A 56,078-nucleotide genomic window follows, 5' to 3' on the forward strand; every position below is an offset into this window, starting at 1 on the left:
AGGATTGCTCTTTAGTGAGAGGGAATGGTATGTAATAGAAAGTGATATGAAGGATGTGATTTAGAGTGGAATTATATTCTTTGCTTCAATCATTTGTAAATTACGCTAATGGTCAATATCATTTAGAGCCGCTTTTAAGACAAGGAGAAAAAACTGTTAATTTCCGCTTTGGAGATGAAAGTTGTTCGTTACAAATTTCAAGAGATTATATAGAACTGTTGAAAGAAGAAAGAGGAACGGAGCAAATCGTTTGTGTAGATGAAGAAGATGTAAAACAATTGGTGAATGGCAATGTACGATTGCAAACGTTAATGAACGATGGACGTATACAATATTCGGGAACGTATCGAACGATGTTATTAATTGAATCGATGTTTCATATATGTAAACCGATGTCAGTGGGCGCTTAAAATTCTGAAGTTTCGTTTTTTACAAAAATTTCTGTTGACATGGTGTGTGGATATTGATACAATTCAATTCATAAAATATAGACAATTTCATAAATTACAAATCAGACGAAAATGTAATCTGATTTCTCTTATCAAGAGAGGTGGAGGGACTGTGCCCTGTGAAGCCCGGCAACCGTCAACTTATGTTGAAATGGTGCCAATTCCTGCAAAGCAAATGCTTTGAGAGATGAGAGAGAGGGATAATGTTGTTATATACGCATATAAACCTTTCTGCTTCTCTAAAGCGGAAAGGTTTTTTTGTTGTTTGAATGTGGAGGACATTCAAATAATAAAAGTAATGATAACGGTGGGCTATACGCATCAAAAATAAAAAATTGCGGAGTCGACCTAAACAAAAAAGGGGTGATACACCATGATTCTATTAGAGAATGTAAAGAAAATATATAAAGCAAAAAGCGGTGATGTCACTGCTGTAGATAATGCCAATTTAAAAATAGAGAAAGGTGAAATATTTGGTATTATCGGATATAGTGGCGCTGGAAAAAGTTCTTTAATTCGATTATTCAATCAGTTGGAGAAACCAACTTCAGGTCAAATTACAATTGCGAATCGCGTCATTTCAGCGATTACAGGAAGCGAACTTCGTAAGGCAAGACAAGAGATCGGAATGATTTTTCAACACTTCAACTTACTTTGGTCACGAACTGTACGTGAAAATATTGAGTTCCCACTTGAAATTGCAGGTGTTGATAAGGCGAAGAGAAGAAAACGCGTTGATGAGCTAATTCATCTTGTTGGATTAGAAGGAAGAGGAGACGCGTACCCATCTCAGCTGAGCGGAGGACAAAAGCAACGCGTTGGGATTGCAAGAGCGTTAGCTAACAATCCGCAAGTACTTTTATGTGATGAAGCAACGTCAGCTCTTGATCCAGAAACGACAGATCAAATTTTAGATCTATTATTAGATATTAATAAACGTCTCGGTTTAACGATTGTACTCATTACACACGAGATGCACGTAATTCGAAAGATTTGTAATCGCGTTGCGGTAATGGAGAAAGGAAAGATTGTAGAAACAGGTCCAGTACTTGATGTGTTCCGTAATCCGCAGCAAGACATTACGAAACGATTTGTACAGCAGTTAACGGATTCTGAAGATACAAATGAAACGATTGAAAGTTTAATTGAGAAATATCCAGATGGTAAAGTAGTTCGTTTGCAGTTTATCGGTGAAGCGGTAGAAAGACCAGTGCTTCAAAGATTGATGCAACGCAGTGATATAGAAGTTAGCATTTTGCAAGGAAATATTGCACAAACGAATAACGGCTCTTACGGTAGTTTAGTTGTTCATTTAAATGGTGAGGAAACAGCGATTCAGCAAGCAATAGAGGGAATACATCAAGATCAAGTAGAGCTGGAGGTGATTGCACATGGATAAATTACTCACAAATGTTGATTGGAATCAAATGTTAGAAGCAACGGGTGAAACGTTATATATGACGGCAATCGCAGCTCTTGCCACATTTGTTTTAGGACTCATTTTAGGATTGTTACTCTTTATGACAGCGAAAGATAATTTATGGGAAAACAAAGCGGTTAACACGGCGATTGGAGCGTTCGTAAACATTTTCCGCTCGATACCGTTCATTATTTTAATCATTTTATTAATCCCATTCACAAAGATTCTGCTTGGAACAATTCTTGGAGCGAGTGCAGCACTTCCAGCTTTAATTATTGGAGCGGCACCGTTTTACGCGAGAATGGTTGAAATCGCCCTTCGTGAAATTGATAAAGGTGTAATTGAAGCTTCAAAAGCGATGGGAGCAAAAACAAGCACAATTATTTTGAAGGTGTTAATTCCAGAATCGTTACCAGCATTAGTATCTGGTATTACGGTTACGACAATTGCTTTAGTAGGCTATACAGCAATGGCGGGAGTTGTTGGTGCTGGTGGCCTTGGAACACTTGCTTATTTAGAAGGATTCCAACGAGGAAATAACGACGTAACAATCGTTGCGACAATTTGTGTATTACTAGTTGTATTTTTCATTCAATGGATTGGTGATCGTGTAACGACTCGAATAGATAAACGATAATAAAAAACGGGAGGATGTTTCAAATGAAAAAATTATTACTGACAGCACTGATTTCAACTTCAATTTTTGGGTTAGCTGCTTGTGGCGGGAAAGATAACGATGAAAAGAAACTAGTTGTTGGTGCTTCTAACGTACCGCACGCTGAAATTTTAGAAAAGGCAAAACCGTTACTTGAGAAAAAAGGAATTGAGTTAGAAGTGAAAAAATTCCAAGACTACGTATTACCAAATAAATCGTTAGCGGATAAGGATTTAGATGCAAACTACTTCCAGCACATTCCGTATTTAGAAAAAGAAATGAAAGATAAAAAATATGATTTTGAAGTAGCAGGAAAAATTCATTTAGAACCGATTGGTGTATATTCTCAAAAATATAAGAGCTTAAAAGAACTTCCAGACGGAGCGACAATTATTATGAGTAATTCAGTTGCTGATCATGGACGTGGTTTAGCAATTTTACAAAAAGAAGGCATTTTAAAAATTAAAGATGGGGTGGATCCAGTTAAAGCAACTCCAAAAGATATTGCGGATAACCCGAAAAACTTGAAATTCAAAACAGATATTGAGCCTGGTTTATTACCACAGGTGTATAACAATAAAGAAGGCGACGCGGTTTTAATTAACTCGAACTATGCAATTGATGCGAAGTTAAACCCAGAAAAAGATGCAATTGCAATTGAAAGTAATGATTCACCATACGCAAACGTAGTAGCTGTTCGTAAAGGCGATAAAGATAAGAAAGAGATTAAAGCTCTTGTAGAAGTATTACATTCTAAAGAAATCGAAGACTTCATTAATAAAGAATATAAAGGGGCAGTTGTTCCTGTAAAAGAATAATTGCTGTAAAAGGGCTGGTGTATGCCAGCCTTTTTTATAACTACATAATTATACGGGAGAAGGGGACATCATATGAAAAAGATTCTATTGTCAGTTGTTACAGCGTTGTCTGTATTTACATTAGCTGCTTGCGGAGGGAAAGAGGAGAATAAGCTTGTTGTGGGAGCTTCTAACGTACCGCACGCTGTTATTTTAGAAAAGGCACAGCCGATATTAGAGAAAAAGGGAATTAAATTAGAAATTAAAAAATTCCAAGATTATGTGTTGCCAAATAAAGCGTTAGCGGATAAGGAAATTGATGCGAACTACTTCCAACACATTCCTTATTTAGATAAAGAAATCCAAGAAAAAGGATATAAAATTGTAAACGCGGGAAAAATTCATTTAGAGCCAATGGGTATTTATTCGAAGAAGTATAAAAGCTTAAAAGACTTACCAGATGGTGGGACAGTGATTATGAGTAATAACGTAGCGGAGCGTGGCCGTATGCTAGCATTGTTACAAAAAGGCGGCGTTATTAAACTCAAAGACGGAGTAGATGTTGTGAAAGTAACAGTAAAAGATGTTGTAGAAAATCCGAAAAACTTAAAGTTTAAAACAGATGTAGAGCCTGGTCTTTCACCGAAGTTATATGAAAATAATGAAGGTGATGCATTATTTATTAATTCAAACTATGCAATTGACGCAAAATTAAATCCAACAAAGGATGCGATTGCGATTGAAGGATCAGACTCTCCGTATGCAAATATTATTGCAGTTCGTAAAGGTGACGAGAAGAAAAAAGAAATTAAGGAGTTAGTAGAAGTACTGCATTCAAAAGAAATTCAAGATTTTATTAATAAAGAATATAAGGGTGCTGTACTTCCGGTAAGTGAATAAATATAAGGAAAGGGCTGGGAATTTACCAGTCCTTTTTTCTTTATATAAATAAGAAGAAAGGTGTATCATATAAGGATGCAAGTGAAATACTTATATACATTTGTGAAAAAATTGTTACTTTTTTTCATCGTTTGCGATATCATTTTATTTGATATAAAATTAGAATGAGAATAAAATGAGAATATGAACGTTTTAGGAATTTTTAAAATGTATATATAGGATTAATGGAGGTATTGAGATGGCTGGTTCTACATTAACGGTTAAAGACTTACACGTATCAATTGATGGCAAAGAAATTTTAAAAGGTGTAAACCTTGAAGTAAAAGGTGGAGAAATCCACGCAATTATGGGACCTAACGGAACAGGTAAATCAACTTTATCTTCTGCAATTATGGGTCACCCAAAATATGAAGTAACAGAAGGTAGCATCATCATCGACGGTGAAGATGTATTAGAAATGGAAGTAGATGAGCGCGCACAAGCAGGTCTATTCCTAGCAATGCAATATCCAAGTGAAATTAGCGGAGTAACAAACGCTGACTTCTTACGTTCTGCAATTAACGCACGTCGTGAAGAAGGCGATGAAATTTCTCTTATGAAATTTATCCGTAAATTAGATAAAAATATGGAATTCCTAGAAATGGATCCAGAAATGGCACAACGTTACTTAAACGAAGGTTTCTCTGGCGGTGAGAAAAAACGTAACGAAATTCTTCAATTAATGATGATTGAGCCAAAAATCGCAATCTTAGACGAAATTGACTCAGGTCTTGATATCGATGCATTAAAAGTTGTATCTAAAGGTATTAACGAAATGCGCGGCGAAGACTTCGGTTGCCTAATGATTACGCATTACCAACGTTTATTAAACTACATCACTCCAGACTTCGTTCACGTTATGATGAACGGTCGTATCGTTAAATCTGGTGGACCTGAGCTTGCACAACGTCTAGAAGCTGAAGGTTACGACTGGATTAAAAAAGAATTAGGTATTGAAGACGAAACAACAGAGCAAGAAGCGTAAGAGAGGAGCATAAACATGACAATCGGTACATTACCTTTCGATCAAGAAACAATCCGTCAACGCGCAAGCGAAGTAAACGAAGCAGCTTGGTTGACTGAGTTCCGCTTACAAGCTCTTGCACAAGCAACTGAACTTCCAATGCCAACTCCTGATAAAACGAAAATTGACAAATGGGACTTTATCGGAAAAGGCGACGCTGCTAAGCAAGAGCCTGTAAGTTCTTTAACAGAGCTTCCAGAAGCAGTGAAAAACTTAATCGATGAAAATAACAGTGTATTAGTGCAACGTACTGGTACAACTGCATTCGTTTCTTTAGCAGACGAAGCAAAAGAAAAAGGTGTTATTTTCACAGACATCGTAACAGCTGCAACTGAGCATGCTGAACTAGTACAAAAGTACTTAATGAAAGACGGCGTGAAGGTAGACGAGCATCGTCTAACTGCACTTCATGCTGCATTAATCAACGGTGGTGCATTCGTATATGTTCCGAAAAACGTTGTTCTTGAAACTCCACTTCAAGCTGTATTCTTAGTAGACGGCGAAGAAGCTAACGTATATAACCATGTATTATTCGTAGCTGATGCGAACAGTACTGCAACTTATGTAGAAAACTACGTTGCAAATGAAAATGCTAAAGGTATTGCAAATATCGTAGCAGAAGTAATCGTGGAACAAGGCGCACAAGTAAAATTCGGTGCGGTTGATCTATTAGCAAAAGACGTAACAACTTACGTTAACCGCCGCGGTATTGTTGGACGCGACGGCCGCGTTGATTGGGCTCTAGGCCTTATGAATGACGGAAACACAATTTCAGAGAACGTTACAAACTTAATGGGCGACGGTTCATATGCTGATACGAAAACAGTAACAATTGGCCGTGGTAACCAAACACAAAACTTTACAACTAAAGTTGTTCACTTCGGTAAACACTCTGAAGGTTGGATTTTAAAACACGGTGTACAAAAAGATAGTGCAACATCTATCTTTAACGGAATTGGTAAGATTGAACACGGTGCATCTAAGTCAAATGCACAACAATCTTCTCGCGTTCTTATGTTAGATGAGAAAGCACGCGGTGATGCAAACCCAATTCTTTTAATTGACGAAGATGATGTTATGGCAGGTCACGCAGCTTCAGTAGGTCGCGTAGATCCAACTCAACTATACTACTTAATGAGCCGTGGTATTCCAAAACGCGAAGCAGAACGTTTAGTCATCCATGGATTCTTAGCACCTGTAGTTAATGAGCTTCCAATTGAAGGAGTAAAGGCACAGCTTGTTGAGGTAATTGAAAGGAAAGTTCGCTAATGAATATTCATGAAATACGCAAACAGTTTCCAATTCTTGATCAAAAAGTGAACGGCAAACAACTTGTTTATTTCGATAGTGCAGCAACTTCTCAAAAACCAATTCAAGTCATTGAAACGTTAGAACGTTACTATAAAGAATATAACTCTAACGTGCATCGCGGTGTTCATACGCTCGGTACGAAAGCTACCGACGCGTATGAAGGTGCACGCGAGAAAGTTCGCAAGTTTATTAATGCGAAATCCATGGAAGAGATTATTTTCACGCGCGGAACGACAACTGCATTAAATACAGTAGCGGCTAGCTATGGTCTTGAAAATGTAAAAGAAGGCGATGAAATCGTTATTTCTTACATGGAGCACCATAGTAACATCATTCCGTGGCAGCAAGTTGCGAAGAAAACTGGTGCAACTTTAAAATATCTTCCGCTTCAACCAGATGGGACAATTTCAATAGAAGATGCTCGTCAAACAATTACACCGAATACCAAAATCGTTTCTATCATGTATGTTTCTAACGTACTTGGAACGATTAACCCTGTAAAAGAAATCGGAGCAATCGCGCACGAAAATGGCGCAATTATGGTCGTTGACGGTGCACAAAGTACACCTCATATGAAAGTGGATGTACAAGATTTAAACTGTGATTTCTACGCATTATCTGCTCATAAGATGTGCGGCCCTACAGGTATCGGCGTATTATATGGTAAGAAAGAATTGCTAAACAATATGGAGCCAATTGAATTTGGCGGTGAAATGATTGATTTCGTAGATTTACAAGAATCTACTTGGAAAGAGCTTCCGTGGAAGTTCGAAGCAGGTACGCCGATTATCGGTAATGCAATCGGACTTGGTGCGGCAATTGATTTCCTAGAAGAAATCGGTCTTGATAATATTGAAAAGCATGAGCATGAATTAGCGCAATACGCTTTAGAAAGACTATCAGAAGTAGATGGCGTTACAATTTATGGTCCAAAGCATCGCGCTGGTCTTGTTACATTTAATATTGAAGACGTACATCCTCATGATGTAGCGACAGTATTAGATGTAGAAGGTATTGCGGTTCGCGCAGGACATCACTGTGCACAACCGCTTATGAAGTGGCTGAAAGCTTCTTCAACAGCACGTGCAAGCTTCTATTTATATAATACAAAAGAAGAAATTGATACATTTGTTGAATCGCTAATCAAGACAAAGGAGTATTTCACAAATGTCATTTAATAATTTAGATACGTTATATCGTCAAGTTATTATGGATCATTATAAGAATCCTCGTAACCATGGCGTGTTAGAAGATAGTGTTACAGTTAACTTGAACAATCCAACTTGCGGCGATCGTATTCAACTTACGATGAAAGTAGAAGAAGGTATTGTGCAAGAAGCGAAGTTTGAAGGAGAAGGATGTTCTATCTCAATGTCTTCAGCTTCAATGATGACACAAGCAGTAAAAGGTAAGAAAATTGAAGAGGCACTTCAGCTTTCTAAAATTTTCTCTGACATGATGCTAGGAAAAGAGTACGATGACAGCATCGATTTAGGAGATATTGAAGCATTACAAGGCGTATGCAAGTTCCCTGCACGTATTAAATGTGCAACATTAGCGTGGAAAGCGTTAGAAAAGGGCTTAAACGAAGATAAGTAATGTTAAAGGTTCCTAAAAACGAGGTTATCTAAGGAGGGACACACCAACATGGCGAAGCAACTGCCAGATATCGGCGATTATAAATATGGTTTCAAAGACAAAGACGTTTCGATTTTCCGTGCTGGACGCGGTTTAACAAAAGAGATCGTTGAAGAGATTTCACGTATGAAAGAAGAACCACAGTGGATGTTAGACTTCCGTTTAAAATCACTGGATAAGTTCTATGAAATGCCAATGCCACAATGGGGCGGCGACTTAAACGACTTAGATTTCGATGAAATTACGTACTACGTAAAACCATCTGAGAAATCTGAGAAGTCTTGGGATGAAGTACCTGATGAAATTAAAGCGACATTTGATAAATTAGGTATTCCAGAAGCTGAGCAAAAGTATTTAGCTGGTGTATCTGCACAGTACGAATCTGAAGTTGTATACCACAACATGAAAGAAGACCTAGAAGCTCTAGGAATCGTCTTCAAAGATACAGATAGCGCATTAAAAGAGAACGAAGATATTTTCCGTGAGCATTTCGGAAAAGTAATCCCACCAACAGACAACAAATTCGCAGCATTAAACTCTGCAGTTTGGTCTGGTGGATCATTCATCTACGTTCCAAAAGGTGTGAAAGTTGATACACCACTTCAAGCGTATTTCCGTATTAACTCTGAAAATATGGGACAATTCGAGCGTACGCTTATCATCGTAGACGAAGGCGCACACGTACACTACGTAGAAGGTTGTACAGCACCTGTTTATACAACTAACTCACTTCACAGTGCGGTAGTAGAAATCATCATTAAGAAAGATGCATATTGCCGTTATACAACAATCCAAAACTGGGCGAACAACGTATACAACCTAGTTACAAAACGTGCGGTTTGTGAAGAAAACGCAACGATGGAATGGATTGACGGTAACATCGGATCTAAATTAACGATGAAATACCCAGCAGTTATCTTAAAAGGCGAAGGCGCTCGTGGTTTAACATTATCTATCGCGATTGCTGGTAAAGGCCAACACCAAGATGCTGGTGCGAAAATGATTCACTTAGCACCAAACACGTCTTCAACAATCGTTTCTAAATCGATTGCGAAGCATGGTGGTAAAGTAACTTACCGTGGTATCGTACACTTCGGACCAAAAGCGAAAAACTCTCGCTCTAACATCGAGTGTGACACGTTAATCATGGATAACCAATCTACATCTGATACAATTCCTTACAACGAAATCAAAAATGATTACGTTTCACTTGAGCACGAAGCGAAAGTATCGAAAGTATCAGAAGAACAATTATTCTACCTAATGAGCCGCGGTATTTCTGAGCAAGAAGCTACAGAAATGATCGTAATGGGCTTCATCGAGCCATTCACTCGCGAACTTCCAATGGAATACGCAGTTGAAATGAACCGCCTAATCAAGTTTGAGATGGAAGGTTCTATTGGTTAAATAGAAATGCGGAGCCGACTGTTCAGACCCGTTGGCTAAGGTTCTTTCGCACAGAAGATGCTTTTTATCTTCTCGTGCGGAAGGTTCTTAGACATGAGGGTCTAGGAGGCGAAGCTGGACATATTTAAAGTGGAGGCGGCTCGTCCAGAATGTGAGGGGGATGGAGCTTCTGATGTAGAGGCGCTTTTTGCCTCATAGGAAGAAGTGAAGCCACCGAACATTCTAGCCGCTGGAACTGGATAATATATAAAGAAAGCGCTCTGCTGTGCAGGGCGCTTTTTTTATTGTGTGAGCTGGGCTTGGGGTGGGATTAGCCGAGATACCCAGGTGGGTTTCTGGCTAAATATATCAGCGATTTTTCAAATATATCGACGATAACTCCGAATATATCAGCGATTCTTTCAATATATCGACGATTCGACAAGGAATATCGACTTATCAACAAATTACGACATAGCAGAGCGGGCGTATACCCCTCAATATTTAGATGATATGCATGAAGTGGCCGAATGGAAGTAGTTGAGGCTAAGATACTGACAAACCCCACAAGGAAATCCACCAAACTCCTCGTAAAACCACTCAACAAACTTTCTGACAAATCCCCCCTCCCGTTCTATCAATGAATCCAACAACTAAAAAAGAAAGTTTCTCATATGAAAAAGGGCAATCTTTTGCTTTTTCTCACAATGCGAGTACAATGTAAAATAGCAAGAAAAGACGAAAAGTATTTACAGGATTATTGCGTGCGCATAGCGTAAATGGCAGTAAGGAACTGAGAGGAGGTTTTTTCTCTGAATATAAATAAAGAAACAATTATCCACCTTTATCATACAAACGATATACATAGTCATTTTGAAAATTGGCCGCAAATTTCTCGGTTTGTACAAGGAGAGAAAAAGCGAAGACAGGAAGCGGGAGAGACCGTTTTGACTGTAGATATTGGCGATCATGTGGATCGTTTTCATAGTATTTCGGAAGCGACGAATGGGCTTGGCAATACGAAACTTTTAAATGAGGCTTTATATGATTATGTAACGATCGGAAATAATGAAGGAATTACGTTAGCGAAGGAGCATTTGAATCGTCTATATGATGATGCTGGATTTGAGGTGCTTGTCGCAAATTTATTTGAAAAAGAAGGGGTACGTCCAGAGTGGGCAAAGCCTTATAAATTACATACAACGACAGATGGGATTACGATTGCTTTTATCGGATTAACGGTTGCGTATCCAGAGTTTTATCAAATGTTAGATTGGCATATTGAAGATCCAATCGAGCATTTAGAGTCTATTTTAGAAGAAGTGAGAGATGAGGCTCATATAACGGTTGTCCTTTCTCACCTTGGAAAAAGCATGGATGAGCATATGGCGGAGCAGTATGATATAGATGTTATTTTAGGGGCACATACGCATCATTTATTTGAGCGTGGTGTTCTTATGAATCATACGTTACTTTGTTGTTGTGAAAAGTGGGGACGTTACGTTGGGCACGTTCAGCTTACTGTGGATAAAGAGACGAAGAAGCTGTTGAAAAAGGATGGTAGAGCGATTAAGACTGAACGTTTAGGTGCTTATAACAAACCATTATCCACAATTGAAGCGCTGCAGGAAGAAAGTAAACATATTATGGAAGAGCCTGTCGTTCATTTAAAGGAATCATTACCGGTTGATTGGTTTCATGAGACAGCATTTTCGCACATGTTAGCAAATGCGCTGAAAAACTGGTGCGATGCAGAAATTGGCATGGTAAACGCCGGTGTACTTCTTGAAGGATTAGAAGAAGGCGTTGTGACGCGCGGAGATATTCACAGAATTTGTCCACATCCAATTAATCCATGCCTATTAAAAGTGCCGGGGAAAACGTTAAGAGAAGTGATCTTGAAAGCACGTCGCCCGAATATGGAGAACCTTGAGGTAAAAGGGTTTGGATTTCGGGGGAAAGTAATGGGGAAAATGATTTACGCTGGTGTAGAAGTCATTCCAGATACGATTCCCGGGAATAAAATTTTACTCGAAGATGTATTAATTAACGGAGAATCGCTTGAGTTAGATCGTATATATACAGTAGGAACGATTGATATGTTTACATTTGGGTACTTATACCCAGAGCTATCCACACTTTCTAACAAACAATATTATATGCCAGAACTACTTAGGGATGTGTTAGCAGACATGTTAATAACTTATACATCTTCTGTCAAACTATAGGCTAGTTAACTTGTAACACTCATTTTTCTCTTGTCATACAGATAAGAAAGAGAGGAGTGTGAACTATGGTTAATGTAGAGCCGATTATAATCGATAATTATACGTTTATTGCGGTTAGCGTCAAACTTCCAAAGACAAATTTGCTAGCTGTAATGAGCGATAAAGGATATATTATGTGCGGTGCATTAGATGTAGGTCTTTTAAATGAGAAGTTAGGAGATCGTGGTATTATTGCTGGTCGCGCGGTTGGTGTAAGAACGATTGAACAACTTCTTGAAGCACCGCTAGAATCAGTAACGATTGAAGCCGAATCGTTAGGTATTACGGCTGGCACAATCGGAAAAGAAGCATTATTAAAAATGAGATAAGCATATATCGTCCCTCCTTCTTGCATAGAAATGATATAAGAAGGAGGTTTTTTTATGAGTATATTTCGTTCGAAAAATTCGCGGTTTCGAAGGGGACCTATTTCCTTTCGGCACATACTGCTTATGTCGTGTATTCTTTTTGTCATATTACTCGTGCAAGGATTATGGATTGTGAATAGCAGCATTCAGCCGACGTTAATGAAATATGGAGAAGTAGAGACACATAAAATGGCGACAGCGGTTATGACGAAGGCGGTAAAAGATAGAATTGATGAGGGATTCGATGTCGATTCATTAATGAAAGTACAAAATGATAAAAACGGGAAAGTATCCACAATTAATTTAAATACGAAGCAAGTAAATGAAATCGTAACGTCAACGACCACATACATAGAAAAGTATTTACAGCAAGTAGAACAAGGGAATTTGAAGGGACTAGATATTTCTGAAAAAAATGGGGCAACGATGGCAGTTCCGTTTGGCCGTGTAACAAATAATGCGCTTCTTGGAAATATCGGACCCGATATTCCAATTGATTTCACGACGATTGGTCATGTAAATACGGATATTAAACAAAAAATTGAGCCGCACGGAATCAATACGACAGCGATTCAAATTATTATGGAGATGGAAGTTACGTTGCAAGTCATTATTCCATTTCATACGAAAGAAATAAAAGTGAAACAAAATGTTCCAATTGCGACGCGCATCGTTCAAGGGGAAGTGCCTACTTATTACGGAAGCGGAAGTGTTGTTGTACCTGATAAAAAGAAAACGGATAGTTAGCCATAAATAAAAAATAACCGTAGCAATGTGCTACGGTTATCGTTTTGTATTTGCGCGTTCTTTTCGCTCCCAAAGACTTAAGTGCATGTAGGGGTCGAAAGCCCATTCTGTATAACCATTGTCTTTATACATGCCGAAATGTAGGTGAGGCGGGAATTTTCCAGCTGTGCCGGGAGGACCGTAACCGGTGCTACCAACAAATCCGATTACTTTTCCGGGTTCGACAATTTGTCCAAGCTGTATCTCTTTTGAGAACCCGCCTAAGTGAGCGTAATAATGATAATTGTTATGAAGGTCACGAATACCGATGCGCCATCCGCCAAGGCGGTTCCAGCCTTTTGTTTCAATAATGCCATAGCAAGTGGATCTTACTGGTACGCCATAGCCTGCGAATATATCGGTTCCTTCATGAACTCTTCTTCCCCCAAAACTTCTTCCAGCGCCAAAAGTACTACGGTAGCTATGGTCACTACGAATCGGAAGAGGGAACGCATTTCCTTCTAAATTAATACGTCCGTAATGTTTATAAATTTGGGCGTATTCGGTAATTAAATCAACTGTTTTTGCACGTCTATAATATTCCCAGAGCATGATTTTAATACGTTCTTCTGACGCTCCTTGTTTCTTTAAAATCGTTGCTGCTGTATGCAAAAGATCACGGTCGTTATTTGCATTTGCAAATCCATCTTTGTCACCATCTAAACCTAACCCGCCAAATAGAGCAATTGTGTGGGGGAGAGTGTCGTTACCATTAACAGGTCCAGCCCATATTTCTGGTTTGAAATAAAGGGAAATGATGGCATCTGGTTTTTTCGGAATATCTTTTCTTACGCTCCGTATATTTCTTTCGTATTGATCCATTGCAGCTAAGTAATACCACGGAATGCCTGAAGATTGCTCGGTTTCTTTATATAGTGCCATGCGCTTTTCGTATATGCTTTGCTGATTATCTTCACCGTAAGCGATGTTTTGGTGGAGAAGAAAGCAAATCGAAAGCAAAAGAGAAATTTTTCGAAGCATGAAATAGACTCCTTTCACATCATCACTCTTTTTAGTGTGGGATATACGGAGTATTTCATTATAGGGAACGATTGGAAAAAATCTTAGAATCTTCATTTGAGCAAATCGCTTTCATACGTTAGAATAGATATGTTACATTGAAAGAAGCGAACACGGTAAACTATTTCATATTGTGCGGAGTTGATAACCATGACAAAACAAACAGAATATAAGCGCAAGCCCGAATGGTTGAAAATTAAGTTAAACACGAATGAAAACTATACAGGCTTAAAGAAAATGATGCGTTCTAAAAATCTTCATACAGTTTGTGAGGAAGCAAAATGTCCGAATATTCATGAATGCTGGGCTGTAAGAAAAACAGCAACATTTATGATTTTAGGTGCGGTTTGTACACGTGCTTGTCGTTTTTGTGCGGTTAAAACAGGCTTACCAACTGAGCTTGATTTACAAGAGCCAGAACGCGTAGCAGATTCTGTAGTACAAATGGGCTTAAAGCACGTTGTTATAACAGCGGTTGCACGTGATGATTTAAAAGATGGTGGAGCAGCTGTTTTTGCTGAAACAGTACGCGCTGTACGTCGTAAAAATCCATTTACGTCAATCGAGGTATTACCATCTGATATGGGTGGAGTAGAAGAAAACTTAAAAATGTTAATGGATGCAAAACCAGATATTTTAAACCATAACATTGAAACAGTACGTCGATTATCTGACCGAGTTCGCGCTAGAGCAAAATATGATCGTTCATTAGAGTTTTTACGTCGAGCAAAAGAAATGCAGCCTGATATTCCAACTAAATCGAGCATTATGGTGGGCTTAGGTGAAACGAGAGAAGATTTAATTGAAGCAATGGATGACTTACGTGCAAACAATGTGGATATTTTAACTCTTGGACAATACCTACAACCATCTAAGAAGCATTTACCAGTTCTTAAATATTACCCACCAGCGGAATTTGCAGAGCTAAAAGAAATTGCACTTAGCAAAGGCTTTAGCCACTGTGAAGCTGGCCCACTTGTGCGTTCTTCTTACCATGCGGACGAGCAAGTTCGTTCTGCAAAAGAAAACACAGCAGAAGCAAAATAATGAAAAAAGGGAGCTAATGATTAGCTCTCTTTTTGTTTGTACTCCAAAACAGTATTTGGGCATGTTAATAAAATCTTTTTTAATTCTTCTGTGGATAATTCAATTGTAAATTCAGGTACACCAGGTGTAATTAAAATTTTATCGTACGTATAAATAGCGTTATCCACAATAATTGTTACATCGTGTGAATACCCGAAAGGAGCTACACATCCTGGCGTACAACCAGTTTTGTCTCGCAGTTCATCAGCGGAACAGAGAGATAAGCGTTCTCCTGTTAGTTCTTTCATCTCTCCGCGGTTAAGCCTTGTGCCCTCTAACGTGAAAAATACGTAATAATCTCCAGCCTTTGATTTTAAAAATAAGCTTTTACTTGGAGTACCTTGTAAGCCAAGCCTCTCGCGTACGATCCGATCTGTCTCATAATCGAGTACCGGTTCGTGTTCGAATTTTTCATAAGAAACATTTGTTTTATGTAGTAAAGCAAGTACATCTTCGTACATATGGAGTGATACCCCTTTCTATTATTGGTACAGTTTCTTCTCGTGGCGTCAACTGAATGTGTTGGAAAGAGATATTACTTGGACGGTGCTTTCCATAATCGTTTTAGGCTACATTGTTCATCAATTGTAATTTCGTACATATCAGGATTCGTTAAAGCTCTCCATTCATGAAAGCCGATCGTATGATCAAAGTGCTTTAAAATGAGCGTAAGTAAGTTTCCATGTGTAACGAGTAATATTGTAGTATGGTTTAATTTTAAAACGTCTTCGATAAGCGATATAACACGGTCCGTTGCTTGTTTCGTTGACTCTCCGCCTGAAAAGGCAATATCTATATTTGTAAAAGTAGATTCTAGTTTTTGCATCCAATCGTCCATTGAAACGTCGCTTAATATGCGTTCAGCTAATCGTTCATCTTCTTGGATAGACAAATTAGCTTGGAGTGCATAGGGCCGAATAGAATCGATAGCTCGCACAAATGGGCTTGAAATAATATGATCTATTTGTAGTTGGTTTTCTAAAAGGAATGTGGCAAGGGTGTTTGCTTGTTTTTTTCCATCGGTCGTTAATTCGGCATGACGTTCTTGTCCAGCGGCTGAACAATGTCGTATGACAATGATTTTCTTCATAATTCATCCCCATCTTTCAAGTTGACGCTATATACTTCGACAAATGCGGAAAAAATTCCTTTTTATTGGAAACGGCATATTGATTTATAGATGTGGAAAAGTAATGTGGATAATGAAAATTGAGGTGCCAGTATGAAAAAAATGATATGTCTCGTATTCATGATTTGTTTTCTTACGCAAATGTCCACAACATATGCACAATCCAATCAAAAGTTAGATTATCCAAGTAATCGAAATAAGTCATTTGTGAGCGAAGATGTGTTTTACGAACAGTTAGATAAGAAAATGTATAAAGAATACAATAATGCAGCGTATAGTGTTCGAAAAAAGATTTTATTTAAAGAAGTACCCGACGAAGAAAATTCCTTTTTACAAAAAACAGCCGCGGGTTGTCGGGGGGAAGTAGTGCTTCAAGATTCTTTTATTCACCCTGATCGCCAAGTTTATTTTTTCGCTTCCTTTTCTCAAAATGAAGTAGAAGAGTTACACAAGTACATCGTTATAGATGCAGAAACAAAGAAGGAGCTACAAAGCGGTAAAAGTTATCATCGCTATGATAATCTTTATAAAAAATAACCCACCAACAGGCGGGTTATTTTTACTTTGGCACACTCATTAATTTCTCTTTCATTTTACGAATAAGAATGATAGCGCCAATTGTGAAGAGAAGGGTGATTCCTTCTGCAACAAAGATGTTAATTGTTTTCGTTTGGTAAAGTGCCGCGAAGAAGTCTACAAGTGCGTGGAATAGTATAGCGTACACAAGGAAGATATACTTCTTCTGTTTTACTGCGTATAAAACAAGCATTGTAAAGGCGATTTGCAGCACGAGTGCCATAATTCTTTCTAAGCTGCCAAGGAAGTATAAGTAGGCAGGTTGCTGAATTAACATGTCTTGTAGGCGGCTTAGTTCTGGCATTTTTTCGACCATCTGGGCGAAGCTACCGTTGTTAATTGAATTCGCAAATATAAGTGCTTGGAATGCAGAGAATCCGCCAACTAAAATGGATTCAATTCCGCCGTGACCGATTCCGTAAGCAAAGCCATCTTTATATTCTTGATATTTTTTTAGTAGGAAGAAGAAGGCAACGAAGCGTCCTAATTCTTCAAAAATACCAGCAGTTAGTCCGCCATAAAGTGCGAAAACAAATGGATTTTCTAAAATTGGAGCGATTGCTGGATTACCGCGCATAAATAGGTGGAATGGTGTTTCGAGAATTTGGGTAAATCCGATAAAGATAAGAACACCAACGCCGACCACTTTCCAATTTATATTATATTTTTTACGGAAATAAACGAGTACAATAATTGGGACCAGAATCGAGACAATGAGTTGAAAGATGATGCTGGCAATTACAGTATTTGAAACCATATTTTCACCGCTTTCTAATATATGTACATATCTATTATGCATGAAATATTTTATAAAGAAAATGAATTTACTTATTGACTCTAACGTTGCGTCATACTTTATCGTATGTATTAAGGGGGAGATACACATGGCAATGAAGGTAAAAGAAGTAGCTAATTTAGTTGGAATTAGTGTGCGCACACTGCATCATTACGATGAAATTGGGTTGTTAACTCCAGATGAGACGACAGAGTCTGGATATCGTCTGTATTCCAATGAAAATTTAGAGACGCTGCAGCAAATTTTATTTTTTAAAGAACTAGGCTTCCCTTTGAAGAAAATTAAAGAAATTATCATGAGTCCATCATTTGACCGGAAAGAGGCATTGCAGCTTCATAAGAAAATGCTTCTTGAAAAGCGGGCTAGGTTAGATAAAGTGATTGCGACGATTGATAAAACAATTCAGCATACAAAAGGAGAGATTGAAATGACGAATAAAGAGAAATTTGAAGGCTTCGATTTCAGCCATAATCCGTACGAAGAAGAAGCGCGTGAAAGATGGGGAGACAGAGCTGTAGATAAAGCGAATGAATATGCGAAAGGTATGTCTAAAGAAAACCAAGAAGAGTTTAATACGATTTACAGAAACTTAGCGGCGCTTAGACACGGGGCACCAGATTCTAAAGAGGCACAAGAAGCAATTGGAGTATGGTACAATTACTTGCAAAAATTCGGTGAATATTCATTAGATGCTTTTAAAGGACTTGGTCAAATGTACGTCGCTGATGAGCGCTTTACGAAAAATATCGATAAGTTTGGTGAAGGATTAGCTCAGTTTATGTGTGATGCGATGGAGGTTTACGCAAATCGTAAGAAATAGTAAAAAATAAAGAAGATGGAGGTTTTCTCCACCTTCTTTATTTTTTTATCATATCATTTAAAGTCTGATCCCCCCTGTATTGTTCAAATGAGGATTTTTACTCATTTCACGTTTTAACATATCGAGGCTTTGCGTATATTCTGTATCATTTAATGCGCCAGATTGAAGCCCTTGAATTTGAGAAATCAACTTTTGGTCTGTTGATACATATGCTTTATAATAGCGAGGGACGATGGACAAAGCAGCTCTATATACTTGATCCGCTACGAGTTTCGGATCCGTTGTGTTTGCACGGTATACAACAAATACTTCATCGTCTGTAACGAGCGTAGCAGCGTTTGTAACGTCAGGAAGTTTGACTGTCATGCTTGTAATCATTTCAGCAACTTTCTCACGGTTAATGGCTCCTACTTGTTTATTAGATACTTCATGCTTTTGTTTAGATGAATAGCCGACTCTCGTTAATCGTGTATTTGTATTTTCCGTATGATACATGTCATTTTTGTTGGAAACAAGAACACGACTTCCTTCTTCACGTTCCATTTCGGCTTTATTCGTTGGTTGGCAGCCTGCGAATAAGGAAAGAGTGAGGAGAGAAAGTATAATTTGTTTTTTCACGATGTATCACCTCCTTCTCCATAGCATGCACTAATTTTCAATTTTTTGTATTTGAAATTGTTGGTTGGTATGCTTTGTGATACGATAAAAAGAAGAATGCTTAGAGAGGAAGTTAATGATGGAGCAAAAGCAGGAGATTCATGCTACGGTGAGCATTAATAATGTGCAGTACGAAGTAATTAAAAACTTTCGTGACGGTTTTAGTGAAGAAGCATTTAAAGAGCGCTATGCAGAAATTTTAAATAAATATGATTACATCGTTGGGGACTGGGGTTATGAGCAACTTAGATTGCGCGGATTCTTTGATGATAGTAACCAGCGTGCGACATATGATACGAAAATTAGTACGTTATCGGAGTATTTATACGAGTACTGTAACTTTGGTTGTGCACACTTCGTATTACGAAAAGTGAAGAAATAAAAAAATCCTCTTACAATTGTAAGAGGATTTTTTGCATATTCTCATTTATAAACAAATCGAGATACGATCGCCTTCAGAAAGTATTGTATTTGGTTTCATTTGTTGTCCGTTCAATTGAATATCCCCGTTTTTAATTTTATCCACAATGCGTGTACGGCTCCAGTCGGAAATATATGTGGATAATGCTTTATCCATCCGGTGAGAACCGAAAACAAGGTCTAATACAATCGTAATTTCAGCTATACCACTTTCTTTATGCTGTGTAATGGAAATGGTAGTAGTAGTTGCTTCTATTTGATCTTCCTGCGTCATATCGACTGTTTCAACGTGGTCAGTATATGATTTATAAATATGCAATTTTTGATTCCACGTATGATCTTTCGGACATTTATAAATGGCAAAGCGGTATATGTTTTTTCCGTTGGCGTTATGCCTACGAATATTTGTGTCGGTAAATAGGGTAGTGCGTCTGCAATTTTTACAATACTTTTCGATTGTGTTTTGCTCGTTTTCATATAAACTCCAAGAAAGTTGTACTTTCTGCATTTTCCTTCACCTCTTATAGTAGTGGTAAAGGAACGTAATACAGCTATTTGGATGTCTTGTAGTATGAAGACATGAGAAAAAGACAAAAATAAAAGGAGGTTCCCGTAAAGAGGAACCTCCGTAAACATCATACTACAGATGCAATACGTTCCTTTGTAATGGGAATGGGCAGACTACTCCCTTGAAAAAGCGTGGTGCTTTTTTGAGAGTAATGCTATCCAATTGCTGGTCCATTACAAAGTAAATGTTGGCATACGTAGATAACGTCCTTTCTATCCAAATAGATTTATTTTTCATTATAACATAGAAGTTTGAAAATTCGAAACTCTTGTGACGAAAAAACACCAGCTAAAAGGCTGGTGTTTGAGATAAATTATATAAGTTCAAATAAAAATGAGCGTAGTTCTTCTGCAATTTCTTCAGTCATAGAAAATGCGTGCTCTAAGTAGCCTGGTTCGTTTAAATCGTCAGTGCCGATGATTGCAAATTTATTACGCTGCATATCAAGGACAATTGTTTTACCGTAATGACGATCGGAGTATAGTAGCGCTAAATCATGACGCTCATTTTCTCCCATAAAGCTAACGAAACGAGTTTTTGTAGCGACAGTGTCGTCATACAGAAAGAAACGTTCTTCCATACACATGGCTCCTTTTATTAAATATCTAAGTTTAAGTGTGGCTTATGATCTAAATGGTGATGCGTTTTAATGAATCGTACCGTTCTTGTTTTGTAACGCATTACGATAGAGTATGTTTCAGCTAAATCTCCGCCTAGGAATTTCACGCCGTCTAATAACTCACCAGCAGATACACCAGTTGCTGAGAAGATTGCATCATCACCAGATACTAAATCGTCTAACATAAGAAGTTGACGAGGATCTTCTAATCCCATTTCACGACAACGAGCTTCTTCTTCTTCGTTCATTGGAACTAAGCGAGCTTGCATTTCACCTTCAAGGCATTTTAATGCTGCTGCAGAAATAACGCCTTCTGGAGCTCCGCCAATACCTACGAATAAGTCGATACCTGTTCCAGGTAGTGCTGTTGCGATTGACGCACCAACATCACCGTCACCAAATAATTTTACGCGTGCACCTTTTGCACGAACACGATCAATAATATCTTGATGACGTTCACGTTCTTGAACGATAACTGTTAGATCGCGAATCTTTTTATTGTTAGCTTCCGCTACAATTTCAATTGTTTTTTCAATTGGATCATCTAAGCTAATTTTACCAGCTGCTTTTGGACCAACCGCGATTTTTTCCATGTACATATCAGGAGCATGAAGAAGGTTTCCTTTATCTGCGATTGCGATAACTGCCATTGCATTTGCAAGACCTTTTGCAACGATGTTTGTACCTTCTAATGGGTCAACGGCGATATCTACTTCTGGACCGTTACCTGTTCCTAGTTCTTCACCAATATATAACATCGGTGCTTCATCAAGTTCTCCTTCACCAATTACAACTGTACCTGCCATGTTTACTGAATCGAACATATCACGCATTGCTGTAGTTGCTGCATCATCTGCTTCATTTTTCTTTCCGCGGCCCATCCACTGTGCGGATGCTAATGCTGCTGCTTCTGTTACACGGACAATTTCTAGTGCGAGTTCACGTTCCAAGATTCCATTCCTCCAATTTCAAAAATCATACAAATATAACTATAACAAATTACGGGGAAAAGGTGAATTCGAAAAATTGTCGATTTTTTCAGAAGAAAGCGTTACAATTAAAATGTAAATGCTTTAATTTCCAGGTAGGTGACATTCATGTATTTTGTAGACAGAAAGAAAATAGAACAAATGCTAGTATGTTTAGAACGAGCAACAAGTACATTTCAAGAGAAAAAGATATATGAAACCGAGTTTGAATTTTACGCATTAGAACGCATAGCGCATCTAATGATTGATTCTGTATTAGATGTAGGGAATGCGATGATTGATGGATTTATTATGCGCGATCCAGGAAGCTATGAAGATATTATTGATATTTTAATGGACGAGCGAGTGATAAGTGCAGAAGAAGGACAAGGAATGAAAGAAGTGATTCTTCTTCGAAAAATGCTTACGCAAGATTATATTCAAATGAATCATGATGAATTATATAAGACGATTCAAAAACATATTGCGGTGGTAGGGAAATACCCAGCAAATATTCGCAGTTATTTAGAAAAGGAATTAGGACCTGTATCTGCATTTGTACCAGAATAATTATGCTTATAAGATCCCCAGAGAATGCCTTTTGGGGGTCTTATATTGTATGTGAGGGAGAAGGGTGAAGCATGGGGGAAGCACGTACGACGAAAGATGAAATTGTGCAGTTGTTGAAAGTAAAGGGAGAGCACACCGTAGCGGAACTAGCTGAAGTTTTAGAGATTACAGAAATGGCGATTCGAAGACATTTAAGTAATCTTGAGAAAGATGGTTTCATCTATTCCAAGATGGTAAGGCAACATGTCGGAAGACCAACTTATTTGTATGGATTAAGCGAAAAGGGAGAAGACACATTCCCGAAAGAGTATAAGCAATTTGCGATTGATATGCTAGAAGATTTAGCGCGAATGGGCGATGAAAAAATCCTTCGTTACGTTTTAAAAGAGAGAACGAAGCGAATGGAAGAACAGTTACAAAAGCGCGTAAGTAATCAAAAGAATTTAGCATATAAAGTGCAAGAGATAGCAGCTATGCAAGAGAAAAATGGTTATATGGTTCAAATTAAGAGAGACGGAGAGAACTCTTTCGTAATTGAAAAACAAAACTGTCCGTTAAAGGAAATCGCTGAGAGATTCCCGCAAGTGTGTGAAGATGAAAAAGAGATGTATAATCGTTTATTTGCGAACGCAGATGTAAAAACGCTAGCAAACATGTGCGAGGGCGATTGTAGTTGTTCTTACCAAATAAAAGAGAAAAAATGAACGTTATGGGGCGCTTTAAGGTAAAGCGTTTTTTCTTTTGGAAAAGCGGGTAATATAAGAGTGGTATGATAAGGTAAGAACGTTAGCATAGAAGGAGAGACATAATCGATGTATAAAGGTTACTTAATTGACTTAGACGGTACAATGTATCGCGGAGAAGAACAAATTGAAGAAGCGAGCGACTTCGTAAAAGCATTAGGAGAGCGCGGCATTCCATATTTATTCGTTACGAATAACTCAACTCGTAAACCAGAACAAGTGGCAGAAAAACTTGTTCGTTTCGATATTCCAGCGAAAGCAGAGCAAGTATTCACAACGAGTATGGCAACAGCAAACTTCATTTACGAACGTAAACAAGACGCAACTGTATATATGATTGGTGAAGAAGGCTTACATGATGCGCTTGTGGAAAAAGGATTTGAACTTGTAGATGAAAATCCTGATTTCGTTGTTGTTGGTTTAGATCGTGACATCACATATGAAAAATTAGCAAAAGCTTGTCTTGCTGTGCGTAACGGCGCAACGTTTATTTCTACAAATGGAGACATTGCCATTCCGACTGAGCGCGGGTTATTACCAGGTAACGGTTCATTAACATCAGTTGTAGCAGTATCAACAGGTGTGGATCCAATCTTTATCGGAAAACCAGAATCAATCATTATGGAACAAGCTTTAAAAGTGCTTGGCATAGAAAAGAATGAAGCCTTAATGGTTGGGGATAACTACGACACAGACATTTTAGCAGGAATCAATGCTGGCATGCATACGCTTCTTGTCCACACTGGAGTAACAACTGTGGAGAAGTTAACAGAATACGAAGTTCAACCGACGCAAGTTGTGCATAACTTGACGGAGTGGATTGAGAAGATGTAATGAAAAAAGCTGTTCCAAACTTTGGAGCAGCTTTTTTTCTAATATTCAGTTGTGAATAGTGTCGGTTTTTGTCTGTAAGTCGATATAATTAGAAAATCGCCGATATAATTTAAGTTGCGCTGATATAATTTTATTTAAAATGCACGATTCACAACATCTTTAACCTCTTCAAGATATTGTTTACGCACACTATCATCTACAGAAGGAACACTTGTATAGAATGTATGCTCAATTGTTTCAATGCCTGTAAATTCAAAAATACCAACATCAGCTGTTTTTTTCATTGCGTCAAACATACCGCCTGCTGTGTATGCCTCTTTCGTATTTCCCATTGTAGATAATAATAATCCTTTTTTACCGCTTAATAACTTCTCGATGCCATTTTCACCGTAAGCATAAGCGAAGCCGTGGCTAAATACACGGTCAACGTATCCTTTTAAAATAGCAGGAAGTCCCGCCCACCAAACTGGATAAATAAATGTAATGCTATCAGCCCAAGAGATATGCTCTTGCTCTTCTTTAATATCTGCTGGTGTGTTTCCTTGAGAAAATGAGATGAAATCGGAAGCGCCTAATACTGGATTGAAGTTTAATTCATATAGATCGCGAACGCGTACTTCATGACCTTTTTCTTCTAATTCACTTTTTACCGTTTCTAAAATCGCATGGTTGAAGCTTTCTGTATTTGGGTGTGCATAAACGATTACATGTTTCATTGTTCTTCCTCCTATTTGTGATATGTGAATGGTTTCTCTGTAACCATTATTGTTACTTCTTTTATGAAAGTCAAGTAATACATATGTATAAAAAGACGCCTCAAATCGTCTTTCTACACACCACTCATACAAAGAACAAAGAAAACAAATAAAATAATGATAATACCAATGCCGAAGTTAAATACGAGAGTACTATCCATATATGTAACCTCCTAATTTGAAAGTAAAAAGCACTCTAGCCAAGAGTGCTTTTTTATTTTGAGTCTACTGCATAACTTTTAGAAAAGAATTCATGCATGTAAAGAGTTACATTATTTTATGTGCTTATGCTTTGAAATGAGTAAGTCCTTGTAAGGTATAGAAAAAAAGACACTCTTTCGAGTGTCTTTCAAGATGACAAAATGTGCCAATTGCTTGAGTTTGATAAGGCGCTAATATCCGTTTTAACGCCTTTTCTTTGATCAAGAAGTGTAGCAACAGCGATTCAAATGAATTGTACCATTTGTTCCGTGGGCGTGCGTATGCAATTGTGCATATTTCAATTAGAGGGAAATGAGGCACGAAAAATGAATGAGTATATAGAGAATATTTGATAAGGGGAGAGAAGGATGGATATACATAAGTTAACGGTAGAAGAAGCAAATGAGATAAATACGTGGACGTATGAAGAACCTTATCATTTGTATAGTTTTTCAGGCGAAGAAGAAGTAATAGAAGAATTATTAGATGGGACGTATTATGGCTGCTGTGACGATAATGGGGAGTTTATCGGCTATTTTTGTTTTGGAGAAAATGCACAAGTGCCAGGGGGACGAGATGCCCATTTATATGGTGGAGAAGATGTAATTGATATCGGACTTGGCATGAAGCCGGCGTTAACAGGGAAAGGGCTGGGAAAAATGTTTTTTCAAGTTGGCATAGCATTTGCTGTTAAAGAATTTAGGCCGAAAACGTTTCGACTTAGTGTAGCAACATTTAATACAAGAGCGATTACGCTATATAAAAACATAGGTTTTCAGCAAGGGCCCATTTTTTTGAGCCGCGGAAGAGAATTTATGCTCATGGAATATGAAAGACCGTCAGTATGACACTGACGGTCTTTCATATTTTATTATTCCGAATGCTCAGCTCTGTGCGCTAAACGGCTTGAAGCAGCGGCAGCGATTCCGCCAACGATATCATCAAGGAATGTATGCACCTTTCCAGTTGATTTATCATTTAAGTATTCTAAAATACCAGGTTTTAATTTATCGATATATCCAAAGTTTGTGAAACCGATAGAGCCGTACACATTAACGATAGAAAGTGCGATCACTTCATCAATTCCGTATAAGCCTTCATCACGTTTTACGATATCTTGTAACGGCTCACTTAACATGCCTTTTTCAGCGAGAACATCGAGTTCGATACCTGTAATCAGTGCGTTTTGTACTTCACGTTTTGATAATACACGCTCAACGTTATAACGGCATTCTGACATCTCTAAATTTGGATGATATTTTTTTTGAAGAAAATGAACAAGTTCAGCAATATCATCAATTGTTACACCGCGTTCTTGTAATAGTTGCAATGCTCTTTCTTGTAGTTGATTTGATTCTTTCATGTTTATCACCTTTTTTTCTTTTTAGTATTTGTATACGTTTCGTTGCTTTATCATGTGCATAGGAATGAAAGGCGAGCACAAGCTCATATATATAAAGAAAAACCATAGGTGGCGACTGCGATGATTCATCATATTTATGAGCATTATCATATGCATGTTAAAGAATTAATCCCCCTTGGCCCCTATAAAAGCTTTTGGATTCGCAACAAAATTTATGTACTTGTTCCAATTGGAGAAATGGAGGAAGAAGTACTTGTAGAGATGAAAAAGCTCAGTGATTATATGAACCAGCAAGGGGATATAACTGTAGCGACTTTCGTTCCGACTATACACGGCTACTATGTAAGTGAGATAGAAGAACAAAATTACTGCTTATTAAAAGGTATGCGCGCGTTAGAACGACATGCTATGTCATTAGGAAGTGAGCTTTCTATATTCCATAAACGAGGTGCATTCTTTCCAGAAGAAATTGAGCAACTAAGCCGCATTGGTGAATGGAAAGCATTATGGGAAAAAAGGCTCGATCAATTAGAAAAGTTTTGGCAATCACAAGTGATGAACCACCCTACAGACGTATTCGATCAATTGTTTATTGAATCCTTCCCGTATTACTTAGGAGTTGCGGAAAATGCCATTCAATATGTTGTTGATACAGAAATGGATGACACACCGCAACTAACGGATGCAGCAACCATTTGCCAAGAACGATTCACACCTTTATTATGGCATCAAACGAAGCGTCTCAAACTCCCTTTTGATTGGGTGTATGATCACCCAACTCGAGATATAGCAGAATTAATCCGCTATATGATGATTGAAAAAAAGAAAGACTGGGAGCAAACAATCGTTCAATTTGTTACAGATTATGAACGGAATTATTCGCTATCCTCATTTGGGTGGCGCCTATTATTTGCAAGGCTCCTGTTCCCGCTTCACTATTTTGAAACAGTCGAACGATATTACCAAACAGGAAACGAAGAACAAAAAAGCATGTATAGAGATCGTTTAGAAGCCATTTTACACGATGTGAACCGCTCTGAGCAATTTATGAAGCATTTTTATGGCTCACTCCGTTTACCAGTTGATAAGCTTGGGATTAGAAAATTAGATTGGCTGTCTTAAAAATATAAAAAAGAGACCGATTGAGGTCTCTTTTTTATATACCACAATTGTATGTAATACATTATGCCCCTACCTGTTGATCTGCACATATATTTAAAATGAATTGATGTTGTTCGATTTTTTCATTTACTTTACTCAATAATTCTTGCTGGATTTCTTTAAATAAACATTGATAGCTCGCATTCCATGTCGGTATAACGGATGAAAGGTCTAATAAATACTCTTTTTTCTTTTCTAGTTCTTGAATTGTTAAAAACGTGTTCCCCATTTTTGGCATGTGTCGTCCCCCTATGTTTTTTACTTTATATGTGTGAACGATTCACTATATAGTATCAATTATCGCATTTTTTGAGAAGGATTTCCAATTTTGCTTTATGATGTTAACGGATAAATGTGATTTGTATAAAAAAAGGAGACCAAATTTGGTCTCCTTTTAGCAAGTGGCTTTGAACGAGCCGCTAGATAATATCTAGCTCTAGCGGCTAAAATGTTCGGTGGCTAGAACAGTCGGCCATTTCGCGCCTTCCTGTGAGGCAAAAAGCGCCTCTTCGTCAGGAGCTCCAATGACCTCCTGTTCTGAACGAGCCGCTTCCGCTTTTAGATTAAAATACTTGTTCTACTTCGATAACGCCTGGTACTTCTTCAAGTAATGCGCGTTCGATACCAGCTTTTAGTGTGATTGTAGAACTTGGGCAGCTTCCGCATGCACCCATAAGGCGTAATTTTACGATACCTTCTTCAATGTCTACTAATTCAACGTCTCCGCCATCGCGAAGTAAGAATGGACGTAATTTATCTAATACTTCTAGTACTTGTTCTTGCATATGTGGGTTTTCCATTTTTATCGACTCCTTTCATCAGTTTTATTATAATCAAGATAGAGGGGAAAATCTATTTTTTCTGTTCTTGTTTTATTGCCGAAAATTTTTATCATGTTTACAACGTGTTTTTTCAGTATAGGGGTATGGAATAAGTTTGTAAAATGATGTGCTTATGTAATAAGACATCTGAATATACTGTCAGAACAAGAAGTGGGGGAGAAGAAATGGTTAATGTGCAAGTGTATGGGACGAAAGTAATTTGTGCGAGCTGCGTTGGAATGCCATCTTCAACAGAAACGTTTGAGTGGCTACAAGCGGCGATTGGTCGTAAATATGAAGGACAAGAAAATAAATTTAATTTCGAGTATATTGATTTTCAAGAAGAACAAGAAGATGAAGATAAAAAAGCATTCGCGGAGCGCGTAGTAGAGGAAGATTTATTTTATCCGGTCGTTCTTGTAAATGGAGAAATTGTTGGAGAAGGAAATCCTCGTTTGAAGGATGTTTACGAAGAAATCGAGAAATATTTATAAAGCAGGAAGCCTTTGCGAATTTGCAAAGGCTTTTTTTATTGGAGGGATAGATGTGGAGAATGTAGTAAAGCATGCGTTACCGAAAGAAGTAGAGCAGTTGATGGAGCAGTACATAGTAGGACTGAAAGAAATTTTTTTAGATGAAAAAATAGTCGGGGTGTATATTTACGGATCCATCGCACTCGGTGCATTTCATGCAGAAACGAGCGATGTTGATTTTGTCACGGTAATAAGTGATCCCGTGAATGAAGCTGAAAAACAGCAACTTGTAGAGCTTCATAAGAAACTTAGTGGTAGTACGTTAGGGAAAAGAATGGATGGTATGTATATTCCGCTTGCTGATTTAGGAAAATACAATGATGAAATGAATGAGTACGTGTATTGTGCAGATGGTAAGGCGAATATAGGGCATTGGGATATTAATGCAGTCACATGGTGGACATTGAAAAATCAAGGTATTACAGTGAGCGGGAAAGAAGCAGAAGACCTTTCGTTCCAAATAAGGTGGGATGATGTAGTAAATACGATGAAATACAACGTAGAACAGTACTGGAGCGGGAAGGCGAAGCAGCCATATGTATTCTTTATAGAAGAATGGGTAGAATCAGCGGTCGTTACGATGGGGCGTATTTTATATACACTAGACCATAAAACAATCGTTTCAAAAGATAGAGGATTGCAATACTTATTAGAACATTCAGCGGAAGAGTGGGAGCTTTTATTAAAAGAAGTAGCGAGAATACGGGAGAATCCAAAAGAAAAGAGAATGCTCTCAAGGTGGAGAAGGGCAGATATGACGAAGAGGTATTTGCTGCACTTAATTGAGACGTGTAGAGAGAAATGGTAGGGAAGAAAATGGACAATACAGTTGAGTGTATTGTCTTTTTTTACGTTTAATTTGGTATATAATGGTTTAAAAGGTTTAATTATACTGGAGGGGATATGGTGGACACGGAATTAGTTACATATAAAGAAAAGAATGTACAAATGAGTATGTTAGAAGTAATCAGCATGATAGTAATTATTTTTGGGGTAATGTACGGAATTGGTTATTTGAACTTTTTATATGAATTCTCATTATATCCGTGGTATGTAAATCATCTCATTTCACCCTTCACGTTTTGTATGATTATTGTAATGTATGCACCGGCAAGAAATTACTGTGTGCATTTACTAAAATCAATACAATTCAATAACTCAAAACATTATGTAACAATAATAATGACAATGATCGTACTGCTTATATATCTTGCAGTATTAAATTTAGTTTTACCACATGGGCTTCGTGTGGGGGAATCTAATATAGTAATAGAGCCTACTAAAAGTGAAATCCTTATATACGTAGTAGTGCTCACAGTTTTTGCACCAGTTTGGGAAGAACTTCTATTCCGGGGGATGTTTTTCACGAAATTATCTCAGCGCTTTTCTACGTTCAGTAGCATATTTATAAGTGCTTTTATATTTACTTTAGGACATCCACTTACTTTAGGGAGTGTTTTATATATTTTGGGTGGCGGTATATGTTTAGCTTACACCTATAAGAAAACAAACAATTTACTTGTTCCAATTGGAATTCATGTATTAAACAATTCATTTTATTTATTAGTAAATTTTCAACTATAAAAAGACGCCCTTTTTGAAAGGGCGTCTTTTCTATTTTGTAGTAGGTAGAAAGGGCTTTACACGCATTGTGTAGAGGCAAGGTAATACAAAATATAAATAGTTTCATGTGAAACATTTTTCATTATCAAATATACAAAATACTTAACTTAGTGTATTAAACCTATCATTCATAAGTATTCTAATATATTAAAAAGAAAAATGGAATAATAAACGAGAAATTGTCGGAATATATTCGATTTCCGTTCATTTTTATGAAATATATGTACTTCTTGTTAGATTCTTTCTTTTTCTTTCTATAAAATACACGTATGTAGAAAGAAGAAAAGGATGATGTACGTGAAGGACACTGTTTTACAAGAAACAATTTCTCCGCAAGAGTTACATAAAGTTGTTCAAAAGAATACAGCTTATTATGACTTTAAATGGGGCAAAGTAGAAAATCCAGCGCAAGGGAATACGTGGAATTGGGTAGCCTTTTTCTTCCCAACTTTTTGGTTAGCTTATCGTAAAATGTATAAGTTGTTTATTATACTTACGTTATTGGCGGTACCTAGTATCATTGTAACTCCTTTTATAGATATTCCAGATGGGATTTATTTAACATGTAGTTTAGTTCTTCAGTTAGGAACGATGATATTTACTGGATGGCAAGGAAACCGTTTATATTATAAGCACGCTGTTCGTGTATTACATAAGGGAGAAGATATGCCAGATCATGAGAAGGCGTATTACTTACAATCAAAGGGTGGCGCTAGTTTTGCTGGTATGGTTGGTTTCCAGGTTATAGTTGGAATCGTGTTTGGTGGAGCTATGTTCGGACTCTCACTTTTACCAACTGAGCCAAATATTAAAAATGTCGTTCGTTCAAGTAGTGAAGGTGTGACTTTAGAGATTATGACGGATAATCCAACTTGGAAGTTTGTGAAGAAAGAACAAGATTATGATGTAGTAGAATTTACTGGTTATGATTATGCAGAGAAGAAGAACGTGAAAATTAAATTTGCTGTTTATTTTAGTGAAGACTATTTTGAATGGCAAGAAGTACATGAAAATAATAAGAAGTTAAGTGAAGAAGAGTTAGAAGAATATCAATTTTACATTGAAGAAAATGGTTGGGGGTTCTAGTGAGAACTCGTCCATGTTGAAAAGAAGAATCTTGTGAAGGTTCTTCTTTTTTACTTGGAAACACCATACGAATTGAAATTTTGTAAAATACAATAAAAAATGAGAATTTGAGGTAGGCTTGTCAATAACGTGAGACTATGGCACTATATAGAAATGCTATACAAATTTTATTTATCGAGATGTAAACATCAATTTTGATTTTTACGTATAAATAATGAACGGAGGAAATGAATTTATGGCTACTTTACCAAATTGTCCAAAATGTAATTCAGAATATACGTATGAGGATGGCGTTCTTTTCGTATGTCCTGAGTGTGCTCATGAGTGGGGCCAAGAAGCAGAAGCTGAAAATAATGATGGTGCAAAAGTTGTAAAAGATGCGAACGGAAACGTTCTTCAAGACGGCGATGCTGTTACTGTCATTAAAGATTTAAAAGTAAAAGGAACTTCTTCAGTTGTGAAGATCGGTACGAAAGTAAAGAGTATCCGTCTAGTTGATGGCGATCACGATATTGATTGCAAAATCGACGGTTTCGGAGCTATGAAGTTAAAATCACAATTCGTGAAAAAGGCGTAAGTAAATAAAAAGAGGAGGCGTATAGGCCTCTTCTTTTTATTATGTCATTTTTTGTCGGTAAGTCGATATTCCTTGTCGAATCGTCGATATATTTCAAAAATCGTTGATATATTTTGAGTTATGATAGATATATTCGAAAAATCGTCGATATAATTTCACTCACCGAGAAAGGTGCATCATTTACCGAGCAAAAAGCTAGATTACCGTCCGCCATAGTCAATATCCTTCAACTGACACCTCTTATTAAAGAATGTTTTATAGCCAAGCTGTAAAAAGATAATAACCGCAAAAGCGGTACTTCCTGAAATACCAAGTATAATTGCGATTTGATATTGAATGGCTGTAAATGGTGATACACCAGATAAGATTTGTCCTGTCATCATGCCCGGTAAGCTTATAATTCCCATTCCGACCATAGAATTGATCGTTGGTAAAATAGCGGAGTCAAAAGCGTCGCGTATGAGCGGAGCAGCGGCTTCTTTCGGTGTGGCGCCGAGCATAAGTGCCCCCTCGATTTGACCTCTTTGCGATTTCATATTGTTTAAGAACGTATTTGCACCGAGAGAAACACCTGTCATTGCATTCCCAACTAACATTCCGGTAATCGGAACGATATATTGCGGGGCGTACCACGGATCATGTCCGATAATAACAAAGATAAATAGTAGAAGTGGCCCAATTGATCCGGCTACCATGGAAAGGGCGGCTACTCGTTTTAATTCTTTAGACATTGGGATATTCACTCGTTTATAAATATTAAAAATTGCAAAGGTAGTAATAGAAGTAATAAGAGCAATTGTATAAAATGGATTACTGTTTTCAAATACGTATGTAAGGACATAGGCAACGAGTACGAGCTGAATCGTCATACGGAATGTTGCGAGCGCGATTTGTTTTTCGCGAGGTATTCCTTTTAACTTCACAAGCCCAATTAAAATAAGAATGAAAATATATGCAGCGGCAAGTTGCCAAATTTGGAGTTCAATCACGCCCTTCAACTGAGAGCACTTCCTTTCTAGTTGCACCGTTTGCTTTACTAATCTCAATAATATCGTCTGCAATTTCTTCTGGAAGCTGTTGTGAGTGTGTGATGAAGATGACTGTTTTTTTCTTTTCTTTTGCTAGCATAGTGAATTGCTTCATAACGCGTCGTTCTGTATCGCTATCTAACGCCGAAGTTGGTTCATCTAATAAATAGACAGGTGGATCCATAAGTACGATACGTGCAAAAGCAAGTCGTTGTTTTTCGCCACCTGATAATGAATCAGCGTTGTCTTCTAAATTTTTTTCCAAGCTAACAGTCGTTAATGCACTTCGCAAGGCAGCATCATTTGGAAATGGCTTTTCAGAAAGACGAAGTCCCATTAATAGATTGTCTTTAATGGTTCCATCGAAAATAGGTGGCGTTTGCCCAAGCATGACTACGTCACGTCGTAATTGAATAGGGGGATAATCAGAAATTAGCTTTCCGTTATATTCAATTGTTCCAGATGTTGGAGATTGTAGATCATTTAACATACGGAGCAATGTGCTTTTTCCGCTCCCACTCTCGCCGATAATACATGTGATTTTTTCTTTTTGAATCTGTAAATAAGGAATGTGCAGTATATCTTTATATGTAACGTCTTTTAATATAAACATAGATGGCTCCTTTCTGATTCTAGTTCTATCGTATCAAAAAAGAGAAGGTAACGGTTATAAAGAGCAACGTTTTTTCTTCGTCTTGATTTCTATTAATAAGTTAAGTAAACGATCTAATTCTTGGCTGAAAGAAATTACTTTATGATGAGTGAATCCGTACTTTTCAACGAGATAGATCAATTCTTTCTTCTTCGCTTCTATGCGATCATTTAGTTTCGTTACGTTCATAAGTGAAATGAAATGCCTCCTGTAAAAGTATTTACAACACAAAAAATAAGACCGAATGAATTCGGCCTTAAAGGAAATAAAACAACTTATCAATAGCATACACTGTTTATTGGTAGTTTTTAATATGAAAATGAAAAATAAATCATGATTCATATTGAGAAAGATGTGTCTGATAATTATATTTTAACGAATAAGAGAGGCTGCCTAATTAGGAGACAGCCTGTAAAGTATTAACCGTTATGATATTTGTACATCCAGAGGATACCGGATTTTAGTAACCTTGGTACACGTCCCATTAATGGTTGGTTTGCTAGCAAACCAAAGCCATGCTTCTTACCAAGAGAGCCGAGAACACCTTTTAATTTAATGACAGGTAGTTCGTCAGGAAGTGGTTCATTATGCCAACGTTTTAATAATATTTGGACAATTTGTTCCCCTTGACCTTCAGCAAGTTGTGCAGATGGTGCGTGTGGAAGTGCTGCACAATCTCCTACAACATATACGTGCTCGTTATTTGGAATATTGTGATATTTTGTTAAAACAACCCGTCCGCTACCATCTTGTTCAACTGGAAGGTTTCGAACAACTTCATTTGCTTGAATACCAGCTGTCCAGACGATTGCATCACATTCAAGTGGTTCATCGTGGTTGTACACAATATTTGGCTCTACTTTTGTAATGTTAGAGTTTCGTATAATAGTAACTTTATGTTTTACGAACCATTCTTCTACATATCTACTTAATTTCTCTGGATATGGGAATAAAATTCTATCTTTTCGATCAAATAAGTAAATTTTTAAATCAGAACGGCTTTCGCGAAGTTCACTTGCAACTTCAACGCCACTTAATCCAGCACCAACGACAGCTACCGTTGCATTTGGTTCTAGACTATTTAATTGTTCATATGTCTTACGTGTTTGTTCAATCGATTGTAGGCTATGTGTATATTCCTTCGCCCCAGGAACGTTATGATATTTATCCTCACAGCCAAGTCCAATAATTAAATCATCATATTGGATTGCTTCGCCGCCATCGAGATGAACAGCTTTTTCTTCGAGATCAATATTTGTTACTGTGCCGTATTGAATATTGAGGCGTGGGTGTTCAGGAAACGGTATACGAATATGCGTTTCTGAAATAGTACCCGCAACTAATGCATAATATTCAGTTTTGAAGCAATGATATGGTACTTTGTCGATTAATGTCACTTGTACATCATCCGGAAGTTGGTTGCTTGGAAGTAGCCGTTGCAGAATTCTCATTCCACCGTAGCCGCCACCTAATATTACGAGGTGTTTCATGATGGATTACCCCTTTTCTGTTGAAATATCCCCTAATCATAAAATTTTATATTAATAAAATATTTTGACTTTACTCAATCAAATTATATCGAATTTGTGAACAAATAACAATGCATGAATGAATACTCTGTTGTACAATAAGAAGAAAAGTAGAGTAAACGATCTGCATTATTTAGTTACCATTTCATCGTAAATAGCATGTTATATAGAAGGAATCATCTATTTTGAAGTGAAATAATGAAGTAACTAAATAGTTTAGAAGGTGTAATGAAAACAACAAGAAACAGCTTAGTTTTTTTCTTATAGATGAAGTCAGAAAGTAATTTGTTTTGTAGTACAGGGGGGAGAATTTTGATTAAACCATTAATTGAATTTTGTGTAGGTAACCTTGCGAGTGGTTCACAAGCCGCTTTAGAGAAATTAGAAAAAGATCCGAATTTAGATGTAATGGAGTATGGTTGTTTAGGATATTGTGGTATTTGTTTTGAAGGACCGTTTGCTCTTGTAAATGGTGAAGTGGTACAAGGGGCTACAGTAGAAGAACTTGTTAATAATGTATATGAGTATTTGGATGAAAATCCAATGTTTTAAGGTGTTGCAATCGGCAGCACCTTTTTCTTTTTCTATTAGATAAAATTTTATTTCGCAGGGGAGGATAATATTGTATATAAATAAAAAAGGCCCTTTTTAGAAGGGCTTTTTTCTTACACAATTTGCGCAAGAATGGCTCATCGCCAAATGTTGTCAAATATGAGAAACGGGGGACATTCATATTGTGTTCTAAAAGCGTGCATTTTATACTTGAAATAACAAATTATTTTTGGAGTGAATACAAATGAGCCAATTTTCTTTTACAAAAATGCATGGTCTTGGCAATAGTTATATATATGTAAATATGTTTGAAGAACAAATTCCTGAAGAAGATTTAGCTCTTGTGGCGGAAAAGGTTTCAAATATTAATACTGGTATTGGAGCAGATGGAATGATTTTAATTTGTCCGTCTGACGTAGCGCCGGTGAAAATGCGCATGTTTAATAATGATGGATCAGAAGGAAAGAGCTGTGGTAACGGTCTACGCTGCGTAGCGAAATATGCGTATGAGCATAAACTAGTAGAAGATACAGTTTTCACAATTGAAACGTTAGCTGGCATTGTAACGGCTGAAGTAACGGTAGAAGAAGGGAAAGTTACGTTAGCGAAAATTGATATGGGAGCACCGCGTTTAACGCGTGCAGAAATACCGATGCTTGGCGAAGGTGAAACACCATTTATTCGTGAAAACTTCTTATACAATAACCATCGTTATGCATTTACAGCTGTTTCAATGGGAAATCCGCATGCAGTTATTTTTGTGGATGATGTAGAACAAGCACCTCTTACAACACTTGGACCAGTTCTTGAGACACATGAAATGTTCCCAGAACGAGTAAATGTTGAATTCATTGAGATTTTGAATGAGGAAGAGATGAACTTCCGCGTTTGGGAACGTGGATCTGGTGTAACACAAGCTTGCGGAACAGGGGCGTGCGCTGCAGTTGTAGCCTCTATTTTAAATGGAAAAATGGAACGTGGTAAGGAAATTACAGTTCATTTAGCTGGTGGCGATTTAATGATTGCATGGACAGAAGAAGGCAACGTGTTAATGAAAGGACCAGCAGAAGTAATTTGCCACGGAGTGTATGAGTACAAGATAGAAGCGTAAAGATGTATAATAGAACGAGAACAGAAAGGATGGTGTATTTCATGATTGAAGTAACAGAACAAGCAGCTTTTCAAATTAAAGATATGTTAAAAGATGCTGAAGATGGAGAGAAGTACGTGCGCCTTGCTGTACACGGCGGCGGATGTAGTGGTCTTTCTTACGGCTTAGGATTTGAAGTAGAACCAAAAGAAGACGACACAGTTCTTGAGTTTTTCGGTGTCGAATTTGTTATCGATAAAGAAAGTGCTCCGATTGTTAAAGGAGTAAAAATTGATTATAAACAATCTATGCTTGGCGGCGGATTCACAATTGATAATCCAAACGCAATCGCATCATGCGGATGTGGATCATCTTTCCGTACAGCGACGAATGCTGGTAAGCCAGAAGAGTGCTAGTACGAAAAAGTGCGTCAAATCAACGTTTTTAGTATCGAGATATTAGCGTGAAATCTTTTCGCAAACATGAAGCGTATAGGGTGAGGATGGAGAATTGAGGGCGATAGATAACGTTCGAAATTCGACCATACACAAGTAACTAAGTGTATCTACGTAACCCTACTGCGCATCTATAAGGATTAATAATACCGACCCTTCTTGACGGTGAATTACAAAATTCATTCGTTGAGGGGGGTTTTTTTATTGGCATTAAAACGTAAGAAGAAGCGAGCTGAGCGCACTACGCACAAGTCGTACCCTAAGATAACCTTACAGCAAGCTCTCGATATAGCTATTGCAGGTAAAAAAGCTGAGGGATTACGAGAACGAACGCTAACAGACTATATGAAGATGTGGGGCTATTTTACCGATTGGCTTGCAGAAAATTATTCCGATATAGAGTATATTAACGAACTTACAGCAGATATTTTCCGTAACTATATTAACTATTTGCAGTACGATGCCATACGTTACGATGGTCACAAGTTTATTACTAATCGAGAAGAAAGAGGATTAAAAGAAACGACAATTAATATACGGCTGCGTACTTACCGCTCAATGTTGAATTACTTAGAGCGTGAAGAGTTAATAGAGTACAATCCGATGGACAACGTAAGATTGTTGCGTCAAGACATAGACCTTACGAATTGTTTAACAGAGGATGAAGTAAAAGCGGTCTTAGCGCAACCTAATCAACGAGATTATGTAGGTTTTCGAGACTTTGTAATTATTAATTTATTATTAGATAGCGGATTACGTATTAATGAGGCTCTTAATTTACGAGTGGAAGAGATTGATTTTAAAACACGCTTTATAACGTTGACGGGTGAACGAAATAAAAACCGCAAGCCTAGATACGTACCAATATCGGCATTTGTTGCGAAGCTCTTACTACAGCTTATAGAAGAGAATAGAGCGCATTTTAAAACAGACCGCATATTTCTTTCTTGCTTCGGTGAGTTACTAGGAGCGAATCATTTTAATAAGCGATTAAAGCATTACGCAGAAAAGGCAGGTATTAAAGGTAAGAAGGTAACTGCGCATGTTTATCGTCATACGTGGGCTAAAAATATGATTTTAAACGGCTGTGATCCATTCACATTGCAGAAAATGGGCGGCTGGGCTGATATGCGAACAATGCGCAGATATATTCAAATGGATACAGAAGAAATACGTCGTAGTCATGACGATTTTTCGCCAATAACAAAGTTCTATCAGAGAGCTACCAAAAGAGTTTACTAAAAAGAAGAAAGTCCCCAGCGCCAACTGGAGACTCAAAACATACACATATCTAAACTGAATACAGGACAAGCCGTATCAGTCCGATATCATCTAGCTTCATTCTATCGAAAAAATTCGAAGGGTGCAAGTTGTCTTTAGTGATGCCTTTTTTAGGCAACTGCGGTAAGTCAAAAAGCGGAAGCCGTACCGCTATAAAAACGTAAAAGGGTAGCTAGACCGCCGCAACCACTAGCGCTATACAACTCAACGCATATCATTCCCCGTGCGTCGTATAGGTCTAGGTGGTGACTGCCGTTAAAGGTCAGGGTGGAAATACGTTGTTACTACGGTAACAGGGTGTATCGAAAGATTTACGCACTATGGGACGTTTTGTAGTGTAGAAAGTCGATATGTGCGAAAGCACAAGGACGGGGAATGCGTTACTGAAAACCTCACACAACGAGCCGACGCTAGTTGTTAACGCCTTACCTCTATTCGCATAGAAACTACGAAATTATGACGAAGTTTAAAACACTTCGTTATTTTTTTTATCTATGCGAAATAGGGGTTCAAACTCCGCCCTGCTTCCTACGACTTCCTCGCCTCTGCTAGTCGATGCGTCACCGATTGTCAATAGCCATAAATTCGGTATTTAACGTCACTAGCGGAAGTGAGTTGAATATCGGGGATAGACACGGGCGTTATAAGAGGTAGAGGGCTGATTTGAAGGTATATAACTTAAATAATATAGCAACGAAAATGCAAAATAGAGATAAACGAAAAGGAAATGGAAGAATAAGATCATAAAGGAAACGCACTATTTATTTAATAATTGGAGGAGTACGAAATGAAAGAAATTACATTGAAATTAAATCGAAAACAGCAATTAGCGGTTATTTGTTCGCTAACATCAGCGCTAGTGAAGATGTCGCCACTTACCGAGGAGAAGTATGATATTAATACGATATTAGAAGAGAATGCTAAGTTACTTAGCAAAGAGGGCGTGGAGGTAAATTACAATGATATGATTAGCGACGCTTACGAAACACTCGACGATGTCATGGAAGAATTAGCGAAGGAATTCATTAAACATAAGAGTAGCGATATCCTAAAGACTACGATATACGGTAAAATAAAAACAAGATAAATCGGAAGGCGGGAAATTTGTATGGGCGAAGATAAAGTATCTTTAATTATGTTAGCGGTATTAACAATAGCTCTGCTATTTGTTGGTGTCTCGTCTAAGTTTGATAGCCTTGTTGTTGATATTATCGCCGTATTATTCCTATTGATATCTACTGCGATAGGTGCAGCGATTCTAACAGAACGTCGTAGGAAACGCAGAAAGAATATACGATAAGTGAGAAGTGAGACAAAGAAATACGTTTACTTTTAAAAGAGAGTACATATATGAAGATAAAAGTTAAAATGAAAAGAGAAAAGAAGAGGGGGAGCGTGAAGTGACAGATGAGGCAGTTGAAATGTTTGAATGAAAAAGTATTGTCATATGATAAGATGAATATATAGATTCTTGTAATGGGGTGGTTAGGGAATGGATACTATTTTTAAAACAATCAAAGAATACTTAGGCTTACATAAAACAAATTATGCTATTCAATTAAACGGTCCATGGGGAATCGGTAAAACGTATTATGTAACAGAAATATTAAAGACTGAAATAGAAAACTTACCTGTTCCAAATAGTGATGAGAAATATAAATTTATTTACATATCACTAAATGGGATAAAAAGTGTGGACGAAATAGATGAGATTTTATTTTTAAATTCAATTGATGGAGTTCTAAATGTAGGATACAGGTCTGCAAAATGGGGGCTAAGGATTGCATCAAAAATCTCGTCTTTAGGAGTGGGACAAGGCGTTGAAGGTGAACTTTCTAATGTAGCAAAGAAATTTACAAATCTAAAGAATACGGTTCTATGTTTTGATGATTTAGAGAGAATTGATAAATCGCTTTCTATTCAGCATATTTTGGGTTATATTAATTCGAATTATGTTGAGCATGAAAATATAAAAACAATATTTATATCTAACCAAGAAAAATTAGAAGAAGAAAATTATTTTTATAAAATCAAGGAGAAAATTATTGGACGGACAATACAATATAATAAAGTCATTGATGAAGTACTCCCTGATTTTATATACAATAATTATAAGGAAAGCCAAAAAATTCGCGATTTTTATGAGGAAAATAGTCAAATCATACTACAGATAATTAAATTTATATCTGAAGGGGTTAATTTAAGAACATTAAGATTCATCTTTGATAGTTTTTTACAGGTAATAAATAATTGTGAGTTGGTAGAAAGAAACAATAGAATCAGTTTATCTGTTTTTATTAATATACTTTTAATTTCCGAAGATTTTAAAAATGGGCTAGTTAATGAACCTAAAGAATTAGAACTATTATATGATTTAAGCACCCTTGGGTTTTTAAGTTTTTCATCTAAAGAAGAAACAAAACAAGAAAAATACGCAAAAACTTTTCGGGATAAGTATTTGCAAAATAGTATGATTAGTGAACTATTCAAGATGCACAAATCGATTGGCATATATATTTTAACAGGGCATTTAAATGCAGAATTGTTAGAAGAAGAGATAAAAGAAATATATTTGAAAAAAGAGAGTAAAGAACAAAAAGCCCTAAGGGCTATTTACCTTTATTTTGAAATTGAGTTAGACGAATTGCAAAGTAACATAGAAATAGTAATCAAAGGAATTGAAACAGGAATTTATAAACCTGAAATATATCTTGAAGTATATAGATTATTATTTCTCTTTAAGAGTAAAAACATTATTCCACTAGATTTAGAACAGTTACAAGAAAAATTTAATATTGGATTACAGAAATCTTTTGAGTTACATGGAGTTGAAGTAGAGAGTTATAAACTTGAGCGGAATTTTTATTACGCAATTGAAGACCAGTACTATACAGAACTTGTAAATAAAATTAAAGAGAAAAAAATTGAGCTAATAAGAGAAAAAGACCATTTTTTAATTGAAGAATTTATGTACTCAATAAAATATGTGGATATGGATAAGTTTCGGGTCCATTATTCTCAAATCAAAGATAAAGATAGTTTTTTTGCAAGTGTGGATCAGGAGAGATTATGTAACGAAATTTTTGATTTTCCGAATAAAGGAATTAATATGTTTTCTACATTCATAAAAGAAAAATACTTGTATATAAGTAATGCAAACAAATTTTATAAGCACGAAGTAGAATTTATTGAAAATCTCATTTTATCTTTACGCAGTAAAATTGAAGAAGTATGTATAGATTCTTTAAAGAAAAGTATAGTTTTAGAGTTAATAGATTGCTTAGAAGAAGTTAAAGAGCATATTTCAAAGTAATTACAACCGCGAGAAAGTCTTATGGGCTTTCTTTTTTTTATGAAAATTAAATAAATGCAAATGAAAATGAAAAACTTAAATTTATATCTTTTCTTAGCCAAGTAAGGAAATCGTACCCCTCCGAACTCCACCCTTCAATTACTGCATATCGTATACATTATTACGTTATGCAAGCGATACGTAAACCGCATAACAACAACGTTTACCATTTATGCAGAAACGTCGGCATTTTGTTGGCGCTAACCTCAATGTAAACTCGTGTAATATTGTCGATGAAATAGCGAATCCCTTGCGGCTGTAGTGTTTACGATGATTTACATGCAACCAAAACGGTTACAACGATTTACAAAATAAGCGATACCACGGGGGAAATATCGTCAGATTGGCGTGTGTGTGGCGCTGTGAATGGCGGCTATACACCTGCTGCTCGTTCTGCTGGAGGGAGGTCTTGAAATCTCGGGGGCTAAATACTTTATAAAGTGAGGTCATCTAGTCAGCATAATAGTATCAATACACTAGTATGTGGTATAATTTGGTACGATTAATATGTGCTAGAAAAGAGCTATGCGAAAGTGAAATAATTAGTGATTTTTACGTAAGCAGATACCAAGGGGGTTTAGTAAAATCCCAGCACGACAGTACAAAAAATTCGAATTATAGGAGGAATCAACATGGCAAAATTCAGAGTAACATTTAAACAAGGGGAGTCTTCGACAGCACTAATAATTGAGGACGATGTAACACAGCTGGACGTAGAGACGCACATCATCGATAATCTTACGAAACATAGTGTAGTTTCGTTTCCGTTACGTGGTGGAGTAGCAACAGAGATTATACCGACAGGACAAATTACAGGTGTTGTGGTAAATAAAGTGTCAGTTACAGGAGAATTTACTGATTTAGCCTCTATTAAATTCCATAACTAAGCAGGGCGCTCTTATGAGCGTCTTTTTTTATTACGTTAAATGTATGAGAATAGGGCGGAGACACCTTCCAAAACGCATACCGTTTACGATATAACACAAAAAGAGCGCATTATTTTGCATCCTCTACTTGTTTAACTAGCTTATACCATGTCGTTTTCTTTACGTCAGCTTCTTGCATCGCTACTACTGTGCCGCCTCTCTTTTCTTTTTATAACGTTGTATTGTCGATACTGATAGACCCGTCATTTGTGCAACTTTACGAATAGAGTTATCTTTCAATAACATCATAGCCGTATCTATCTGCGCTTTTGCTATAGTTGGACGCCCTTCTCGGAAATCAGCTTTTTGTCTAGCTGCGGCTTTTCCTTCTTGTGTACGTTCTACAATCATATCTCTTTCAAATTCAGCGAACGCAGCGAATACATTAAACATTAGCTTTCCTGCTGCGGTACTTCTATCAATAGTGCCGAGGTTTAACACGTTAACAATTACGCCTCGCTCGTATAATTCTGTTACAAGTTCTATCGCATCTTTTGTTGAACGTGCAAAGCGGTCTAGCTTCGTAACTACTAGCGTATCACCTTCGCCAATCTTATCCATTAATTCGATAAACTGCGGTCTTTCCTTTGTTGTTCCCGTAAACTTCTCAGAATAAATAACTTCGCATCCTGCATTATGTAACGCCTCTTCTTGCACTTCTAATTTTTGACCTACTGTACTAACACGTGCGTACCCATATACTGTCATATGTTATCATCCTTTTCTATTTATTCTGCGTTGAATAAAGAATACATGTTTTGAATACAACTCGTGTGCCTATCTTATCACATTGTATAATTGTATTCAATACTCGAAAGAAAAGAATACACCATTTACCTACTAGCTCATTAATATAGAAATACCCCTGCATATGTCTGCGCATTCTCACACTGATTTACCCGCCGCCATTATCTGCGACCAATAAGGGCATATGTACTTTAACCATGCCGATATGCCTAGCTACATCATACCGTATCACACAACCACACACAGCGCTATACATCTCGTACTATTACTTATTGCGATGTTATTAGAAGCTAGGAGGCAAAGCGCTGGGAGGTTAACAATCTACCATTGTACGCAGCTATAAGCCAACAAACTAACATTACAGCACGGCGTACACTATCATGACATACTGTACAGCCATAGCTACCTTTGTGAGTGTATTCGAATAGTTTGTTATTACTTTTCTTTTTATGATCTTTCTTTGTTGCAATTGATTTCGTTTGTTGTTTTGTTTGTGAATTAAAGTGTTGAGAATCTTTGTTTGTTGTTGCGATTAAGTTCGTGAAGTAATTCGTTTGTAAATTATATTTGAATCGTAAAGAGTTCGAAGTTGTTTCTTTGTTGAGTTGTTCGTATTGATTTGCATTTGATTTATTAATTACTTCGAATTGAATCATTCTTTCTTTTGTTTCTGCGTGAGAATTTAAGAAGAGTAAAAGAATTGCTCTATTTAAAGTGTCTAGCATTTAATTTGAGTGGTTTTAATTCGCATCGCAGACAAGCGAGCCACCCAACGGAAATTTACCCTACCCTCCAAGCCACCCTCGAAACGCCCCGCAACTGCTGTATACAATTAGCGCACGTAAAATCTTAACTCGGTTACTAATAAATGGAAACGCTAACGGTTCAAGATGAACTATTACTTTAACGCCCGCTCTTTCCGCAGCCTCTAGCGAAGCCCTCACGACCTCACGTTTACCCAAGCAGACCTATTTACGGAATTCTTCGACCTCAAAAAAATTTGTATTTCATTTTTGAATCTCGGGGTGTTTATATTCGCCAATACAATACCAATATTCGATAACTAGTGCGCCAATAGAAGTGAGAAGACAAGACGCAACACAACATAATTTAATAGATTCGCCCTTTCTTTGACTGTTGGCGCACCTATACATACGAAGGCGTTAAAAATAGTTTAGAGAAATATCGCAGAATCTAGCCAATTACAGCCGTGAGTTGCGCCAATCTCTTTAGAAACGTTAAAAGATATATCGGCGCTATCGCTTCGAGTGTTCGCAAGCTCTCACAATAACTATTATTGCGTATGTTCTTTTTAATTAAGCGCATTAATCAAAACCGTTAATCGGCAACGTTAAGGAAGCCGTGACGCTATGTAGTTGCTGCGTCAAAGATGTTTCGTTATCCACACAGATAACAGAGTACTTTTATATGGAAATACGTTTACATCCCTTGTGGCTCTAAGGCTTACGGCACTTTTTGAAGGTGTCAAATATGCTACAAAAACTGAGCCGAAGGTGTCAAATATGCTACAAGTTTACATCTGATTACAACGAGAAAGGGGAAACATAATGAAAAATACAGGCAATCTATTCGAAGAAATCAGCGCCATTATACACGCTGGCTCAATCGAAGGACTAACAGAAGCGCAACAAACAGCACTAAAACAGGCGGTCGCAATCGCAGAAACTCAAAGAGTACGAACCCCAGCCGAACTAGATGCGATTCGATACAAAGAGTTACGTAAGGAAGATACACGCCGCTTCGTAATGGTTAATGGAAACGAGGGCGAGCGATATAGTCATGTCACATTAAATCAGCTCGGCGTATTCTTCAAACTATCGCTATACCTACAAATGAATGCGGGCGGTTTATTAATGCAAGACACGGGGCGAGGCAAGTACGGTATTCGACCGCTAACAACGAAAGACATGCAGCAATTACTAGGGCGTGGGAAGAAATCGACGCTTAAAGCGCTAGAAGAATTAGAAAGGATCGGTGCAGTCATTCGAGATAACTCGCAGCGTCCGACGCTCTATTATATCAACGAGGATTTAGTAAGATGTGGAAACACTGGCGGCGCATTCGTCAACTTTACGAAGGTGTACAAAGAAGAAGCAAAACAACTTCTATCGAAACTATCAGACCGTCAAGCGGGCGCTATCTTCAAACTAATGTCCAATGCGCATAAGGATACATATGTATTATGTGCGAATCCGCAGGAGTTCAAGCCGTCACAAGTCGAGATTTTAAGTTCTCGTGACATAGCGAAGATTCTAGGTATTGCATATTCGAGCGCTCGCACGCTGCTATCAACGCTTATCAATGACGGGGCAATGATATCCGGTAAGCGGTGCGAAGACTGGTGTTAAAGGGCGTGGCTACGTAATTAGCCCGTATGTATGCGATAGAGGCGTATTAAATAACCCGCTAGAGAGTGAGATTAAGAAGTTATACCGCCAAATCACGGAAAAATAATAGAATAGTGACCCGTTTCGGCGGGTTGCTGCGCCTATAACGGAATGCAGGGGGGCAAAAAGGCGGTGCAAGATACGTAACCGGTTGTAAACATTATTACAGTTACGTTACAAATCGGAAAGGATACCAATTTTTTTACCAGCAGCCGACCTTATAGGTGAAGAGATAAATAGTTATTAAATTAATCACAAACTTGGCGCAGCGTCGTCGGGTTGTGGTATCGGATAGCTAGCGGTATCACATTGCTTTCCAAATCAGTATACGCAGCAGCATCATGTAAGCGGGTTGCCGCCCGTTTCGTTCCAATCATACAGGGATTGCGTAAGCGTTAATGTACTCGGTTAGCTCAATAACTTCATAAGCAAGGGTTTCGTACCCTTCGTATTTGTGGCGGTAACTCTTCGCACCGTCAACGGGGTTTTTAATTCTTCATCATGTGGCGTAGGTGTTTTATGAAACGTTAGCTAATGGCGTGGCATTTTCCTGTTTGCCCCTGCGTTGCATCTCCTTTTTAAGGAACTAATAATTTTTATTTAACTTTGAAGTTTAAAAAACTTAAATTCTCAATACAAAAAATTAAAACCAATAGGAAGGAGGGCTATAATGCGCCCGCAAGATATTAAATCAGTTCGGCAGTTAACTGGACTCAATCAAACAGACTTCGCTAAATTGGTCGGCGTATCGCTTACCACCGTTAATAAGTGGGAGCGTGGACATGCACAACCGAAAAAAGAAAACATTAAGAAAATCGAGGGATTAGTAGGAAGTGAAAACCTTCGAGTTATTCAAGCGAAGTTACTATATGATTTACCGTTATTAGAGGTATCAAAAGACTTACGAAAAAGAGCAAACAGTAAGAGAGGGGAATTAGTGAAATGATTAGTGATGCAATTCTAGACGCAGCAAGAGGCAAGACGGGAATACAGCTAGATAGAGCCAATCGACCATTGGTAATCGCTGATATTAAAGAATATCGCAAGCATGCGTTTTTAGTCGTGCATGTATATGACCGTGGCAGGACGGTAGGGCAGATTATAGCGCCTATGCAAGAAATCACAAGCCTAGCTGGAAAGATTAACGAAATCGTAGAAGCTAGTTGCGATAGAAAAACGCCCGTTGCATATGACTTGCATACTTGCAATGACGATATATACAAAGAAACGATAGCTAGTGCGTATGTATTAGCGGAAATGAAACCCGCATCAGCGTGTAACGAATGTGCCGTAATTATGGACGACCCACGAACGCTAGAGGCGATAGACGACATTTATATTAACGAGGTCGCAGCGCAAGACGAACAAGAAATAAAAGAAAGATCCGTGCGAGAAAAGTTAAAGCGAGTCTTTAAAACAATGCGCAGTAAGCTGGCGGGATTTATGCGCCGACTGGGCTTATTAGCCAAATAATAACGCAAGTTATCGACGGCATTGCCGTTCATATAAAACTACTAAACTAACTAACAAAGGGGATAAATGAAGATGACAAACACAAAAACAGCAGTAGAACTAATGCACGAGGCACGAGAAATTAAAGCAGGTACAGCAAGTTACGTACGTGAGTTACTAATGTCAGATGGCGGAGTTAACGAGCAAATTCGCAAAACAGGAGAAAATCGAGAACTATCAGAGCAAGGCAAGGCAGCAAGAAAAGGACGCATTAAGAGAGTGGCAACACACGTATTACTAGAAGAAATGAAAGAGCGCCGAAGCAAGTATAATGCGCTATTAGACGAAGCCGAAAAGCAAACACGAGCGTTATTAACGCCACAATTCGAAGACCTAAGCGAAGCCGACCGTATTTTATATGATGCTGAAATCAGCGACTTAAAAACAAAGGTGTTACTAGCGCCTAATCAAGATACAGCTATTAAATACCTAGAAAGAATGGTAGATATAGCGAGCAAGAAAGGCAAGACAGCGCACGAATTACAGGGCTATTTCACGGGACAGCTAGCGGAATTAGTCGGCAAAGGTGAAAACTTGCCACATATTCGCCCGCTCTTATTAGGTATGAGCCAAAAACTAGCGAATGCATCGCAAGTACCAAACTTCGACCAAATTAAAGAGCAGCTAGATTACATTAACGAAATGCGCTCGGCATCATTCGCCGTAGGTCAAGTACAAACGGCTATTAAAGAAAATCTCGGACACATTGCGGAGCGATATGTAAATGAACCCGCAAAATACTTCGAAGACCACGCAGACACAGCCGCATTAGTAGAAAAGAAAATCGAGAATCACGAGCGATTCGGTCACGACTTATTTAGCGAATAATGTAGAGGGGGAAAGCGAATATGAAAAAAGATTATAAAACGTTCGACGAGCTAAACGATATGTTTATAGCTGGCGGCGGAACAGGTAGAAAAGGCTAATGAAGACACGGCGGGGCTATTGTCTCGCCTAAATATAAAAATACAAAAACATCGGAGGAAACGAAACTATGAAAACAGTAATCGAAATCGAAGCAATGGAAGGCAAGCAAATTAATTACGACAACATTCAACGTCAAATGTACGCATTAAACGAGCAATACGGCAATGATATTACGGTTAAATTCTCGGCGGACGGTACGCACACGGTCGAGGTTAATAAGTAATAGCGAAACTGGGGCGAAGTCTTTACGGACTTTTGCTCGCCCTTTTTTGTACCAAAATAACGATAAATAAAACGATAATCGAAGGAGAGACGGAAAATGAAAACAACAACAACGAAGGCAACTAGAGGGAAAGCACCCGACGTACATAAACAACTACCCGAAATTATTGCGCAGGCTCGTGAAAAGTATGGCGAGAATGGCTATAACATCGAATACGATTACAGCACAGGCGAATGGAAAACACGTAAGAAGATTAAAAAGGGAGACGGCGGGCTGGACGAATATGAGAAGCGTCACAAGCTCGGAGTATATGGAATCGGGGAAAATAGCGTACTGTTTGGAGGTGGGCTAGAATGACGAAGACAAGAACTGAAACAATAGTAAGAAATACAGTAAGAGAATTCGATATAGCAAAGCTAGAGCCTATTAGCGTAGGGAAAATTAAAAGAAAGAATTCAATAGAAAGATACATCGCAACGCTATCCGATGGGACTCAACGTTACTTTAAACGGTGCAGGGGTGGTTGTGGAGAGTTACTTACATACGAATCATTCCCAAAACACATCCAAAAGAAAGACGGATACCAAAATGAGTGTGCAAAGTGCCGTTCCGAGTCCAGGCGCTATAAACGGGAAAAATTAGTAGAGCTGTTAAACCTAAACGAAAATCGTACTTGCTCTACATGTGGCGAAGAAAAGGAACTATCCGAATATAGCACCGATGGAGATGGATATCGTACAGAATGCCGAAACTGCCAATACAAATGTAACAAACTTCGAAATTATGCGAGAATTAGTCGAGATTTAGGGCTACATGTAAAGTTAGACGGCGAGGGAATCGAAGAGTATCGAAGGGTGATAATGAATGCAGCGTGTGTATTAACAGGAAGCTACGATAGAGTTACCAGTGACCACATTATCCCGACCTCATTAACGGGTGGCTCACATATTGGCAACTTAATCCCGATACGTCACGAATTAAATTCTTCCAAGGGATCGCTTCCATTCTTCTTATGGATTCGAACGAAAAATTTCCGAGATATGGTGAAGAGATACGGCATTACAAAAGAGCGTATTCACTTCTATAAATGGCTATCGGCTGAACTTAACTTCATGACAATCGACCAATATGAAAGGTATACCTTATGGGTTTGGAAGATGCAACAGGATGAATCCACGAAGCATATAACGGCAAATCCTACATTCAGCGAAGCGAGCGACCACACTACAGGACGTGTATACGGATTCTCACACGACGGACAAGTGTATTATCGACCAACAGTGATCGAAGAGGAAAGGGATGCAATATATGCGAAATGGGATGCCGAACAAATAGCGAAGTAATAATAAAAGCGGGGTCTTAGCGGACTTCGCTCTTTTTTTTATTTTTATATGAAATTATGCATATATAGTTATTTCGCATTTTGCGAAGCATTATAATTAAAAGGGATACCGAAAAGAAAGAGGAACAAAGATGAATTTAGAATCTATATTAGAAGAATTAAAACATAATAGAGTGGCGATAGTAGCAAAAAAAATTGGGATAAGTCACAAGAGGTTATCGAAGGCGCTTAGAGCAGCTGGTTACGATTATAAGCGTAATTTAGGTTGGCATTTTGCGGCAGCAGGTGAACCACCTTTGAAAGCGGATATCCGAGATTTCATATTAAATACTGATTATGTACAGGCGGAAACTACAAGCAATACTCTTACAGAAGATGAAGTAAATACATTACGAAAACTTATAAATGAATGGGGTACGCCTAACAACGTAGTTAATGAAATCTCACAACAAAAGGAGAAGGTTTCGAAATCTAGTGATTCTCAGAAGAATACAAGTCTGTTTCATTCGTTGTATATGCGTATTAGAGAAAGTGGAGCGAAAGAAAAGGTTAGCAGGACGGTGAATCTCGACAAGGAGACATGTTCGCAATTAGGTACTTTCGAAGATGTGCATCGATTAAATCGTGATGATATTATAGAGGCTGCGCTTCGTGAGTTCTTTGAGAAGTATAAGGCGCAATAATTGTAAGGGAAAATGGGCGTAAGATTTTATAATCTGCGCCTTTTTTATATGAGTGGGTGCAGAAAGTTACACCGAGATTCGCATTTTAAGACGATTATAATTGAATTAACGTATTAGTGTGCGTCCAAATGCACTCTATGGCGTTTTGCGCAGAGTACGAGCGGTACGAAAAGTACTAGAAAGGCGCATGAATACAGGATTTCTTTTATAAGATTAGATATATTTTTACTTGTCATTGTGGAAGAGTTTGGGTATGATGGAATTAACGTAATAGACCGTTAAGTAAGAGCGGTATTATTAACCTTTAGAGCGAAAAATAACCATGCTATATGCGTGTAAACATTGATATTATCGCATTTTAATATGCGTTAAACTGACCGTATAATTCACAATTGATAATCCAAACGCAATCGCATCATGCGGATGTGGATCATCTTTCCGTACAGCGACGAATGCTGGTAAGCCAGAAGAGTGCTAAGTTTTTAGTTGAAATAGAGAAAGACCTTTTTAGCGATGGAGTGCAATCGTTAAGGAGGTCTTTTCTTTTACAGTAAAAAATCAAAAAGCCGCCTTCTAAATTTAGAAACGAGCCTTAAGATATTTGTATAACAAATTTTAAAATCTTAAACTAATTTATCTTTGCATAGATGCAAGTATCAGTTAGTTGTTTGCCGTCAGCTGAAACATCTTCATTACGTAATACCCCTTCAAGTTCAAAGCCTAGTTTTTCAGGAATCGCACGACTTTTCGTGTTATTAGATTCACATCGTATTTCAATCCTTCTAAATTTGAATAACTGAAATCCAAGGTTTGTTAACGCACGTACTGTTTCTGTTATGTATCCACTGCCACTAAATTGCGTGTTAACCCAGTATCCAATTTCACATTTAGAAACATTCCAATTAATTCGGTGAAGGCTAGCTGTTCCAATAAAATTATTCGTCTTCTTATGGTAGATAAGGTAGCGAAAGCTTTCTCTGTTCAAAAAATTTATATGGGCATTTCTCAGAAGAATTTCCGTTTCTTCAACAGTAGGAATGGACTGGAATAAAGACAACCATTGCTTTAATTCACGAATGGAATCTTTAATAGCTTCGTGTACTACATTCCCTTCACCATTTAGAAATCCCTTTTCACATATTGAAAACGAAATTGCTAGTTTATACAAAAAATAGCTGCTGAAGTAGCTTTAAGTTGGTCAAATCTTGCATGATTATTTATTTGAGCTTCTTTTAAAGTTCTCTTTTTTCCAGTTATAATTGAAGGGTAGAAAGAGGGGATATATGCTGGAAAATATTTTTGAATTTATATTGAAGTACGTTATAGGTCCTATTTTTAGATGTATAAGATACCTTGTGATAGATATTATAATAGAATGCATAATAGAAGGTGTAATAAACGGTATAAGGAAATTACGTGATAAGTGGCGAAAGTGGCGTGAAAGACGTTATTGGCGGTAATAGGTACATAAAAAATTGGCAGTAAAGATATAGAGGATAAAAAGCCTTAAGGGAGATGATTCATTCATTTCCCTTAAGGCTTTTTATAATGAAGTAGTAGCAACTCATCTATATTTAGAATCTGTACTCATGCCAATTGGTGACGGCATGACGGTTTCTAAAGTGAAGCAATAATTATTATCTTACAAAAGTGTAATGTTCATGTCATGTTTTTGAATTTCTTCTTTAAGCTTTGGGCTTTAAGATAACAATATAAGAAAAAACATATGAGGTGAAGGAAATGAAAAGATATATTGCACTGTTTAGTATTTTAGTTGTATTCGCAAGCCTTTTAGTTGGTTGTGATATTAACCGTATGGGGAAAGATCAGTACTATGTTCAAATCACAGCTGATGGAATTGAAAAAAATGAGAAGTCTGATAGCGGAGAGCCATACAAATATTTTGAGTATAAATTAAAAGGATTCGATAAAGACGGAAAAGAAAAAGAAATAGAATTCACAGCTCATAAAAATCTCCGTAAAGATGCATTCCTACGTGTATATCACTCAGATAAAAAAGGTGTAACAGCTTGGGAAGAAGTGAAAAAAGATGAACTTCCAGCGAAAGTGAAAGAAAAATTAGGTACAAAATAAGAAAGAAAAAAGGAATTGACGAACAGGGTCAATTCCTTTTTATATTTTCAAAATCATCTTCTGAAATGACTGTAAATCCATGTCTTTTGAATAAGGCAGTTGTTACCCCGTAACCAGTTTGTTTATTCCCGTTAAATTCTCCTGTATAAATTGTGGAACTACCACAAGAGGGACTGCGTTCTTTTAAAATAATATATTCTGGGCGCAAATCTTTCATTTGTTCTAATGCTTTATAAGCACCATTTACAAAAGCTTCCGTGACATCTTCACCGTCTTTTGTCATCACTTTCGCTTTTCCATCCAAAACGTCATCGCCATTCCCGCCAATAATTTCAGCTGAGGGACGAGGCGTTGGCAATCCTCCTAATACTTCGGGGCAAATGAGGAGTGTCTCTTCTTGTTGCAGCAAATCCCCTATTTTTGAAACGAGATTGTCATTTCCATCATACCGACAAGCGATACCACCTAAACAAGCGCTAATTACGATCATATTTTCATCTCCATTAAAAAAATATTAAATAGCACGCCAAATTCCCTTCCTGCCTCTTACTTATAAATGAGGTGATAAAAATGGGAAGCTTATATACTTTAATGAAACCATATAGTGAATTTCGAAGTAAAGAAGAGTTTAATACATATCAAAAAAAAGTTTTGAAACATTATCGATTTCAATTAAATAAAACGGATGCTACCATCATTCATTTTTTAGGGAAGTATGCAGTAAATGAGAAACAAAAAACAGTGGGGGTTGCTTGTCCGTTAATGGAGACGATTGCGACGAATGTTGGAAAAAGTATTCGTACAGTACGCCGCTCCATTGCAAAGTTAGAGGAACTAGGAATTATAAAGCGTGTTGCAACGAAAGAAAGACATAAACGCGGCGGGTATAGTGCGAACTTATATGTATTTCTTATATCTGCAATTGACCGCATGGATGACCGTATGAAATTGTCCGCATGTGAAAGTGAGAATGATGCAGCTGGCTGTAGTGGAATGGGGGAAAAATATGAGGGGGAAACAATTCTTTCTAAAAACATTCCACAAATAAAAGAGAATAGAAAAGGAACGTACGAGCTTGATGAGACGTATTGCCGTCATGATATACCGAAGCCTTTTATATATGCACTTCTGCCGATGACGAGTAATCCGAAGAAGATTAATATATTTTGGAGTAAGGTGGAGCTTGCTTATAAAAAGAGCGGATTATTAGAGCAAGGTGTTTTACTGGAGCAAATATTAGCTGATGAAGAAGTGTATGGAAATTTCATTTGGCGCGTAAAAAGTGTTGTGAGAGCGTATAAATACGGAGAAATCCGTAAAAATGTTAAGGCTCTTTTATATAGTACAGTGCGAGATTTATTTTTAGAGGTTGGATTAGAATGGGGAGCAGCTGTGAGAAGAAGTAAGGGGATACCGTTATTTGATCCGTTTAAAAAGGAGCCATGCGTAAATGCATGACTCCAAGTAGTTAATCAAACTTTCTTACAACTGGAACACGAATCGCTACAAATAGTACAAAGACGATAACGGCGATTGCACCACTTTTCATAACGGTTACGATTGGAATTCCTATTGCAAGCGCGATAGATGTGAATGCATAAGAGAGCGGGATAAAGCCCATTGATGATAGCATAAGTAAACTCATTACACGTCCCATCATTTCTTCTTTCACTGTCGATTGAATCATCGCCATAAGCGGAACGATAGCCATTGCGATTGTAATACCGTAAAACATGCCAGCTAATAATGCTTGCCAAAGTACGGTGCTAAAGTTGATGGATAAGAAGAATACGCCAGACAGTAGCATCATGATAATGCAAAATAGACCGCGTCTACGATTAATATTTTTTAAACCGACAATGACTGCGCCTATTGCCATTCCGCCTCCTACAGATGCTTCTAAGTAACTGAATTGAAGCGAGTCACCGTGTAGAACATTTTTAATGAAAAGCGGGAAACCGACTTGCATCGGACCGATTAAAAATAAGTTTAGAAAGGCGCTACAAATAAGGAAAGTTGAAAGGAATGGGGATTCCTTTACATATAAAATTCCTTCTTTAATAGAAGTGAACATGCTTTTGTCTGTATTTTGCTGCTCTGGCATCGTAAATTGTATTTTTTGAACGAGTATGGCTGCGACAATGAGTAATAAAATTGTAATCGAGAAAATCGTTTCATAGTTCGTAAATTTGATAAGAATGCCGCCAAGTACAGGACCTAAGATGACCGATGCTTGGTTTGTCATTTGTGTAAGTGAGTTTGCTTGTGTTAAACGGCTTTTTTCTACAAGTTCAGGCAAGATAGATCCATCAGCCGACCAGAAAAAAGCATCAGCAAGTCCAAAGAATAAAGCGAATAAAGCAAATGTATATAGTGTTACATCACCTAAGATAAACCATGTAAGGATAGTTGCGACGAGAATAGCACGAACAATATTAGAATAAAACATAATGTTTTTTTTCGGGAATTTATCAGCTACAGCGCCGCCGATAATCATAAAAATAAGCCTTGGAACACTAAGAGCTACGAAAACAACACCGAGTGATGCCTCAAGGTTTAATGTTTTTGCTATGTACCACGTTTGTGAAAAAGTAAAAAAGGCTAAAGCGAAACTTGAAAAAAGAGTAGCTGCCCAAAGAAAAAGGAAATTCGTATTTTTTAATAACGGTTTTCCGCTTCCTTCTAAAGCAGATTTATTTTGTTGTAGTTCCTCCATATTGCTTCCTTTCTATGCGACAAATTTAAACTAAAAAACTTGTTAACAATCACTTTATCCCGCGTTAACGGGCAGTAAAACTCCTACCTCAAAATTTGGCTCGAGCAAAGAAGTTAGGTGGGAGACTAACTGCCCGTAAACGTCCGATTGGTTCAACTAATACTCAGTGGTGGGGGATGAATACCCCCCCACCACTGAGTATAGTTTCACTTTATACAGTTTCTAATATTTCTATACTGCACTTTCTCATTGTAGACAATTATGTTGGATTTGCACAGTGGCTATTTAACGACAAAAAAGAAGATACCATTTGGTATCTTCTTTTTTGTCGTTTAGGCTAATGCAATATAAATATCTAATTGTACGTTAGCTGGATCTAACGCTCTTTCATCATAAAGCTCAAAGTCTGTTGTAAAAGCACGTTTGTTTTCCTTTGACCATTTCCAAATATATTCCCAAGCCTCGCAAACGACTTCAGCAATTGGTCCCTTTCTCGTTGTAAATACCGCATACGTAGCGGCAGGTATTGTTAAAGTTGTCATATTTGCAGGAACGTCTTCTAATGAAGAAACAGGCATGCCAATTGTGTATTTAT

Annotated in this window: 66 protein-coding genes, 4 pseudogenes and 1 riboswitch (1 of these 71 running past the window's edge); of the genes and pseudogenes, 47 read left to right on the plus strand and 23 right to left on the minus strand. The window is 37.6% G+C overall.

Annotation, left to right across the window (positions count from 1 at the left end; genetic code table 11):
- Positions 1 to 65: 65 nt before the first annotated feature.
- The 13 genes from BAQ46_RS16040 to yunB all read left to right on the plus strand — a co-directional run bounded on the left by BAQ46_RS16040 (position 66) and on the right by yunB (position 13,001).
- On the plus strand, positions 66 to 410 hold the full coding sequence (locus tag BAQ46_RS16040; protein ID WP_000424933.1) for a hypothetical protein: 345 nt from the start codon (positions 66 to 68) through the stop codon (positions 408 to 410).
- A gap of 125 nt (positions 411 to 535) precedes the next feature.
- Positions 536 to 643, plus strand: a riboswitch (SAM riboswitch).
- 179 nt (positions 644 to 822) lie between these two features.
- A complete protein-coding gene (locus BAQ46_RS16045; RefSeq protein ID WP_071742156.1) occupies positions 823 to 1,848 on the plus strand; it encodes a methionine ABC transporter ATP-binding protein in 1,026 nt (341 codons plus the stop codon).
- Positions 1,841 to 2,506: a methionine ABC transporter permease gene (locus BAQ46_RS16050; RefSeq protein WP_000359556.1), complete on the plus strand. Its 666-nt coding sequence runs from the start codon at positions 1,841 to 1,843 to the stop codon at positions 2,504 to 2,506. Before BAQ46_RS16045 ends, BAQ46_RS16050 begins: the two co-directional genes overlap by 8 nt.
- 23 nt (positions 2,507 to 2,529) lie before the next feature.
- Entirely contained in the window at positions 2,530 to 3,342 is an 813-nt protein-coding gene (gene metQ / locus BAQ46_RS16055) for a methionine ABC transporter substrate-binding lipoprotein MetQ (protein ID WP_000735115.1), read from the plus strand.
- Positions 3,343 to 3,414: 72 nt separating this feature from the next.
- On the plus strand, positions 3,415 to 4,221 hold the full coding sequence (metQ, locus tag BAQ46_RS16060) for a methionine ABC transporter substrate-binding lipoprotein MetQ (RefSeq protein WP_071742157.1): 807 nt from the start codon (positions 3,415 to 3,417) through the stop codon (positions 4,219 to 4,221).
- A 238-nt stretch (positions 4,222 to 4,459) separates the two neighbouring features.
- Positions 4,460 to 5,245 (plus strand): Fe-S cluster assembly ATPase SufC, encoded by a 786-nt coding sequence (gene sufC, locus BAQ46_RS16065; protein WP_000929157.1) that lies wholly within the window; start codon positions 4,460 to 4,462, stop codon positions 5,243 to 5,245.
- A 15-nt stretch (positions 5,246 to 5,260) separates the two neighbouring features.
- On the plus strand, positions 5,261 to 6,553 hold the full coding sequence (gene sufD, locus BAQ46_RS16070) for a Fe-S cluster assembly protein SufD (protein WP_000152165.1): 1,293 nt from the start codon (positions 5,261 to 5,263) through the stop codon (positions 6,551 to 6,553).
- A complete protein-coding gene (gene sufS, locus BAQ46_RS16075; protein WP_001020761.1) occupies positions 6,553 to 7,773 on the plus strand; it encodes a cysteine desulfurase SufS in 1,221 nt (406 codons plus the stop codon). The genes sufD and sufS overlap by 1 nt, the downstream gene beginning before the upstream one ends.
- Entirely contained in the window at positions 7,763 to 8,194 is a 432-nt protein-coding gene (sufU, locus tag BAQ46_RS16080) for a Fe-S cluster assembly sulfur transfer protein SufU (RefSeq protein ID WP_000009523.1), read from the plus strand. Before sufS ends, sufU begins: the two co-directional genes overlap by 11 nt.
- A 48-nt stretch (positions 8,195 to 8,242) precedes the next feature.
- A complete protein-coding gene (gene sufB / locus BAQ46_RS16085; RefSeq protein WP_001118823.1) occupies positions 8,243 to 9,640 on the plus strand; it encodes a Fe-S cluster assembly protein SufB in 1,398 nt (465 codons plus the stop codon).
- An 815-nt stretch (positions 9,641 to 10,455) separates the two neighbouring features.
- Complete coding sequence (locus BAQ46_RS16090) at positions 10,456 to 11,847, plus strand: bifunctional metallophosphatase/5'-nucleotidase (protein ID WP_071742158.1); 1,392 nt, start codon at positions 10,456 to 10,458, stop codon at positions 11,845 to 11,847.
- Between the two features lie 65 nt (positions 11,848 to 11,912).
- Positions 11,913 to 12,215, plus strand: a complete 303-nt coding sequence (locus BAQ46_RS16095) for a YunC family protein (RefSeq protein ID WP_000248464.1) — start codon at positions 11,913 to 11,915, stop codon at positions 12,213 to 12,215.
- Positions 12,216 to 12,269: 54 nt separating this feature from the next.
- Positions 12,270 to 13,001: a sporulation protein YunB gene (gene yunB / locus BAQ46_RS16100; protein ID WP_071742159.1), complete on the plus strand. Its 732-nt coding sequence runs from the start codon at positions 12,270 to 12,272 to the stop codon at positions 12,999 to 13,001.
- Between the two features lie 36 nt (positions 13,002 to 13,037).
- On the opposite strand, the gene BAQ46_RS16105 is transcribed toward yunB, so the two are convergent.
- A complete protein-coding gene (locus BAQ46_RS16105) occupies positions 13,038 to 14,021 on the minus strand; it encodes a M23 family metallopeptidase (protein WP_071742160.1) in 984 nt (327 codons plus the stop codon).
- Positions 14,022 to 14,210: 189 nt separating this feature from the next.
- On the opposite strand from BAQ46_RS16105, the gene lipA reads away from it, so the two are divergent.
- Positions 14,211 to 15,107 (plus strand): lipoyl synthase, encoded by an 897-nt coding sequence (lipA, locus tag BAQ46_RS16110; protein ID WP_000166370.1) that lies wholly within the window; start codon positions 14,211 to 14,213, stop codon positions 15,105 to 15,107.
- A 20-nt stretch (positions 15,108 to 15,127) separates the two neighbouring features.
- Here the strand turns inward: lipA and BAQ46_RS16115 are convergent, their stop codons facing one another.
- Positions 15,128 to 15,607, minus strand: a complete 480-nt coding sequence (locus BAQ46_RS16115; RefSeq protein WP_061131755.1) for a YbaK/EbsC family protein — start codon at positions 15,605 to 15,607, stop codon at positions 15,128 to 15,130.
- 74 nt (positions 15,608 to 15,681) lie between these two features.
- A complete protein-coding gene (locus tag BAQ46_RS16120) occupies positions 15,682 to 16,236 on the minus strand; it encodes a histidine phosphatase family protein (RefSeq protein ID WP_071742161.1) in 555 nt (184 codons plus the stop codon).
- A gap of 132 nt (positions 16,237 to 16,368) precedes the next feature.
- Between BAQ46_RS16120 and BAQ46_RS16125 the strand changes: the two genes are divergently transcribed.
- Complete coding sequence (locus BAQ46_RS16125) at positions 16,369 to 16,812, plus strand: hypothetical protein (RefSeq protein WP_071742162.1); 444 nt, start codon at positions 16,369 to 16,371, stop codon at positions 16,810 to 16,812.
- Between the two features lie 22 nt (positions 16,813 to 16,834).
- Here BAQ46_RS16125 and BAQ46_RS16130 read toward each other — a convergent pair whose 3' ends face one another.
- Positions 16,835 to 17,650, minus strand: coding sequence for a YhfC family intramembrane metalloprotease (locus BAQ46_RS16130; RefSeq protein WP_002163480.1), 816 nt, complete (start codon positions 17,648 to 17,650; stop codon positions 16,835 to 16,837).
- Between the two features lie 85 nt (positions 17,651 to 17,735).
- Here BAQ46_RS16130 and BAQ46_RS16135 point away from each other — a divergent pair, with 85 nt between their 5' ends.
- Entirely contained in the window at positions 17,736 to 18,467 is a 732-nt protein-coding gene (locus BAQ46_RS16135; RefSeq protein ID WP_071742163.1) for a MerR family transcriptional regulator, read from the plus strand.
- 37 nt (positions 18,468 to 18,504) lie between these two features.
- Here the strand turns inward: BAQ46_RS16135 and BAQ46_RS16140 are convergent.
- A pseudogene (locus BAQ46_RS16140) lies at positions 18,505 to 19,085 on the minus strand (YhcN/YlaJ family sporulation lipoprotein).
- 118 nt (positions 19,086 to 19,203) lie between these two features.
- Between BAQ46_RS16140 and BAQ46_RS16145 the strand changes: the two are divergent.
- A complete protein-coding gene (locus tag BAQ46_RS16145; RefSeq protein ID WP_000435941.1) occupies positions 19,204 to 19,506 on the plus strand; it encodes a YutD family protein in 303 nt (100 codons plus the stop codon).
- 45 nt (positions 19,507 to 19,551) lie between these two features.
- Here the strand turns inward: BAQ46_RS16145 and BAQ46_RS16150 are convergent, their stop codons facing one another.
- The 3 genes from BAQ46_RS16150 to glpX all read right to left on the minus strand — a co-directional run bounded on the left by BAQ46_RS16150 (position 19,552) and on the right by glpX (position 21,681).
- On the minus strand, positions 19,552 to 20,052 hold the full coding sequence (locus BAQ46_RS16150) for a hypothetical protein (RefSeq protein ID WP_061131751.1): 501 nt from the start codon (positions 20,050 to 20,052) through the stop codon (positions 19,552 to 19,554).
- A gap of 373 nt (positions 20,053 to 20,425) precedes the next feature.
- A complete protein-coding gene (locus tag BAQ46_RS16160) occupies positions 20,426 to 20,692 on the minus strand; it encodes a DUF3055 domain-containing protein (protein ID WP_000392610.1) in 267 nt (88 codons plus the stop codon).
- Positions 20,693 to 20,709: 17 nt separating this feature from the next.
- The gene (gene glpX, locus BAQ46_RS16165; RefSeq protein ID WP_000439090.1) at positions 20,710 to 21,681 is read right to left on the minus strand and encodes a class II fructose-bisphosphatase; all 972 of its coding nucleotides are present in this window, start codon (positions 21,679 to 21,681) and stop codon (positions 20,710 to 20,712) included.
- A 147-nt stretch (positions 21,682 to 21,828) separates the two neighbouring features.
- On the opposite strand from glpX, the gene BAQ46_RS16170 reads away from it, so the two are divergent.
- The 3 genes from BAQ46_RS16170 (at position 21,829) to BAQ46_RS16180 (ending at position 23,846) form a co-directional block, all read left to right on the plus strand.
- On the plus strand, positions 21,829 to 22,269 hold the full coding sequence (locus BAQ46_RS16170) for a DUF86 domain-containing protein (protein WP_000274014.1): 441 nt from the start codon (positions 21,829 to 21,831) through the stop codon (positions 22,267 to 22,269).
- A gap of 71 nt (positions 22,270 to 22,340) precedes the next feature.
- Positions 22,341 to 22,973, plus strand: coding sequence for a helix-turn-helix transcriptional regulator (locus tag BAQ46_RS16175; RefSeq protein ID WP_000503356.1), 633 nt, complete (start codon positions 22,341 to 22,343; stop codon positions 22,971 to 22,973).
- A 108-nt stretch (positions 22,974 to 23,081) separates the two neighbouring features.
- A complete protein-coding gene (locus BAQ46_RS16180) occupies positions 23,082 to 23,846 on the plus strand; it encodes a TIGR01457 family HAD-type hydrolase (RefSeq protein WP_000276467.1) in 765 nt (254 codons plus the stop codon).
- A gap of 134 nt (positions 23,847 to 23,980) precedes the next feature.
- Here BAQ46_RS16180 and BAQ46_RS16185 read toward each other — a convergent pair whose 3' ends face one another.
- Positions 23,981 to 24,562: an NAD(P)H-dependent oxidoreductase gene (locus BAQ46_RS16185; protein ID WP_000683422.1), complete on the minus strand. Its 582-nt coding sequence runs from the start codon at positions 24,560 to 24,562 to the stop codon at positions 23,981 to 23,983.
- A 608-nt stretch (positions 24,563 to 25,170) separates the two neighbouring features.
- Here BAQ46_RS16185 and BAQ46_RS16190 point away from each other — a divergent pair.
- Positions 25,171 to 25,650 (plus strand): GNAT family N-acetyltransferase, encoded by a 480-nt coding sequence (locus BAQ46_RS16190; RefSeq protein ID WP_000351171.1) that lies wholly within the window; start codon positions 25,171 to 25,173, stop codon positions 25,648 to 25,650.
- Positions 25,651 to 25,673: 23 nt separating this feature from the next.
- On the opposite strand, the gene BAQ46_RS16195 is transcribed toward BAQ46_RS16190, so the two are convergent.
- On the minus strand, positions 25,674 to 26,165 hold the full coding sequence (locus BAQ46_RS16195; RefSeq protein WP_000665103.1) for a phosphatidylglycerophosphatase A family protein: 492 nt from the start codon (positions 26,163 to 26,165) through the stop codon (positions 25,674 to 25,676).
- A 120-nt stretch (positions 26,166 to 26,285) separates the two neighbouring features.
- On the opposite strand from BAQ46_RS16195, the gene yutH reads away from it, so the two are divergent.
- The gene (yutH, locus tag BAQ46_RS16200; protein ID WP_061131748.1) at positions 26,286 to 27,287 is read left to right on the plus strand and encodes a spore coat putative kinase YutH; all 1,002 of its coding nucleotides are present in this window, start codon (positions 26,286 to 26,288) and stop codon (positions 27,285 to 27,287) included.
- Between the two features lie 61 nt (positions 27,288 to 27,348).
- Here yutH and BAQ46_RS16205 read toward each other — a convergent pair whose 3' ends face one another.
- Together BAQ46_RS16205 and BAQ46_RS16210 are read right to left on the minus strand one after the other, a co-directional pair.
- The gene (locus BAQ46_RS16205) at positions 27,349 to 27,564 is read right to left on the minus strand and encodes a hypothetical protein (RefSeq protein ID WP_061536059.1); all 216 of its coding nucleotides are present in this window, start codon (positions 27,562 to 27,564) and stop codon (positions 27,349 to 27,351) included.
- A 325-nt stretch (positions 27,565 to 27,889) separates the two neighbouring features.
- Complete coding sequence (locus tag BAQ46_RS16210; RefSeq protein ID WP_000431159.1) at positions 27,890 to 28,126, minus strand: NifU family protein; 237 nt, start codon at positions 28,124 to 28,126, stop codon at positions 27,890 to 27,892.
- Positions 28,127 to 28,332: 206 nt separating this feature from the next.
- Here BAQ46_RS16210 and BAQ46_RS16215 point away from each other — a divergent pair, with 206 nt between their 5' ends.
- The 5 genes from BAQ46_RS16215 to phnA all read left to right on the plus strand — a co-directional run bounded on the left by BAQ46_RS16215 (position 28,333) and on the right by phnA (position 31,966).
- A complete protein-coding gene (locus BAQ46_RS16215; RefSeq protein WP_000248590.1) occupies positions 28,333 to 28,641 on the plus strand; it encodes a YuzD family protein in 309 nt (102 codons plus the stop codon).
- Between the two features lie 52 nt (positions 28,642 to 28,693).
- Positions 28,694 to 29,488, plus strand: coding sequence for a nucleotidyltransferase domain-containing protein (locus BAQ46_RS16220; RefSeq protein ID WP_025991719.1), 795 nt, complete (start codon positions 28,694 to 28,696; stop codon positions 29,486 to 29,488).
- Positions 29,489 to 29,586: 98 nt separating this feature from the next.
- Entirely contained in the window at positions 29,587 to 30,264 is a 678-nt protein-coding gene (locus BAQ46_RS16225) for a CPBP family intramembrane glutamic endopeptidase (protein WP_071742165.1), read from the plus strand.
- 330 nt (positions 30,265 to 30,594) lie between these two features.
- Entirely contained in the window at positions 30,595 to 31,389 is a 795-nt protein-coding gene (locus tag BAQ46_RS16230; RefSeq protein ID WP_071742166.1) for a DUF2628 domain-containing protein, read from the plus strand.
- A 235-nt stretch (positions 31,390 to 31,624) separates the two neighbouring features.
- Positions 31,625 to 31,966 (plus strand): alkylphosphonate utilization operon protein PhnA, encoded by a 342-nt coding sequence (gene phnA, locus BAQ46_RS16235; RefSeq protein WP_000212737.1) that lies wholly within the window; start codon positions 31,625 to 31,627, stop codon positions 31,964 to 31,966.
- A 200-nt stretch (positions 31,967 to 32,166) separates the two neighbouring features.
- On the opposite strand, the gene BAQ46_RS16240 is transcribed toward phnA, so the two are convergent.
- The 4 genes from BAQ46_RS16240 to BAQ46_RS16255 form a co-directional block, all read right to left on the minus strand.
- Positions 32,167 to 32,964, minus strand: coding sequence for an ABC transporter permease (locus BAQ46_RS16240; RefSeq protein WP_000679250.1), 798 nt, complete (start codon positions 32,962 to 32,964; stop codon positions 32,167 to 32,169).
- A complete protein-coding gene (locus BAQ46_RS16245) occupies positions 32,948 to 33,607 on the minus strand; it encodes an ABC transporter ATP-binding protein (RefSeq protein ID WP_000470273.1) in 660 nt (219 codons plus the stop codon). The genes BAQ46_RS16240 and BAQ46_RS16245 overlap by 17 nt, the downstream gene beginning before the upstream one ends.
- A 54-nt stretch (positions 33,608 to 33,661) precedes the next feature.
- Complete coding sequence (locus tag BAQ46_RS30090) at positions 33,662 to 33,835, minus strand: aspartyl-phosphate phosphatase Spo0E family protein (protein WP_001103328.1); 174 nt, start codon at positions 33,833 to 33,835, stop codon at positions 33,662 to 33,664.
- A gap of 230 nt (positions 33,836 to 34,065) precedes the next feature.
- Positions 34,066 to 35,136 carry an NAD(P)/FAD-dependent oxidoreductase gene (locus BAQ46_RS16255; protein WP_000682073.1) on the minus strand — a complete coding sequence of 357 codons (1,071 nt, stop codon included), beginning with the start codon at positions 35,134 to 35,136 and terminating at the stop codon, positions 34,066 to 34,068.
- Between the two features lie 351 nt (positions 35,137 to 35,487).
- Here BAQ46_RS16255 and BAQ46_RS16260 point away from each other — a divergent pair, with 351 nt between their 5' ends.
- From BAQ46_RS16260 to BAQ46_RS16295, 8 genes are all read left to right on the plus strand, one after another.
- A complete protein-coding gene (locus tag BAQ46_RS16260) occupies positions 35,488 to 35,727 on the plus strand; it encodes a YuzB family protein (protein ID WP_000595026.1) in 240 nt (79 codons plus the stop codon).
- Between the two features lie 244 nt (positions 35,728 to 35,971).
- Positions 35,972 to 36,838, plus strand: coding sequence for a diaminopimelate epimerase (gene dapF / locus BAQ46_RS16265; protein ID WP_000077385.1), 867 nt, complete (start codon positions 35,972 to 35,974; stop codon positions 36,836 to 36,838).
- A 41-nt stretch (positions 36,839 to 36,879) separates the two neighbouring features.
- Positions 36,880 to 37,233, plus strand: a complete 354-nt coding sequence (locus BAQ46_RS16270) for a HesB/IscA family protein (RefSeq protein WP_000573822.1) — start codon at positions 36,880 to 36,882, stop codon at positions 37,231 to 37,233.
- 243 nt (positions 37,234 to 37,476) lie between these two features.
- Positions 37,477 to 38,514, plus strand: coding sequence for a tyrosine-type recombinase/integrase (locus BAQ46_RS16275; protein WP_071742167.1), 1,038 nt, complete (start codon positions 37,477 to 37,479; stop codon positions 38,512 to 38,514).
- 826 nt (positions 38,515 to 39,340) lie between these two features.
- The gene (locus BAQ46_RS16280; RefSeq protein WP_071742168.1) at positions 39,341 to 39,640 is read left to right on the plus strand and encodes a hypothetical protein; all 300 of its coding nucleotides are present in this window, start codon (positions 39,341 to 39,343) and stop codon (positions 39,638 to 39,640) included.
- 21 nt (positions 39,641 to 39,661) lie between these two features.
- Entirely contained in the window at positions 39,662 to 39,853 is a 192-nt protein-coding gene (locus BAQ46_RS16285) for a hypothetical protein (protein ID WP_071742169.1), read from the plus strand.
- A gap of 192 nt (positions 39,854 to 40,045) precedes the next feature.
- A complete protein-coding gene (locus tag BAQ46_RS16290) occupies positions 40,046 to 41,866 on the plus strand; it encodes a P-loop NTPase family protein (protein ID WP_071742170.1) in 1,821 nt (606 codons plus the stop codon).
- Positions 41,867 to 42,537: 671 nt separating this feature from the next.
- Complete coding sequence (locus BAQ46_RS16295; RefSeq protein ID WP_071742171.1) at positions 42,538 to 42,792, plus strand: hypothetical protein; 255 nt, start codon at positions 42,538 to 42,540, stop codon at positions 42,790 to 42,792.
- Between the two features lie 183 nt (positions 42,793 to 42,975).
- On the opposite strand, the gene BAQ46_RS16300 is transcribed toward BAQ46_RS16295, so the two are convergent.
- From BAQ46_RS16300 to BAQ46_RS30425, 3 genes are all read right to left on the minus strand, one after another.
- A complete protein-coding gene (locus BAQ46_RS16300) occupies positions 42,976 to 43,539 on the minus strand; it encodes a recombinase family protein (RefSeq protein WP_000219450.1) in 564 nt (187 codons plus the stop codon).
- Between the two features lie 329 nt (positions 43,540 to 43,868).
- Positions 43,869 to 44,303, minus strand: a complete 435-nt coding sequence (locus tag BAQ46_RS16305; protein ID WP_161490998.1) for a hypothetical protein — start codon at positions 44,301 to 44,303, stop codon at positions 43,869 to 43,871.
- Between the two features lie 60 nt (positions 44,304 to 44,363).
- Entirely contained in the window at positions 44,364 to 44,540 is a 177-nt protein-coding gene (locus tag BAQ46_RS30425) for a hypothetical protein (protein WP_161490999.1), read from the minus strand.
- 606 nt (positions 44,541 to 45,146) lie between these two features.
- On the opposite strand from BAQ46_RS30425, the gene BAQ46_RS16310 reads away from it, so the two are divergent.
- The 9 genes and pseudogenes from BAQ46_RS16310 to BAQ46_RS30100 form a co-directional block, all read left to right on the plus strand.
- On the plus strand, positions 45,147 to 45,947 hold the full coding sequence (locus tag BAQ46_RS16310) for a hypothetical protein (RefSeq protein ID WP_071742173.1): 801 nt from the start codon (positions 45,147 to 45,149) through the stop codon (positions 45,945 to 45,947).
- Between the two features lie 709 nt (positions 45,948 to 46,656).
- Positions 46,657 to 46,932: a helix-turn-helix domain-containing protein gene (locus BAQ46_RS16315; RefSeq protein WP_071742174.1), complete on the plus strand. Its 276-nt coding sequence runs from the start codon at positions 46,657 to 46,659 to the stop codon at positions 46,930 to 46,932.
- Between the two features lie 248 nt (positions 46,933 to 47,180).
- Positions 47,181 to 47,459 (plus strand): hypothetical protein, encoded by a 279-nt coding sequence (locus BAQ46_RS31085; protein ID WP_249024554.1) that lies wholly within the window; start codon positions 47,181 to 47,183, stop codon positions 47,457 to 47,459.
- Positions 47,460 to 47,531: 72 nt separating this feature from the next.
- Positions 47,532 to 48,326: a hypothetical protein gene (locus tag BAQ46_RS16325; RefSeq protein WP_071742176.1), complete on the plus strand. Its 795-nt coding sequence runs from the start codon at positions 47,532 to 47,534 to the stop codon at positions 48,324 to 48,326.
- 166 nt (positions 48,327 to 48,492) lie between these two features.
- Positions 48,493 to 48,648 (plus strand): hypothetical protein, encoded by a 156-nt coding sequence (locus tag BAQ46_RS30685; RefSeq protein WP_169823864.1) that lies wholly within the window; start codon positions 48,493 to 48,495, stop codon positions 48,646 to 48,648.
- Between the two features lie 96 nt (positions 48,649 to 48,744).
- Positions 48,745 to 49,005 carry a hypothetical protein gene (locus tag BAQ46_RS16330; protein ID WP_071742177.1) on the plus strand — a complete coding sequence of 87 codons (261 nt, stop codon included), beginning with the start codon at positions 48,745 to 48,747 and terminating at the stop codon, positions 49,003 to 49,005.
- Positions 49,002 to 49,991: a hypothetical protein gene (locus tag BAQ46_RS16335; protein ID WP_071742178.1), complete on the plus strand. Its 990-nt coding sequence runs from the start codon at positions 49,002 to 49,004 to the stop codon at positions 49,989 to 49,991. The genes BAQ46_RS16330 and BAQ46_RS16335 overlap by 4 nt, the downstream gene beginning before the upstream one ends.
- A 130-nt stretch (positions 49,992 to 50,121) precedes the next feature.
- Complete coding sequence (locus BAQ46_RS16340) at positions 50,122 to 50,673, plus strand: CopG family transcriptional regulator (protein ID WP_071742179.1); 552 nt, start codon at positions 50,122 to 50,124, stop codon at positions 50,671 to 50,673.
- Between the two features lie 385 nt (positions 50,674 to 51,058).
- A pseudogene (locus tag BAQ46_RS30100) lies at positions 51,059 to 51,151 on the plus strand (iron-sulfur cluster assembly accessory protein); the annotation flags it as partial.
- Positions 51,152 to 51,301: 150 nt separating this feature from the next.
- Here BAQ46_RS30100 and BAQ46_RS16345 read toward each other — a convergent pair.
- A pseudogene (locus tag BAQ46_RS16345) lies at positions 51,302 to 51,790 on the minus strand (GNAT family N-acetyltransferase); the annotation flags it as partial.
- A 427-nt stretch (positions 51,791 to 52,217) separates the two neighbouring features.
- On the opposite strand from BAQ46_RS16345, the pseudogene BAQ46_RS31550 reads away from it, so the two are divergent.
- A pseudogene (locus BAQ46_RS31550) lies at positions 52,218 to 52,307 on the plus strand (methyltransferase); the annotation flags it as partial.
- A 106-nt stretch (positions 52,308 to 52,413) separates the two neighbouring features.
- Complete coding sequence (locus BAQ46_RS16350) at positions 52,414 to 52,767, plus strand: YxeA family protein (protein WP_000833136.1); 354 nt, start codon at positions 52,414 to 52,416, stop codon at positions 52,765 to 52,767.
- Positions 52,768 to 52,795: 28 nt separating this feature from the next.
- Here BAQ46_RS16350 and BAQ46_RS16355 read toward each other — a convergent pair whose 3' ends face one another.
- On the minus strand, positions 52,796 to 53,257 hold the full coding sequence (locus BAQ46_RS16355) for a 2-thiouracil desulfurase family protein (RefSeq protein WP_000635515.1): 462 nt from the start codon (positions 53,255 to 53,257) through the stop codon (positions 52,796 to 52,798).
- Positions 53,258 to 53,337: 80 nt separating this feature from the next.
- Here BAQ46_RS16355 and BAQ46_RS16360 point away from each other — a divergent pair, with 80 nt between their 5' ends.
- A complete protein-coding gene (locus BAQ46_RS16360; protein WP_071742181.1) occupies positions 53,338 to 54,225 on the plus strand; it encodes a helix-turn-helix domain-containing protein in 888 nt (295 codons plus the stop codon).
- Positions 54,226 to 54,235: 10 nt separating this feature from the next.
- On the opposite strand, the gene BAQ46_RS16365 is transcribed toward BAQ46_RS16360, so the two are convergent.
- Entirely contained in the window at positions 54,236 to 55,483 is a 1,248-nt protein-coding gene (locus BAQ46_RS16365; protein ID WP_071742182.1) for an MFS transporter, read from the minus strand.
- Positions 55,484 to 55,815: 332 nt separating this feature from the next.
- A protein-coding gene (locus BAQ46_RS16370; RefSeq protein ID WP_071742183.1) for a GyrI-like domain-containing protein crosses the window boundary here: on the minus strand, positions 55,816 to 56,078 show its 3' portion. It continues 214 nt past the right edge of the window; 263 of the gene's 477 nt are visible here — the last part of the coding sequence; its start codon lies beyond the right edge, outside the window; it ends in the stop codon at positions 55,816 to 55,818.

Origin of the sequence: Bacillus paranthracis (genome assembly GCF_001883995.1) — a bacterium.
Lineage (GTDB): Bacteria > Bacillota > Bacilli > Bacillales > Bacillaceae_G > Bacillus_A > Bacillus_A paranthracis.

Coding starts and splice junctions, on each gene's coding strand:
- sufS (WP_001020761.1), top strand. CDS start 6,553: ATGAATATTCATGAAATACGCAAACAGTTTCCAATTCTTGATCAAAAA.
- BAQ46_RS16195 (WP_000665103.1), bottom strand. CDS start 26,165: ATGAAAGAATCAAATCAACTACAAGAAAGAGCATTGCAACTATTACAA.
- lipA (WP_000166370.1), top strand. CDS start 14,211: ATGACAAAACAAACAGAATATAAGCGCAAGCCCGAATGGTTGAAAATT.
- BAQ46_RS16355 (WP_000635515.1), bottom strand. CDS start 53,257: ATGATCGTAATTAGCGCTTGTTTAGGTGGTATCGCTTGTCGGTATGAT.
- BAQ46_RS16170 (WP_000274014.1), top strand. CDS start 21,829: ATGTATTTTGTAGACAGAAAGAAAATAGAACAAATGCTAGTATGTTTA.
- BAQ46_RS16365 (WP_071742182.1), bottom strand. CDS start 55,483: ATGGAGGAACTACAACAAAATAAATCTGCTTTAGAAGGAAGCGGAAAA.
- BAQ46_RS16290 (WP_071742170.1), top strand. CDS start 40,046: ATGGATACTATTTTTAAAACAATCAAAGAATACTTAGGCTTACATAAA.
- BAQ46_RS30090 (WP_001103328.1), bottom strand. CDS start 33,835: ATGAACGTAACGAAACTAAATGATCGCATAGAAGCGAAGAAGAAAGAA.
- BAQ46_RS16130 (WP_002163480.1), bottom strand. CDS start 17,650: ATGCATAATAGATATGTACATATATTAGAAAGCGGTGAAAATATGGTT.
- BAQ46_RS16160 (WP_000392610.1), bottom strand. CDS start 20,692: ATGGAAGAACGTTTCTTTCTGTATGACGACACTGTCGCTACAAAAACT.
- BAQ46_RS16145 (WP_000435941.1), top strand. CDS start 19,204: ATGGAGCAAAAGCAGGAGATTCATGCTACGGTGAGCATTAATAATGTG.
- BAQ46_RS30685 (WP_169823864.1), top strand. CDS start 48,493: ATGAAAACAGTAATCGAAATCGAAGCAATGGAAGGCAAGCAAATTAAT.
- BAQ46_RS16335 (WP_071742178.1), top strand. CDS start 49,002: ATGACGAAGACAAGAACTGAAACAATAGTAAGAAATACAGTAAGAGAA.
- BAQ46_RS16310 (WP_071742173.1), top strand. CDS start 45,147: ATGAAAAATACAGGCAATCTATTCGAAGAAATCAGCGCCATTATACAC.
- BAQ46_RS16230 (WP_071742166.1), top strand. CDS start 30,595: ATGTACGTGAAGGACACTGTTTTACAAGAAACAATTTCTCCGCAAGAG.
- BAQ46_RS16180 (WP_000276467.1), top strand. CDS start 23,082: ATGTATAAAGGTTACTTAATTGACTTAGACGGTACAATGTATCGCGGA.
- BAQ46_RS16280 (WP_071742168.1), top strand. CDS start 39,341: ATGAAAGAAATTACATTGAAATTAAATCGAAAACAGCAATTAGCGGTT.
- BAQ46_RS16210 (WP_000431159.1), bottom strand. CDS start 28,126: ATGGAAAACCCACATATGCAAGAACAAGTACTAGAAGTATTAGATAAA.
- sufU (WP_000009523.1), top strand. CDS start 7,763: ATGTCATTTAATAATTTAGATACGTTATATCGTCAAGTTATTATGGAT.
- BAQ46_RS16305 (WP_161490998.1), bottom strand. CDS start 44,303: ATGCTAGACACTTTAAATAGAGCAATTCTTTTACTCTTCTTAAATTCT.
- BAQ46_RS16095 (WP_000248464.1), top strand. CDS start 11,913: ATGGTTAATGTAGAGCCGATTATAATCGATAATTATACGTTTATTGCG.
- BAQ46_RS16135 (WP_071742163.1), top strand. CDS start 17,736: ATGGCAATGAAGGTAAAAGAAGTAGCTAATTTAGTTGGAATTAGTGTG.
- metQ (WP_071742157.1), top strand. CDS start 3,415: ATGAAAAAGATTCTATTGTCAGTTGTTACAGCGTTGTCTGTATTTACA.
- BAQ46_RS16190 (WP_000351171.1), top strand. CDS start 25,171: ATGGATATACATAAGTTAACGGTAGAAGAAGCAAATGAGATAAATACG.
- BAQ46_RS16350 (WP_000833136.1), top strand. CDS start 52,414: ATGAAAAGATATATTGCACTGTTTAGTATTTTAGTTGTATTCGCAAGC.
- BAQ46_RS16330 (WP_071742177.1), top strand. CDS start 48,745: ATGAAAACAACAACAACGAAGGCAACTAGAGGGAAAGCACCCGACGTA.
- BAQ46_RS16300 (WP_000219450.1), bottom strand. CDS start 43,539: ATGACAGTATATGGGTACGCACGTGTTAGTACAGTAGGTCAAAAATTA.
- BAQ46_RS16125 (WP_071742162.1), top strand. CDS start 16,369: ATGAAAAAAATGATATGTCTCGTATTCATGATTTGTTTTCTTACGCAA.
- BAQ46_RS16325 (WP_071742176.1), top strand. CDS start 47,532: ATGACAAACACAAAAACAGCAGTAGAACTAATGCACGAGGCACGAGAA.
- BAQ46_RS16215 (WP_000248590.1), top strand. CDS start 28,333: ATGGTTAATGTGCAAGTGTATGGGACGAAAGTAATTTGTGCGAGCTGC.
- yutH (WP_061131748.1), top strand. CDS start 26,286: ATGATTCATCATATTTATGAGCATTATCATATGCATGTTAAAGAATTA.
- BAQ46_RS16115 (WP_061131755.1), bottom strand. CDS start 15,607: ATGTACGAAGATGTACTTGCTTTACTACATAAAACAAATGTTTCTTAT.
- BAQ46_RS16285 (WP_071742169.1), top strand. CDS start 39,662: ATGGGCGAAGATAAAGTATCTTTAATTATGTTAGCGGTATTAACAATA.
- BAQ46_RS16205 (WP_061536059.1), bottom strand. CDS start 27,564: ATGCCAAAAATGGGGAACACGTTTTTAACAATTCAAGAACTAGAAAAG.
- BAQ46_RS16120 (WP_071742161.1), bottom strand. CDS start 16,236: ATGAAGAAAATCATTGTCATACGACATTGTTCAGCCGCTGGACAAGAA.
- BAQ46_RS16185 (WP_000683422.1), bottom strand. CDS start 24,562: ATGAAACATGTAATCGTTTATGCACACCCAAATACAGAAAGCTTCAAC.
- BAQ46_RS16245 (WP_000470273.1), bottom strand. CDS start 33,607: ATGTTTATATTAAAAGACGTTACATATAAAGATATACTGCACATTCCT.
- BAQ46_RS16150 (WP_061131751.1), bottom strand. CDS start 20,052: ATGCAGAAAGTACAACTTTCTTGGAGTTTATATGAAAACGAGCAAAAC.
- BAQ46_RS16315 (WP_071742174.1), top strand. CDS start 46,657: ATGCGCCCGCAAGATATTAAATCAGTTCGGCAGTTAACTGGACTCAAT.
- BAQ46_RS16105 (WP_071742160.1), bottom strand. CDS start 14,021: ATGCTTCGAAAAATTTCTCTTTTGCTTTCGATTTGCTTTCTTCTCCAC.
- dapF (WP_000077385.1), top strand. CDS start 35,972: ATGAGCCAATTTTCTTTTACAAAAATGCATGGTCTTGGCAATAGTTAT.
- BAQ46_RS16295 (WP_071742171.1), top strand. CDS start 42,538: ATGGCAAAATTCAGAGTAACATTTAAACAAGGGGAGTCTTCGACAGCA.
- phnA (WP_000212737.1), top strand. CDS start 31,625: ATGGCTACTTTACCAAATTGTCCAAAATGTAATTCAGAATATACGTAT.
- BAQ46_RS16175 (WP_000503356.1), top strand. CDS start 22,341: ATGGGGGAAGCACGTACGACGAAAGATGAAATTGTGCAGTTGTTGAAA.
- BAQ46_RS16255 (WP_000682073.1), bottom strand. CDS start 35,136: ATGAAACACCTCGTAATATTAGGTGGCGGCTACGGTGGAATGAGAATT.
- yunB (WP_071742159.1), top strand. CDS start 12,270: ATGAGTATATTTCGTTCGAAAAATTCGCGGTTTCGAAGGGGACCTATT.
- sufC (WP_000929157.1), top strand. CDS start 4,460: ATGGCTGGTTCTACATTAACGGTTAAAGACTTACACGTATCAATTGAT.
- sufB (WP_001118823.1), top strand. CDS start 8,243: ATGGCGAAGCAACTGCCAGATATCGGCGATTATAAATATGGTTTCAAA.
- metQ (WP_000735115.1), top strand. CDS start 2,530: ATGAAAAAATTATTACTGACAGCACTGATTTCAACTTCAATTTTTGGG.
- sufD (WP_000152165.1), top strand. CDS start 5,261: ATGACAATCGGTACATTACCTTTCGATCAAGAAACAATCCGTCAACGC.
- BAQ46_RS16270 (WP_000573822.1), top strand. CDS start 36,880: ATGATTGAAGTAACAGAACAAGCAGCTTTTCAAATTAAAGATATGTTA.
- BAQ46_RS16045 (WP_071742156.1), top strand. CDS start 823: ATGATTCTATTAGAGAATGTAAAGAAAATATATAAAGCAAAAAGCGGT.
- BAQ46_RS16050 (WP_000359556.1), top strand. CDS start 1,841: ATGGATAAATTACTCACAAATGTTGATTGGAATCAAATGTTAGAAGCA.
- BAQ46_RS16340 (WP_071742179.1), top strand. CDS start 50,122: ATGAATTTAGAATCTATATTAGAAGAATTAAAACATAATAGAGTGGCG.
- BAQ46_RS16360 (WP_071742181.1), top strand. CDS start 53,338: ATGGGAAGCTTATATACTTTAATGAAACCATATAGTGAATTTCGAAGT.